The sequence below is a fragment of the bacterium genome (genome assembly GCA_016786595.1).
Lineage (GTDB): Bacteria > Bdellovibrionota_C > UBA2361 > SZUA-149 > JAEUWB01 > JAEUWB01.
This window is the reverse complement of sequence record JAEUWB010000003.1, coordinates 1-57671: the sequence shown is the minus strand read 5'-3', so window position 1 is coordinate 57671 and position 57671 is coordinate 1. Positions and strand designations below refer to the sequence as shown.

Sequence of the window (57671 nt, the reverse complement as noted above, 5' to 3'; positions counted from 1 at the left end):
AGATCTAATAGCAGTTGTTCGTCGAGAATTAGACAGAAAAATCCCAATGTAACAGTAATACCTAAAAGCTGTAGAACAATTCCCGGAACCGGCATCAAGGTTAAAACAAATCCCATGATCACCGCAAAACCCCAGCTGAAAAGAGTTGTCCCGAGCGCAACTTTAATTGCGGCATCGAGGTCAAAGCTTTTACGTGCGCGATCTGTTGAGAAAACACAAAGCGTAAAGACTAGTGTGAAGATTGCAAGTTGCCAAGGATAGGGTGCAATCATTGCTAGCATCTTACTAATAAAATCAGGAGTGCGTGAGTCATTAATCGCCTTCGAAAAAATCACCGGCAAAAAATCACATCCAACCGAAACTAATGCTAAAACTAATAATGCACCAAAGTTCATAGATCCCTTACTCTCAACTATTTAGTCGAGCATCCCCCTTGCAAATCTTCAACAAAGATATTTACTGTAGAGCTAGAAATTTTATCGCCAGGTTTAAACTTCTGATTAACAAAGCCTGCCTCACTAGCAACTGTAAGCGCACAATCCAGGTTAATTTTTTTTGCGGTGTCTTTGATTGCTGCTGTTCCAAGCGAAGCTCGCGCAGTTGACAATTCTTTAGCGCCTGGCTTGGTAGTGTTAGCAACAGTTGTATATGTGTTTGCCGCTACAGGAGTCCCGCGATCGAATGTTAAATGTGAGAAACTGATACGCTTTTCCGATTCAGCAACTGCCGAATTAACGAAACAGACAATGGCAAAAAAACTTAAAATTGATTTTGGAATTAAATTCATAAAAACCCCTCTTCCTAACCGCAACAAACAACCTCTTGCTGTCACTAATCTGGTCTTGCAAAGAAATGCTTCCAAAAAACGCCAATAGAACACTTATTCTGTCGACTTCAATTTATAACTACCTAAAATAATTGATCATTCTTGCGATAACTTTATTTCTCCAGTTAGGTAGTGTATAAATCTCACCCTTTGTTCACAATTTATCTTTGGGTAGAGGCATCAATCGACTGCTTCCTAAGAGGTTCTTCAAAATCTCTGCCAGGGAAAATCACTTTGGGAGCAGCCTGGTAATCAATCAGGTTTTAAGGAAATCAAACTGCTTTCAAATCCAAAATGTCGTAAGGGCCATGAGGGCCTCAAGAAAAAATCATCATGAAACCAAAACTACCTTTCGTGGTGATGATGCTCTTGGGCCTCGTCACCACAGTTTTCGCCGCTGACAGCGGCTCGTCACTGAGCAAGTGGTCGGAAGACCAACTTGCTCATTTCTTCTTGCAGCTCGCGATTATCGTCGGACTTGCTACAATTTTCGGAGAATTAGCAACTCGTCGGAAATTGCCTCCGCTTGTCGGTGAATTAGTTGCAAGCATTTTGATCGGCAAAACTGTGCTTGGCAATTTAAGGCCCGACGAATACGCCCGGTTATTTCCCGAGGGAAACGCTTTGGTCTTAAGTTCGATTGGCAAGATCGCGATCTGCTTCTTGCTATTCGAAGCTGGGCTTGAGCTCCGCATCCCAAGCTGGGAAGACCGGCACAAGTTCAAAATTCCTTTGGCAACCGGAGTTCTCGGGGCGGTCTTCACCGGAGCAATCGCCTTTGGACTTTCCTGGGTATACTTTGCACTCAACCCAGTTGAGACGAAGTCCGGGATCGGGTTGTCTGTCTTTATCTCAATTACCATGGCGATCAGTGCTATGGTCGTGATGAGTAGAATCCTCATCGATCTTGGAATCTTCAAGAGTCGGTTTGGGAGCAACCTGCTGCTTGCCTACGGGCTAAATGAGATCGTGAGTTGGATTGCGCTGTCGGTCTTCTTCGGCGCGTTTTCTACGACTACTCAGAAACCATTCTGGGCATTGATCGTGCTTACGCTGTGCTTGCTTGGTCTCTCGCACCTTTTTGGCTATGCGATTGACGATATCTATGAGATTTCGCGCAATCACTTACGCCGCAGGAATGTGCGGTTGATCGTCACACTTAGCGGAGCCTTTCTCTGGGCTTGGGTCGCTTATGCCATCGGTCTAAGTATTCTTTTCGGTTTCTTTGTCGCGGGATTTCTCTTCTCCAAATCAAAGAATCTGACTGAGTCTACAAAGAACGGGATGTTTCGTTGGTGGAAGCATGTGGGGCTGAGCGTCTTTTTCATGACCTTAGGTATCCGCACTGACTTCTTGAACCACTTCAACTTCTCGCTCTGCCTGTTCCTCGTGACGTTGTCAGTTGCTTCCAAGGGTGCAGGCACTTGGCTCAGTGCTTGGGTTGTTAAGGCAACTAAGCGTGAGCAACAGAACTTTACGGCAGGCTTCCTACCAGGTGGCGTAACGCGCTTACTTGTAGCTGAGATTGCTCTCGGCATTGGGATCTTCTCTCAAGAGGTCTTTGTTGCCGTCGTGATTTCGGTGCTCGTAACTTCGATGATCTCCGGAACTGTGCTCGAGCAGACTCTCGACATCGAACCAGCCGACCTCGACCGTGGACCTGTCCACTATCAAGCATTTTTCCTGCCGCAAACTTCTTCGTGGAAGAGCGGCTTGGAGCAAATGTGGAAGATTGTCAGCGAGAACGTTCTTCCTAAGGGAGTTAAGTTCTCAAAGGAAGACTTTTTGGTGGCAATTGAGAAATCCGAGGAAGATACCCCCTCTGCAACCGAAGAGAATGTCGCCATGCCCGTTGCGATTGTGCCTGGGCTGGAAAAGCCCATCTTAGTGCTCTTTCCAGTTGCCGAGGGCTTGCGTTGGGGGCCTGGCAAGTATGGCCCATTTATGAACTTGATCGTGCTACTTCTCTGTCCGAGTGGACAAGAGGACACGATTGAGAGCATCAATCGGGCGGTCTTTATCCGGGTGAACAGACCAATTCGGCGCTGGGGCTATTGGGGCAAAAACCGCTTCTACGACAAGCTTAGGGAGTTCGAAGCGAACAGGTTGCAAAATGGCCGCAATTGGCTTCATGCTGCCGTGTTTAAGAATACGGAGCGACTGATCTTAGGCAAAGACAAACCTAAACGCGGGTGGACCGAAGCTTGGGAGTTACTCTGGAAACTTGGACTAGTTCTCTGGAAACCAGTGAAACACATCAAGAATGGGTGGGGTCAACAATGATTGCCGTATCTTTTCTTGGTGCATTTTGGCGGCTGGGGTTTTACTAATTGGATTTACACTCCAAGAAGGTTAATAAGATTACCAGCTGCCCATTTTCTATCTTCGCTGAGACAACTAAAACTCTCCAATAATCGACAGTATTTGTGGCAATCTCTTTGCATCTCGTGTCATTGCGAGCTTGCTGTGAGCGAGTCAAATAGCTGACTTTGTTCCTCGCAACGACAGAACCCGCATGTCGCTTAGATGCAATTTGGCGGATCGCTTCCTGAAGATCTTAAAGTAAGAGGGTAGTTTTATTTATCCTTCAATGCGAATGAGAAAAAATTCGGGTGTTGGAGGCATCTCTACCGCCAACACCCGAGGAATTTATCTAGCGGTCAAACTTAAGCACGAAAGTTTAGCCATTGCTTGCTGAACTTGATCGTATGACCGATGCAAGTTCGAATTCCGGCCCTGACCGAGAGCGATGATTTGGCGCATCATTTCTCTTGCGATCGCGTCAAGCTTCTCCCAGTATTCTTTCGCTGCAGCTTCGTCGAGCGAGTCCCTGCCTTGCAGTTCATGTTGAACTTCTTGCAAGGCAGTCTGGAACCTCAGAATGGCAGACGGTTTTTTTTCCCCGATACTTGAGGTAAAGCTGATGATGTCAGCGAGATGATTCAAAGCTTTGCCAAGACACATCCCTGTTTGCTTGATAAGTGACTTATCCATAATGATCTTCCTTCTTCCCCGTGGGAATTCTCAAATTAAATAACTTGAGAATTCCCACGGGAATAAGAAATAGAAGGTCAAAAAAACCTTGAACTACCCTTCTCACTCGTGTTCAAACTAAAAACACGTAGTGAGAAACAATAACAATTCTACCCAAATAAATTTCGTGCACAGTATAATGGAACTGCACTGCTCTAGATAGAGCGCTAACCAAAAACTAACTTTGGAATTAAAGAGAATAAATTAAATGGTTTGTGAATATTCTTGATTAGCCAGTAACTTGCCATTGGCTGCAACCACCGCACGATGCGCATTGATTAAAAGCTGCCGTTGAGGTTCTGTAGAGTTTTCAATGTGGAGTAATAACTCCGTGGCAATCGCATCAAGCTGCACCCAGAGATGATAACTACTTAACGGGCGTTCAAGTCGCGCTAGAGTAGAGCGAATACGAACTGCTTCGATGCGGATTTGACCGATTGGACAGAATTGCCCGGACTGTGCTGCTACACTGGCACTTAACTCTAAAACCTCGCCCAGTGAATTTACCGCACTTTGCAGATGTAGTAGTGCTTGTTGCAGTAGTGTTTGATCCATCAAGATAAAATTCCCTTCCTAGAAGCAATCGTTTGATACCACATAGTCAAAACCAGCTGCCAGATCGCTAACTAAAAACTAATGTTAAAAATTTAATATAAAAAGCGAGGTTGCAAATACGAGCTAACCAAAAGTTCTTGCACAAAATATATTTGGCAAAAAACTCTCGGACAGAACCTTTTTTACAACCACGCGTCGCTCTTGAACTACCGAGCTTAAGCAGCTAGCGCAAACCAGAAGCGGACAGCCATCTCGGCACCTTTCCAGATTTGGCTGAGTGGATGCCGTTCATTTGGCTCATGCAACCTTCCGCCAGGATAGCCAAGACCGGCAAGAATCACAGGCACTCCCAGATGTCGGCTGAAAAGCTCTGCCGCCGGGATACTTGCGCCGTTTAGTTTGAACTCAACCGGATTTCCAAATGTAGCCTGCATGGCCTGATTCATCAGCTGGAACGCAGGATCAGTTGGATTCATGTAGAACGCCGGAAAACACCTCTCCTCCTCAATTTCGAGTTTAAGACTTGGAGGGCATTCATCCCTTAATTTCTCTACGATGAACTTTAAGGTCTCCTGCGGATCCATCCCCCAACCAAGCCGGACAGAGAGTCGAGCAAATGCCCAAGGGGGAATCGCATTCAATGATGCCGTTTGGTCATGACCGCTGTGAAGCCCGGTAACCGAAAAGCTGGGCTTTAGCCAAAGTGCATTTTTAAGAGTCTCTCCACGCTTATCCAACGCTGAAACTTTTGCCCTGAGGCAAAGCGCTGCTTCATCTAAGCCACACGTCTTGGCTAAGTTAAGTAGCCAGTCAGGAACTTGCTCCTGAACCAGTCGAACAAAGCAATCGGAATCCGCAAATAATCCGATTTGGCTTCCCAGCCACACAGCCGGATCCGTTACAGCGCCGCCAAACGAACCGCTATGAACGCCGTTCTCCGGACCGTGCACCGTTACCTTCACCGCAACATGTCCTCGAAGTCCGACATCAATCGCCGGCAGATCGACCCCTGCCATTGACGTATCGGAAATGACAACCACGTCACCGTGGACAAGATCACGGTTAGCTTGATCTTCAAGCCAGGCGATTAGTCCTGGGCTTCCGATTTCTTCTTGGCCTTCAAGAATGAAAACCAAGTTAACAGGAAGTGGATCGCCAGATTCACGAAACGCCCGAAGCGCCTCAAGATGTGACCAGAATTGCCCCTTGTTGTCCGTAGTGCCGCGGCCGAAAATGTATTCGATGCCATCTTCCACCCGGACTTCAGGTTCGAAGGGAGGAGACTGCCAGGTACTTGGATCGCCAGTTGGCTGAACATCATAGTGTCCATAGATCACTACAGTTTTGGCGTTCGTGCCAGCGCTTCGATCGGAGGCAACGATCAATGGGAAGGAACCTTCGCCTTGACTGTTTTGCATATCAAAACTTTGCACTTTTAGCCCGAGTTTCGTGCAGTATTCGACTAAGTCAGCATGGGCATTAAGCAACCGTTCCTGAAACTTCAAATCTGGGCTAATTGACGAAATTCTGAGGATCGCACGTAGCCTCTCAAGCCCTTGTTGCTGAAAGAGTTTTTCTGCAAGTGTTTCAATTATTCTATTCATAGTTTTACGTCCTTTGCGCAGATTGCGCTCGAAACTTCTTGACTCTGACTCCAAAACTCTTAGGAGCTGAGATCAATGCTAAAAAGTTCCGAGCGAACTAACTGCCTAAGGAACAAAACCTAAAATCGTATTCGCACCTCAAGTGATTTCCAAGAAAATCAATTGAGGCGGAAACAAAAAAACTACCCAAAAATATGATGTGAACTCACTTACTGAAGGTTTTGCCTAGCTGCTCGGTCTGGACCACTCGTTTAATGCGCGCAGGCTAGCAATAATAAGTGAACAAATAGGCGGCGTTTATATAATATTTCGAGTTAAAACGCCACAACCACAGCAACTTGAATCAGTCCTACTAAAAAGCCTAAAACTCCGCCCCAATACTCAATTGCCTTAAGCTCTTTAGCAGCAATCCGCTGAATAATGTCCTCCAGTTTAATGATCTCAAATTTTTTAATTTTTTCTTCAACAATGGTCTTAAAATCCAGGTGATTTTCTAAATGAATCGTTAACTCTTCAAGCATTTCAGGAATTGCTTCCTCGATATGCTTGGCAAGCTCTGCCTTAATTGATTCCAAAAATCCTGACCCCAGAAACATTCCTACCATCGGCAGACTCGAAATTTTTTCGGCAGCAAATTGGTCTAAACGTAGCATCACAGTGCGTAAAATTTGGTCATGCGCGCGTTTAGAATTTAAAACACTTTTGAGATCCTCATGTGAAACTAGCTCTTTGGCAACAACTTCTCCGATGCTTGCCGCCAAGGCATCCTGACGTTTTGGGACTAATCCATGGAAAGTCATTCCCAAAAACCGCACCGGTTGGTGTGGTCGAAAAATCATCTTCACCGCAAGATAATTCGTACCCCAACCAATTAACGCTGAGATTAGTGGGATTGAAATGATTTTTATTAATTCCATTTGTTCCATAAAAATCGCTCACTCTTAGGCTTGAACTTAGGCTCAACCTTTAACTTATTCTTAATCCAATAAAGGCTAAGGAAAAGGGGAAGACTAAGTTCAAGCCTAGGTTTGATCTAGGTGTAAGTGCTGTCTATTCACCCCAGCAAGACCTTAATCTGAACTTCAGCGCCTCGACACTCCGCAAAAGAAACAAAAGCCCCGCGCACTTTTTCTCCATTAATTGAGATTTCCTTAACTCCTCTTTCTCTGCGACTTGGATTTTCAAGACTGATCTTAAAAACTTGCCCCTGACGTTTCCAATTTACAGAGAACTGTGCCCAATCTTCAGGAATCACAGGGTCAAGCGTAAAACCATCTGCTTTGACTTTTAATCCAACGATCCACTCCAGACCAACTTGATAGAGCCAGCTTGCTGAACCAGAATACCAACTCCATCCGCCACGTCCCTCTAGTCCTGGAGCAGAATAAACATCGCCGCATAAAACATAGGGTTCAGTCTGATAACAGCCAATCAGCTTGTGGCTAGTTGCATGCGTGATTGGATTAAGCATTGAAAAAAGCTCGTGCGCTTCGTTGCCCTTACCTTGCATGGCGCGCGCCATGACGAGCCAACACGCGGCATGCGTATATTGTCCGCCGTTCTCGCGAATCCCTGCCGGATAACCCTTGATGTACCCTGGTTGTAGTCTACCGTTATCAAACGCAGGGTCTAAGACTTTAATAATACGATGCTCGCGATCGACCAAGCGCTCGACCGCTTGATTGAGCGCTTGCTCTGCTCGCCCTGAATCTGCCAATTCAGAAATCACAGCCCAGCTTTGACTGAGTGAGTCAATTTGGCATTCATCGTTTTCAGTGCTGCCTAGCGGAGTGCCGTCATCAAAATAAGCGCGTCTGTACCACTTCCCGTCCCAAGCATGCGTTTCAATGGCATGACGCAAATCTTGTGAACCCGTCACTAAAAATTGTGCAAAAGTATCATCACCAAAGGCCTTAGCTACATTCACAAAACGCTTGGCCGTATCAGCTAAAAACCAGCCAAGCCAAATACTTTCTCCGTGCCCGCCTTTTCCAACTTCATTCATGCCATCATTCCAGTCGCCAATACCCATGAGTGGAAGCCCGCGGATGCTTCGCAATTTAAAGCCTCGCTCGAGTGCGAGTTTGCAGTGTAAGTAAACTGAAGCTTTCTGGGCGATAGTTTGTGGCATTAAATACTGCTCGTGCTCATGATCGCTTAGAATCGGCGCATGAATAAACCCAACTTCTTCATGCAATAAATCCTGATCTCCTGTGGCCTCTAGATATCTGGCAACTACATAAGGTAGCCACAGATAATCGTCCGAAATTTTTGTCCGCACCCCACGCCCGCTTGGTGGATGCCACCAATGTTGCACATCCCCTTCCGGAAATTGGCGGCTAGCATGTAAAAGAATTTGGTTTCGAACAATTTCCGGGTGAGTAATTAAAAACGAGAGCACATCTTGTAATTGGTCTCGAAACCCAAATGCCCCGCCACTTTGATAGTAGCCGGTGCGCCCATAGAGTCGGCTGGCTAGCACCTGATATTTTAACCAACCATTCATGATCAAATCAAAAGCTGGGTCTGGTGTTTGCACCTCGATGTCACTTACTAGATTACTCCAATGCGTGGTTATCGCCTGCGACTCGTTTACTATTGATTCAGCAGGTAATTGCGTATCGCGGCTAGCTTCAAGCAATTGGATTGATTGAGTCTCACCAAGATAGAAATAAAGACGCTTACTGGAGTTTCCATTGATTGCGATTTTAACTTGCAGACAAAGACAAGGATCTTGACTCAATCCAATTGCGCCACTTAAGTTTTCCTCTGACTGGAGCATTAGTGGGGATGCGGTATCACGGTTTTTACCGATAACCTCCGTCTTATCACTAGAGTAACTGAGCACTTTCTCACTTGAACCAATAAAAATAATCCTGCCTTGAAATTCCTGATTGTAGGGATTCTCTGCATGTAGCACCTGGGCAGTCGGGTTAAAGCCTGTGCGGATAAAGCGCGAATTATCCTGACGAAAAACTCCGATCAGCGGGTCAACATAAAAATAGACTACAAGCTCTTCGGCTGTTTTCGCTGTATTTTCGATTTCCAATTCAAAATATTTAATTGCCGCCGTTTGCGCCACAAATTGCGTGAGTTTCGTTTGCAGATCGCCGTGCTTAGATGCGTAGCTTGACCTGCCAAAACTGTGAGTAACCTGGTAACTCGCCGAACTTTGTAGTGGCCGAGCTGTCGGGCAAAAAACCTTGCCTGATTTCTGACGCAAGTAAATCACTTCAGCGATTGGATCGATCACCGGGTCATTACTCCACGGGGTAAGTCGATTTTCGCGGCTATTCTCTGACCAAGTGTAGCCAGCCCCGACTTCAGTCACAAGCGTGCCAAAGTGTTGGTTGGCAATGACATTGGTCCAAGGTAACGGGGGTAGTAGACGGGGCGTGACTTCAAAACTAAATTCACTTCCCCCAGCACTGTCTGAACTGAAATTAAATGCGGCGGTATGATCCCGTGCTGGAGCTGGGGCATTTAATAATCTTGCATCTTGCTCCTCAAGCTCATCAAATTTCAACTGCTGTGATAAATTTCCTCGGCTACCGACTAAGACAACTCGCGAAACGCTCAGTAGTAAGTCACGCTCGACGTCAGATAACTGTAAGACATTTCGCACAAAAACTCCGCCCTTACGCTCAAGCAGTGGTCCGGAAAGACTCGAGCGCACATGCATTTCGATTTGTTCTTGCAGCAATTGCAAATACCCACCGGGGTATTCATTGAAAAATATTAATTCAAAAATGCAACCCTTACTTCGCAAGTAATAATGCGCAAGTAACAATTCTTGAACCAGTGCAAACTGATTTTCTTCAGTAATTCGCGCAAGCACAATCGGCAAATCGCCGGAAATTCCAAAGCGCCACAGACCAGGTTGCCCAAGACGATTACGTAAGAGTATTTCTTGGTTGGCGCGCAACTTTGGAACGTTAAACAGAACTGCACTGGCAAGTTTCTGAAAGGTATGAGTTTGCTTGGCCGTGAAGCGTTCACTTCTCAGCTCAACGCTACTTTGACTCCAAGCCATTTCAAAGGCACGCGAAACGTGAAAGACATCACGGAAGCGATTAGCGATGTCAAGTAGATCTTCACGGGAATTTCCAAACGCAGAAATAAAAGAAACGGATTCCGTTTCGCCGGGCTGAAGCTCGACCCGAACACGTAAGGCAAAAATTGGGTCGAGCACAGTTCCAGAATTTCCCGCTAATTGCTCTCCTGGTTCGCAAGCCAGCGGCCTACGCAGTGACCCGCCACGGCCAATGAATCTACTGCGTGATGATTCATATTGAGTGCGCGCCCAAACGCGTTTCATTGTGACCAGATGCAAGAGATATTGCTCAGGGTCGTGCTCGGAGCGCTTGCGACGCTTAAATAGTAGCGCGTCGTGGTCTTCTAAGTATTCAGATTCGACAAAAAGTTTAGAAAATGCCGGATGTGACAGATCTGCCTTGGCAGTTGCCAACACAACTTCGCCATAGCTTGTTACATCAAGAATTTTCGTCGTCTTCCCTAAATTAGCCAGAGTGATTTTCCGGATTTCAAGATCATCCTCAGGGGAAACAATAATTTCGGTGTGTGTATAAATGCCTTGGTCCTCGCGCTTAATCTCAACTTTGTCTGGACCAAACACCGCTTCATAGCGCTCAGACTGAACGCAGGTTGGTTGATAGCCAACTGACCAGGTTTTTTCCGCTGCTACATCTTGAATATAAATGTAAAAACCTTGGCGATTCTCAACTAAGTCCTCGCGCCAACGAGTCAAGATTAATTCCTTATCAAAAGAACTAAAGCCACTGCCGACATTGTCAACCATCAGCGCATAGCGTCCGTTAGAGAGAAAATGTGTATGCGGGATATAGCTATGAGGAGTTGTAACTGTCTGGATTACCGTTTCGCCCAGATCTCCATGCTTCTCATCAAGTGGAGACTTGATTGTTGCAGCAGAACCAATCGTTGGAAGCCGCTCCGGGAAACGCTCCTGCAGCAGCAAATCGAAAGCACGCATCCGCGGGTCAGCATGGAAACGTTTCTGGAAAATATTTTCCTTAAGTAGGTTCGCCAATGCAACCATACTCATTCCCTGATGATGGGCAAAATGAGCCTTAACGGCGTGAGATTTTTCATGCGGGGCTAAGCGGCTTGGCGTATAATCAAGCGCTTCATAAAAGCCAAATTTACCGCGCGCACCTGCTTGTTCTAAGGCACGCAGGTTTGAAAGCGCATGCTTTGGACTGACCAGTAGCGCTAGCACTGTTGAATACGGAGAAATTACTAAATCATTTTCTAATCCCCGCTTCAGACCTAAGCCTGGAACACCAAACGCGCGGTACTGGTAGGTTTTTTCAAAATCAACTCCACTATATGCTGATTCTGAAATACCCCAAGGCAAATTAAAACGCGAAGCATACTCACGCTGTGCATCAACAACTACTCGATAGCTTTCCGTTAATAAGGTCTCTGGAAATGACTTCATCACTAGTAGTGGCATTAAGTATTCAAACATCGTGCCGCTCCAAGAGAGTAATGTTTTCCCTGCTGGTGTCTCGGTGAGTCCTCTCCCTAAGGCAAACCAATGCTTCTCTGAAACTTGCCCACTGGCAACTGCAATATAGCTTGCTAGCCGTGCCTCTGAAGCAAGTAAATCATAATAACTTTGGTCGCGGCGCGCCGATTCAACGTTATAGCCGATCACAAAAAGATTTCGCTCGCGGTCGAATAAGAAAGTGAAGTCAATATTATCAACAAAACACTCGATGCGCTGCTGCAACTTCGCAGTGCGCTCAAGAAATGCTGCTGGATTAGTTGCAGCAATTTGCCCAAGTGCAACATGCAGTGTGCGTAAATGTCCGACAAAATTGCCGCTATCTACAGTTGAAATATATTTGGGATGCAATGACTCAAGCGTTGTCGTTGCATACCAATTCAATAAGTGGCCATTATGTTTCTCGAGCTTGTCGATACTGGAAAAAATTGCCTCGACCAGATCTAAGGCCTGCTCGTCGGGAATGAGCTCCAGATCGCGCGCAGCAATCACTGTCAACAGTGAAAGACTAATATTAGTTGGTGAGGTGCGATTAGCAATTGCAATTTGTGGCTCTAATTGAATATTGTCCGGAATCAAATAATTATGTTCGGGAGTTAAATATTGCAGAAAATACTGCCAAGTATCGGCTGCAAGTTGCCCTAAATACTCGATGGCCTTCTGATCTAATTCAGGTTTATTGTCCTCGATTGGTTTACTAATTAGTGCGGCAATCCAGGGTGAACTAAGCCAAAGTAAAAGAAACGGCAGCGTTTGAGCTGTTTCAATAAAACGAAAGTAAACCCCTAAACCTGCAGTCAACGCCGTGACTAGCAAAGCATACTTCATTTCGGCCAGGAAACTTTTGACATTCGAACTCATGCGCTTCTCAGCGCTATAAGCTGTCTCCCACTCCAATAAATGTTTTTTCGAAATGTAGACACGCCACAGGGTAATCAGTGCGGCGTGCAGCATTAAATAGGCTTGATACGGAAGAAAGCAAAATGAAAAGCCAGCTTGCTTAAGTGATCGAAAAATCCCCTTTCCAATTCCAAAGACATGGCTCTCTACCGATAACCCTCGAGGCGGCATGACTAGGCCTTGAGCTAGATTCGTATAAACAGGAAAAGCAATCACGAGAAAAGTGAAAAGCAACCAATGTAGGGGCTCACCCGGTAAATATAGTAGCCCAGCGATGCATAATAAAAAGAGCGATGGCGCAACTAGACTGCGGCGGAGATTATCTAGGATTTTCCAACGCGACAGATCGTTGAGCACGGTTACTTGGCTGGTAGATTTGTCACCTTCACTTCTTACCGGCACCTTAGAAAAAAGCCATGGCAAAAGCTGCCAATCACCTCGCACCCAGCGATGTTGCCGCCGCGCATAGACGTGATACTTGCTAGGGAAATCGTCAAATAACTCGATATCGCTAACTAGTCCTGTACGCGCAAAGTTCCCCTCAAACAGATCATGGCTAAGCAAGGCATTCTCAGGAACTCTTCCGGCAAGCGCAGTTTCAAATGCATGCACATCATAAATCCCCTTGCCAACGTAATTAGCCTCTCCGAAAAAATCTTGATAGACATCTGAAACTGATTGAGTGTACGGGTCAAGACCGGCATGTCCACAAAATATTCGTGAAAATAAAGTTGCGTGTGCACTTAAAAGTGAAACGCTTACCCGTGGTTGCAAAATACCATAACCAGAAACAACGGTTTTCTTTTCAGGATCAATTACTGCGCGGTTCAGCGGATGGGCAATTGTCGCAATGAGCTTTTCAGCGCTGCCCTTCGGCAATTGCGTATCATTGTCTAGAGTAATTACAAACGGCAAATCCCGAATCATCGCCTGCACAGGCTGAGGGTTAATGAAACTAGTCTCACTTGCTCCGAGAATCAGCGCGTTAAACTCCTCAAGCTTGCCACGCTTACGCTCCCAAGCCATGAATTTACCTTCTGCCGGGTTCCAAATTCGTCGCCGGAAAAGCACAAAAAAGCACTTCCTCCCCACACGTGCGTTGAGAGACTCAATCAGCTCATTGGCGAAATGAATGATTGCCTGATCACTCTCGACAGTTTCCGTCTGCGCATCGGGCAAATCCGCCAATACGCCATAAATCAAGTTCTTATCGTCATTCGCGAGGTAACGAATATATAGTCCGTCAATTGTTTTTTGCGTTGCATCACGACTAGAAAAAATCGAATGCGCGATCACAACTGTGCGACAGTTGTCAGGGATTCCACGGTCAAATTCCAGCCGTGGTAGTAGTCTTGGGGAACTAAATTTTGTTACCACCCATTGAACAATATTGTTCGCTAAATCGCTGGCAGGAATAACATAGAGTAGTCCCGTGACAACTGCCGCAATCAGTGTTGCCCCCTGAGTTACTGAATAGGAGACTGCTTCAAATAAAATTAAAATCGTTAATAAAATGATGCCATTAAAGTAGAAGAAAAATGGCTGCTTACTAATCCATTGGCCAATTTTTTCTTTAAAAACAGGTTGATAATTACAAGCTTGTTCAAGTTGAGAAACGCCGGGATCAAGAAAATAATAAATCACAGACGCTTGAGCGCTGTGCTTATCGGAACTAGCACCGTGCTCAGCTAAGGCAAGTGCTTTGGCGGCAATTTGTCGTTCGTTTAATTCAGACCGCTTAGCGATGCGTTCAATATGCTTGCGACAACGGTCACGGGTATTAAAATCAGACTTTCCATAGAGTCGCGTTGGGTCAAGACTAAGTTCGAGATCCACCTTAGAAATAGATTCAAACCATTCCTTCCAATCCACATAACTTAAGGTTTTGAGCGATGTAATTGTATTTGCAATCGATACTTGGTCTGCAGCTAGGGAAAACTGTTCAAGCCTTAACACTTCCTCGGGGTCTGTGCCGTCCTCGCGGAGCTTGGCTTCAAGCCACTGTACGGTCAGTGAAGCCTGTGGGCCACGGTCACGTAAACGCCGTATTAGGCCTGCTGCACCGTGGCTCAAAAACCACGGTTCCTCAGACACCCGTGCGGCTAAGAGTCTTAGTATCTCTGTCCCCTGGCGCTCTTCATCCCCCACGATTTCATCTACAACAAGCTGCGCGCGATTCTTCTCCTCCATTTCTTGAATCATGCGTTCAGTCAATTCATTTAAACTCTCAAGCAAGGCAAAGCGTAAACAAATGGGCACTGCCCAAACTTCACCGATCGTAAGTTCAATCTCGGTCTGATACCCATCGACAAATGACGAGAGCATCCCTAGGTCGAGTACCGAGTCAGTCAAAACCATGAGTTCTAATGTCGCTGGATAAACACGAGGATAGCCAGAATAGTCCCCAGACTTTAGTTTGGGCAGGGTGCGATCGTAGCTTTTCGGAAAATGCTTGCGGATATCAAGGATGTGCTTTTCAACGACATGATAGTTATCTAAAAACCACTCAACGCCAGGAGTCAGGCTTTCGCTAAGTTTAAGCGCTTGCAGCAAACGTTGGTAGGATGCTTCGAGGTCTCCACAAATATCCTCTAAGTGGCGAAAAAGTTTCTGGCCGACTGCTTTAACAGTAGCGTGCTTGTGTGATTCAGCTAGTTTCTGGCCCTGAATCCTCAACCCTTCACGAGTAAAAGTTTGAGTTTTACCTGTGCGACGACCAAAACGACGGGGAGTGCGGGTTAGAGATTTCATCAATTACTATTCTATCGAGTTTGAAAGGTTAAGTTTTACCGGAACTCGTAGCATTTTCTCAAGAATTGTGTTTTCTGCAACGTAATTCTGGAGCTATAATCATAATACTATGACTAACGGCACCACATCTGAATCGAAGCGTTTTTTATTTGTCTCAATTGACGGCCTGATTAGCGATATTGCCTGGGTTGTTCACAAGGAAGGACACCAAGTCAAATATTATATCGAGTCTGAAACAGAAAGGGACATCGGCGATGGTTTTGTCCCTAAATGTAACAACTGGGAGGCAGAAGTAGATTGGGCCGATGTAATTGTCTTTGATGATGTTCTTGGACAAGGAACAAAAGCGCAAGCATTACGTCAGGCGGGGAAATTTGTCGTGGGCGGCACTGCTTATACAGACATGCTCGAAGATGACCGCACCTTTGGACAAGAAGAATTAAAAAAAGCTGGGATCCCAATTATCCCGTACAAGGAATTTACAAGTTTTGACGACGCGATTCAGTTCGTTAAAGACAGCCCGGGTAAATATGCAATTAAGCCTAGCGGCGAAGCACAAAATATTAAACGTCTCTTATTTGTCGGTGACGAAGAAGACGGACGAGATGTAATCCAGGTGCTTGAAGCTTATAAGCGCGTCTGGGCCGACCGCGTGAAAACGTTTCAGCTGCAGCGTCGTGCAATCGGAGTTGAAGTCGCAGTTGGAGCATTTTTTAATGGCAAGGAATATATCACTCCAATCAATGTAAATTTCGAGCATAAGAAACTTTTCCCTGGCAACCTCGGTCCCTCAACAGGAGAGATGGGAACTTCGATGTATTGGAGCGAGCCGAACCGGCTTTTTAATCTAACGCTTAAAAAGCTTGAACCCGTGCTTAGCGCCGAAGGTTACGTAGGTTATATCGATCTAAACTGCATCGTTAATCATCAAGGGATTTATCCTTTGGAATTCACCGCTCGCTTTGGCTATCCAACAATTAGCATTCAGCAGGAAGGCATGATTACTCCGATGGGAGAATTCCTTTATTTACTTGCTAGTGGGGCAGATTTTAAATTCAAAACTAAGAAAGGCTTTCAAGTCGGGGTGCGCTTAGTAGTGCCGCCTTATCCCTTTGACGATGAACACACTTTCAATACCTATTCAAAAGACGCACTGATGATTTTTCAAAAGCCAAACTATGATGGCATTCACATTGAAGACGTAAAGCTTGTTAATGGAGAATGGCTCTTAGCAGGATCTACAGGGGTTGCCTTAATTGTTTGTGGCACTGGACAAACTATGAAGCAGGCCCAAGCGCAAGCTTATAGCCGTATCAAAAATATTCTGATTCCAAGTATGTATTACAGAAATGACATTGGGGATCGCTGGGCAGAAGATAGTGATAAGCTGCATAACTGGGGCTACCTCAGAGAGGTCTAAGTCTGCTAATTCCATAATACTGCCTTCATGCACTATGAATTAATTATTCTACCACTTGCAGCATTTTTCGCTGGCTTTGTTGATGCCGCTGTGGGTGGTGGTGGATTGATTCAGGTACCTGCCTTACTGGCGCTCTTCCCGCACGCTCCACTGCCGACCTTATTTGGGACAAATAAATTCTCTTCGATCTGCGGCACTTCTCTTGCGGCCTATACATACATCAAGCGCGTAACAATCCCTTGCAAGCTGCTGTTTAACGCAATCATTACTGCTACGATTTTTGCATTCCTCGGTGCAAAAACAATTACCTTACTCGACCCTGCTCTGGCCAAACCGCTAATCATTATTTTAATTTTTCTTGCCGCATTTTATACATTTAAGAAAAAAGACTTTGGAACTAGTCACGACGATCTTGTAGTTTCACGAGAAAATATTTTACGCAGTGGATTAATTGCTGCGGGACTCGGCTTTTATGAAGGTTTCTTTGGGCCCGGCACAGGCAGTATGCTGATTTTTTGTTTTGTGCGCTTCATGAAAATTGATTTTTTACATGCCTCTGCCTTCGCAAAGTTTGTAAACCTTTCAGCAAATCTCTCTCCCTTGATCTACTTTATTTCCACTGGTCACATCTTGTGGCGCTATGCTTTACCAATGGCCTTGTGTAATCTGATTGGTTCGCGCCTGGGAACGAATTATGCCTTAAAACATGGCAATGCGCGCGTGCGCATCTTATTCCTCTGCGTTCTGTCACTTTTAATTGCGAAATTGATTTTCGATTACATTAAATAAAAAATCTAAAGACAGAATATTCGTTCTAGAGATTCTTGCTTCCAAACTATTTCTTTAAAATCTAGAACTGCTATTGAGTAGTTGGATGAATTGTTCTTTCTCATGTTTGTCTTGAGTAATTTTCAAATCAGCTCTTCCTTTGAATTCATCAGCGGAAGAGCCATTCACAAATGGTTTTTCCAAGGAAAAAAGAAAATGAAGCGAGAATATAAAACGCGTCATCCTTGTATGGCGTGAAGGAAACCCCATCGTCCCTCAACTGGCTCCGTTCTTTTGCAAGATCGGGATCCCGGTTCAACGCATCGAGATTCTAGCGGAGGAAAGCGCCTTTGCTGTGAAACTAAATTGTAAAACTCGATGAGCATGCCCTATTAGTTATCGCTGACTACGATCCAGAGATCGAAGCAATTTTGCGAGAAGAAGTTGCCCATCAGTGCAATGTCAGCTTGCGCTTTGCCTTCGATGTTTTATGGCCAGATATCAGCGACATTGAATCACCAATGTCTAGTATTCTTGAACTTTACGAGCCGAGTCAGCGCTGGAATCCGATGGACAAAGTTAGTTCTGAGGACCTAGTCGAAAGACTGCTCAATTCATGATCTAGAGGCTACGGTTGCCGAGGAGGGGTGGTGCCCTATGTGGTCACACTGCACTCCTCGGCCCAAAAGTTTTTAAAATGTCGTTTTAAAGTGAATGGCCTCTTCTCGAACTCTAAATTATTTCGTTAGTAATTTGTCAGTGTCATTGCTAGACCAGCCCATTTGCCTGCCCTTGACTCGGAAGAATGCGTGAAAAAATTGCCGAATTTGGTTCAATCTCTTCGTTACGGGAGAATAGCTAATCTCTAGCTTATTTAAAGTAGCTGCACTCCAGGTGCATAGGTTTGAATAAAGTTAACCGACGCCGAAATATCAGTGCGCGTAAAAAATGTCGTATCGCCTTCCTTACACTCAGCTTCGAGGTCTCCGTAAGAAGTCACACCAACGACTCCTGTCAAAATTGAGCCATTACGGTCTTCTACGCGAATTGCAGGTCCTCCAGAGTCTCCCGTGCAGGTGTTACTGCCATCACTACCAAAGATAGTCACGACATGGTTTGCTGTTACTCGGTCAGCTAAAATCTGACCACTTTTTAGCGTCCCAAGATTGCCATTTTCATCAAGCCCATAGCCAAAAATATTTAATACATCTCCAGCTTCCGTGGCACTACTAACCAAAAGCCCAACTGGCGTTATCGAAACTCTCTGCGGTAAACGCAAAATCGCTAAATCATTAAAAACAGCCTCTGTTTCCACGCGATAACTAGGATGTATTTTATAGGCCTCAGCAAAAATACTCTTGCCGCCGATAATCGCGGTGGCCGTGATTGGATTTTCATTATTTGGGCCTCTTAGACAATGCGCTGCGGTCAAAATTTCTTTAGAGGTGATCAACGTACCTGTACAAACAAACTCTTCGGTGAGATTAAAACGGACCCGTAACTCAACTACGGGCGAGGTTTTTTCACTACATTCTGAACCATCAAAAATCTTCGGGCGAAGCGATTTAAGACCAAGCACCCCGCAGGCATTATTGGATAAGTCAATATCGTTATTTGAATCACTGTCGCTACTTGAACAACCAATGGCTAAGACTAATCCGCCAACAATCAATACTAACTTGAAAAGTGCTCGCATGAACCTAATCCTCGATCTGTAATTTTATTTCATCAGCATTCGCTTTGAGTTCTGGAGCATACATGGCAAACCCAAGCGTTGGAAGCGCGCTGAATTTGCCAGGAATCTCTGCACGAAGCCGATACGAGATACTGTGTTTACCCCGACTTAACGAGCGAGTAAAGAAACTTACCTTTTCATCTCTAAATTCAACGTAAGCCTCAAGTTCATTTCCGTTATAGCCACTTCGCAGATCAACTGGCTCGAAACCTGCAGCTTTTAAATCTTCAAAAATCAAATATTCATAGTCGTTTTTACTGTCGATTTCTAGCTCGACTTCAATCAGATCACCACTTTTAAGCATTTGTAGATCCTGAAGCGGTTCACGCTGATATGAATCTTTACGTGCTTCTAACGCTTGCCCTTGCGCACCTGCTAGCAACATCTTCTCCTCATTCCTTACTAACTTGTAGAACTTACGGTTGACCTTAATTTCAAGACCAGCCTTCGTGATGTAGTCTTCAAGCGTAAAGTTCGTCAGATAGGCGTTGTAGTAAAGTGGGCCTGTTCCAGACTTTTTAATACTAACTTCGTGTTTGCCATCAGTTAGTGCTGCACCTTCAAGCATTAAGACATTATCAAAAGTGAATAGGTTTTCTGGGGAAATTTTAACTTCCTTAAGTATTTTCCCATCGACCGCAACACTGACAGTTAAATTTGGTGCGCTTTCACCACTGGCTTGAATGTAATCAGCAAGCGCTTCGATTGCAGTTGCAGAATCACGCGTAGAATTCCAATAGGTTGCGTTTTTGCGATTATTGACTAAGTACTTGGCAAGGCGTGAAGCCACTTGGCCCTTTGGATTGGTTTGTGCAAGCAGTTTCAAATAGTAGCTATTGGCCTCAATTGTACTACCATACCAATACCACCAGTAGTTATCTTCTGGTAAACGCAGATAGGCAGTTTGGTTTTCATCATCTTGCACCAAATACTGCTCAATATTTTTCAAAATCGCCTCGACTTTAGCCTTGTCTCCTTCCTTGGCAAAAGCAATCCCGAGCATAGCTTTGGTATGCACAGCAATTTGAGTTTTATCTCGGAAAAGCAACTCTTTCATCTCGGCATTCGGACGACCAGCTTCAGTCAATACCATATAAGTAAAAGCATCGAGCTCGTCGGCATATGTTTGATAAGGCTCGGTCTTGAATTTGGCGTTCTTGAGCTTTTGTAGTTGCTGAGCTTGATAGTTTTCTAACCAAGCTAAGGCACGCGAAAGTGTATCTGGACTGAAATTCACTCCAGCTGCTTTAGCGATATTCAACCCATGAGTCACAACCGCTGTTGTATGTGGATAAGATTGCTCCCCATATCCAGAAAACCAACCCCAGCCACCATCGGAATTTTGCATTGCCTCCAAACGGTCCAATCCGACCTTAACCATCTCAGCTACTTTAGCTTCGTCAAAAACAGGGTTATCCGCAAAGCGCTTCCATTGCGCCGCACGTAACTGTGCCGAGCCAATTTCTTGGGCGTTTAAATTTGTGCGCTTATCGCGAATCGCTTTGAGATCAAGCTTCATGCTTTGGAGGATTTTTTGCGTAATCACCGTCGGCAAGAAACGATTCAGGGTTTGCTCCGTGCACCCGTATGGATAACTTACCAGATAAGGCAAAGCATCGACCATCGCTGTTGCTAAGCTCGGAGAATAGCGAATTTCAAGAAGTGATTGATCGACCCGACGCTGACTTGGGACTTTAATGGAGATTTTTCCTTGATTATCTTCGGCACGTAATGCCCCACTAAAGCTTTCAGTCTTTAAAATGCCGTGAACATGCACTGGAATCTTTAATTCCATTGCGTCTGATTCGACATCAGTTAGTGCAAAACCACGCACTGTTGCTAAGCCTTCCTTGACTGCCTTGAGACGCCAATCGATGCGTTTTTCACCTTGACTTGGGACTGTCACGCTTTGCTCTTCCCCGTTGATAAACTCTAAATATCCACCATCAAGTTCAAGCTTGGCTTTAACTATTTTTTCTGCCGCTAAATAGTTATGGATATTTGCTGAAATCACTACCTCGTCTCGCTCAACTAAAAAGCGGGGTGTTTGCAGCCGTAAGATTAAATCCTTGGCGGTGACAACTTCTGCTTCACCTTGACCAACGCGCGTGCCCTCACCAATTGCCCAGACTTTAATTTTCCACTCAGTCAAGTTTTCAGGCATTTTGAATTCGACTTGGCCTCGGCCATTCTCATCAGTGTTCACTGTCCCTGCCCAAAACGCAGTATCAGCAAATTCCTTGCGCACTGCCGCCTCAATCAGCTTTCCAGCGGCACCTCCGCCTGGTGTTTGTTGACGCTCCTCTTTAAACGCATCCTTAGACTCTTCACGCATATCGGCCACGGCATTAGCTGCCGTACCTTCTTGTGCGACCATTGGCGCAGCGGCAGATTTGGACGCCATCAAACCACCTACTCCACCTTCAGCGAGCATCTCAACAGAATCTCCGCGTCCACCTTTACGCTTTTTTATTCCCGAGACTCGATCGCCATCGACTTCATCATCTGCAACAGTATAACCAAAGATACCGATTGGGCTCATCGGCACCTCGTCGCTAGCACGTAGAGCTGATGAGTAGCGGTCCAGACTAGAAAGCGTACGTGGGCTGTGATGTCTGCGCCATTTCCAAAAGAAACTACGAATCTCATCAACATTTGAACCGCCGGAAATATATTCTAGCGAGCTATCATAGACGCTCACGACGGCACTACCTTTGAAGGGCCGACCTGATAATTCCGTTAGTGCAAATTCAACCTTAGCATTCTCTTGGGGCTTAAATTTCTCTTGCGACGTCTTAACCTTGACGTTCAGCACGCGCTCCTCTGGCGGAACAATCATCTCTTTAACTTCAGAATAAACTCTACCATTACCAATCGTTACAACCTCCACGAAAAAGTTCGGCATGTCTTTTTTGGTAATTGCAATCTCACGTACGATGCTTTTTCCAGAAATTTTTACAATTTCTGGATTTAAATATATTCCGTTGGCAGGTCGCGTAAAGATTAACACGGTGCTATCAGCTACCTCGGTGTTAATCATGACTTTAGCCTTTTCCCCGTGAGTATATTCTCTTTTTTCAGGAATGATCTCAAGCGCGTTAAATTTAAACGCCTTGGAGTTAAACCCTTCACCAATTACCGTAAATAGATATCCACCTTCAACGCTGTGACCAACTTCATCAAGCACAGTATAGCTGAGGCGGTACTGTCCGGCTGTTGACGCAGTCAGCTGAGTGCGGGCACGACCTTCAACGTCTGGATCAATCTTCCATTCATTGATCGCAGTTTCTACTACTTTGGAATTGGCGTAGGAGATTTTAAAAAGTTTCAAGGTCCCCTTTCCTGTCACCGGCTTATTAGAAACTGTCTGCGCACTGAAATCGGCATTAATTGTGTCTCCTGTTTTATAATGCCCACGGTCGACCCAGGCATAAACCTTAAATGGCTCACGTGTGGCAATCACCTCACCGGTTCCGACGATTGTGCGGCGTGACTGGTCAATCACTTCAGCTGTAATTTGATAGCGCTGATCTTGGTCAGGCTGCAGTGCCTTAGCAAGCTCAGTATCAATGCTAATCTTGAGAGTTCCATCTTTACCAATCGGCACTTCATTTTCAATTAGTAACTCTGGCGGTGTTGTGCGGGAGGTCCACCACCATGGAATTGGTCGCTCACAGCCCCAGCGTGCCCAGCCCGGAAACCATTCGTAGTTATAAGCAAACCACCAATAGCCCGCTCCATAAAACCAATCCCAAATTCCGACTGGGTACCAGCCTGCTGTATAACTTGAGCGTAAAACCTTATAGCGAACTTTCGCCTCGGTCACAGGGGAGCCAAAATAATATTTGGCCTTAATACTTGCCTCAATCTTATCACCAATGCGAATTGGCTTTGTTGGTGCATCAACAGTCACTTCGTATTCTGGCTTTTTATACTCTTCGACGCGAAATGTGCCGCTGCTACTTGAGTAGCTCGGCAAGTAGACAGTATAGACTCCAAGTTTAGCATCCTTGGGTAATTTGATTTCGCCATCAAGTCCGCCGTAATTATCCGTACGCAGAGTTTGCTTAAAAAATTCGTTGCCTTGTGGGTCATTGATAATGACTTGGACGTCAGTATTGGCGATAAAGGAATTTTTTTCCTGATCATACTTGGCATGGGCCAGCCAGAGTTTAAATTTTACATTCTGCTCAGGGCGATATACTGGACGATCTGTAACAGTGAAAACTTTTAGTTCGTTATATTCGTAATCATGATAATTCCCGTTCCAAATCGAACTAAAACCCAGATAAGCAAAGCGTCCGCTCTTTGTTTTCGCAGTCACTAGCCAGGAGTAATTCTTATCGAGTGTGCCACTGGGAATAATTAATTGGCCAGAGGAATCTGTTTTTGCTTGATGCGAGCGGGTCAGAATATTATAGCTTCGACCAGTAACTTTATTTACTAAGGAGTTATTCTGTATCCATTCAGTGCGATAACCAAAGAAATCAATTTCGGCATCACTAATTGCCGATCCATTTAAGGCATCGCCAACATAATAAAAAGTTCCCTGGTCAAGTGCCTTATTAATCAGCGCCGTATCTGCCAACCACATGACAATTTTACTTTCATTCCCACCAGCAAGCTTTGCTACGAGATAATATGCTCCTGCTTTTTGCAGTGGCGTCTTAAGTGTAATCCTTGTATCGAAATGATTTTCCCGAGGAATAAGTTGCTCAGTCCAAGAAGCGACTTTTTTACCACGATATTTGGTCGCTCTTTCATTAGCTAACTCGTAGCCAATTTGCTCAACTGTAACCTTACTGTAATCGAGATCGTTAGGATTACTTTTAATGTATTCTTTCAGATCATTTAAAAGCGTTTCGATATCGATTGCATAAGCCTCAAGAGTAACACTAGTGGCGTTACGAAATTTATATTCAAGGCTTGTTTGAGCATCCGCAGCTTGAGTTCGAGTTGGTTCAAATTGCCCCCAAGCGCCAACAATTTGGTCGAGCGCTTTCTGACGGTAGTTATTCGAACCTTTTCCGAAAATACCGATCGCGCGCTTCCAGCACTCGGCAGCTTTTGGATATTGTCGACGATTTTCATAGATTCGGCAAAGTTGCTCACGTGCAGACTCTGCATAGCTTGAGCGCGTTTGTGATTCGTCTGTATCAGCCAAGGATTTAAATAATATTGTCGGATTGTAGTCTTGAGGCAGACTAAAACGCTTAATGCCTGTAGCTAAGCGTGCGATTGTCTCATCATCGCTTAATGTATGTAAGGCATACTGGGACTCTGTTTGCCCATCTTGAGTGCTTGCGGCAGGAGTAAAATAATAGTTCTGAATTGTTTCAACGCCAAAAATGCTTTGCAAAAATGTTGCCAGCTTATAACTGACTTCATCTTTGTCGTGTGGAGCAAGTTCGGCCCAACGATTTAGTGTCCAACGAAAGCGCTCACCATCATTCTTGGCAGTCTCAAAATTCAACGGGATCGCATAGATTAATGGGGACCCATCTGCCGTTACAGGCGCTCCGACACTAGAGACTGTAGCTGCATAATAATTTTCTTCATAACCCGGCAATTTAGTCAGGTCAGTTAAATGTTCGAGTTTCCAGGCCGACCCGGCTGTTTGGTTTTGAATCAGCAACTCACTGAGCTGTCGATACAGTCCTATCGTCTTAGAGACGTCGCTCTCGCTTTTGCTTTGTTCGATTGCTGCTGTCACAAGCTGCAAAGCTCGCACGCGGTCGCGCTCTTGCGAGTTTATATATTTCCCGCCTTGGCGATAATTCCCGCGATAAAATTTACCCGCAATAATTGTTCCGTAGTGAGAAGCATGCTGAAAGCCATAGGCAACAGCTGAAAGCACTTGCCAAGTATTAGGTCTAACCTTTACGGCATCTTCAAGTAGCGCATCAAGCTCATCGTCTCGCCCAAGATTAGCAAGGGCGCTTGAGGCATAAGACAAATCATTAGAAAATTGCGTGAGATCGGATGAGGCATCGAGCACTAACTTCTGATAGCCTGCGAATGCGTCTTTGTAATTTCCTTGACTATATTGTTGATAGAGCGTTTCGCGTAGCGTCTCAGCCTGGGCAAATACTGAAGTAAACAAAAACGCCCAGATGATAATAAATTTAATTGTTTTCATTGAAAAATTTCCAGCAACAAGCGAGGTTACATATCTAGCATAATTAGACCTTACTAACCGGAAAAAGTTCCAGCTAAATATTTCTCAGATTTCAACAAGTTAGCGAACTTAAGCTGGGGTTGACTCTTTAAAACTCGAAGATAAAAAAACAAGTAAAGTCAGGTAAACCGTGGCGGCAATAAAGTAAGGCAGAGCAGAGGAGATTTCAAAGGCAAGTAATCCTAAAAATGGTCCAAGCGCTCGGGCCAAGCTACCCAGGCCTTGATTAAAACCTAAAACCAGTCCCTGTTCTTCGGCGGTAGCTGCACGAGAAATTAATCCGTTAAGAGTTGGAGTAACTAAACTACTGCCAATTGCTAGAACAACCGCAACTGGAATGTAAGCTAAAAATAGGTGCGGGAAGGGAAAGATCACCATCGTAAACGCCTGTACCGCAAGGCCAGTTAAGAGCAATCTTGCTTCGCCATAATCTCTTACTAGTCCACAAATTAATTTACCTTGGATCAAAACACCGATTAATCCAGCAACCAGCAAAATCATACCCGCATAAAAACCTGCCTTCTCTGTTGTTAAATGAAATTTACCTTGAAAAAGTAATGAAAACGTTTGCTCCATATTAGAAAAAGCTAAGGTCACCATGAAAAAGGCAGAAATTAGGCAACGTAACTGTGGTCGGCTGGCTAGTATTTGTCGAATATCCTTCCGGAGAAATGGATGTTGATAGCGGAAATCTTTTTTACGCTGCTCAACTGGTAGCGACTCGGGGAGCGATCGTAACGCAAGTAAGAAATTACATCCGCAAACGATTGCAGCTAAAATTCCCGGCGCAGAAATGCCAAAATAGTGCGAGGCGCTTCCACCGAAGGCGGGGCCAATTGTAAAACCGATGCCAAAGGCTGCACCGATTAAGCCCATTCCAGCTGCACGTTCTTCTGGTTTGGTAGAATCAGCAATGAATGCTTGAGCCGTGACTATATTTGCGGCAAAAACGCCACCAAATGCGCGTGAAGCAAGTAGCCACCAATAATTTTCGGCTAGGCCGAAAATCAAATAACTAATTGTCGATCCGCAGAGTGCCATCAAAATGATCGGCCGTCGCCCAAAGCGATCGGAAAGCATGCCCCAGAAAGGCGCGCTAAAAAACTGCATCAGAGAATATATTCCACCTAAGATTGCAAGACTTATTCCAGTTGCGCCGTAATGCCTGCCGTATACGCTGATCAAGGGAATTACCATGCCAAACCCGATTAAGTCGAACATTACAGTCGTAAAAAGGATGGCTGTGGGGGTGCGATTCAAGGATTTCATTTAGAAGGTCGATATCAACTTGTGTTATACTGTTAAAAATATATGACTCGAGCATTTACATTCCCTCCTGTAAAGCAGGCAAATAAATTTGGCCTCGTTGCCATTGGTGGCGATTTAAATGTCGAAATTTTGCTCGAAGCTTATCGCCATGGAATATTCCCCTGGCCGATTCTCGACCAAGGGCCAATGACCTGGTTTGCACCGGAAAGGCGTGCCGTTTTATTCTTGAAGGATTTTCATATTCCTAAGTCACTACGCAAACTTCTTAAAAAAGGAGAACACGTATTTAGAATCAACTATGATTTTGAAGCAGTGATTCGTTGCTGTTCTGTTTCGCGCGAATTGCAGCGTAACCAAAATAGTTGGATCACGGAGGAAATTATTCAAGCCTACTTAGATCTACATCGCGAAGGCCACGCTCATAGTATTGAGTGTTACAAAAATGGAAACTTAGTCGGCGGCTTGTATGGAGTTAGCATCGGCAAAATGTTTGCTGGTGAGTCTCTTTTTTATATCGACCCTAATGCTTCAAAGCTTGCGCTTTGGTTTTTGGTCGAACAACTCAAAGCCAAAGGTGTGCAGTGGATTGATTGCCAGCAGATGACGTCATTACTTGAGAGCTTCGGCGCGGTTGAACTTACACGCGATGAGTTTATGGAGATTTTAAATCCGGCTGTAAATTCTTCTGCTAAATTATTTCTTTGAAAATTCACAACAAGAGTTAGAAAAGTCTTGATTTTTAGAAAAATCGCTGCTATCTGTGTTTTGTGACTACAACTTATGATTTTACTACCATTCGTCCCTTAAGCGCTCCGACGCCCGTGCGCTAAGCACGCACATATATAGATTTAATTTAACCACATTTTTATTTTTTTGAATCAACTTGCAGCGCTTGTTGCATTCAATCCCCAAAAATTTGCTTCCGAGTAGAAGAGACGCACCCGTCTGTCCTTAAATCCTAAGGATTCTGGGACAGACAGTGAGCTAAAAGGTTTTAGAACACTGCTTGTTTGGTGATCAAATGAAGTATTTACTTACAATAGCAGAAGAACTCGGCCCCTTGATGCAGCTTGCAGTGCAAGCTGCCGCTCAAGCGGGTGCCATTATTCGTCATGGCGCACAAGCCATTAACAACGTGCGCGCCAAGGGGTCCCCCGCCGACCTAGTAACTGAGATTGACATTTCAGCGAATGCGGAGATTATTCGCGTGCTCCGTGACGGAGGCGTCAAAATCCATGTTTTATCCGAGGAGCTAAGCCCTGATTGGAGTGGAGATCTTGGTTCAGAATTCTGGAGCGTGGATCCACTTGATGCGACTACTGCTTTCATTCTTAGAGCAGGTTCGCACTATCCGTCAGTGATGTTGGCTTACGTTCAAGAAAAAGTGGCAGTTGCTGCCGTGATTCACTTCCCACTCAGTGGCGAATGGTTCATTGGGACATTAGCAGCTGGCGTTTATCGTTGCTCTGATGCAGATGAAACAGTCCGACAAGTTAATCTCCAATCATTCGGCGCAAGGATTCTGAATCAAGCTTGGGTTGCTACAAACGCTTACCCCGTAGCTCGTCATAGATCTTGGGGCTTTAGTGTTTACGAGGGTGAGTTAGGCGAACCTGGAGTAACGCGCTTGATCACGAATGAGGTTCCTCACTCAGGACTTGCGATGCGGATGTTTACGTCTGGACTAGATGTAATTCTGCATGACAACGTCAGCGATCGAATTAAGCAAGCGCCCTGGGATGTCTTTCCCGTGCAATGCTTAATTGAAGCAGCTGGAGGTTTAGTTGTGAATCTTGATGGCAAACGTTACGACCCACTCAAGCCAGAACCATTTATGGTTTGTAGGAATCAAGCTTTACTGGAAGAGATCTTGAGGTTTCGTCATTTGCTGGAATGGTAGGTTTGATTTGCAGGAGATAGACATTTATATCTCCTGCAAAATTTTTTAAGCTCACTATCTGATCATTTATAATTTTAGTGTTGCTGTTCTATACTATCGAGCACGCTGATTAATACGATCGAGACTAATGCTAATTGAATTAACGCCGTAAACGCGCCGGACATATCATATAATCCTGAAAATCTAATAATCAGATGTGAAAGACCTTGATTCGAAGAAATACTTTCTCCGACAAATGAAGCTAGCATCGCATTAGGAACTTGTCTTTTAGCAGCAGTTAAAAAAAGTGATAAAATACCTGGAAATACAACCACAGTCAGAAGTTTTGGGGTTTTTATACCCATCCGCCGGAGCCAATTACAGCGATTTTGAAGTATTTCGTAAATTACCTCGTACATTGAAACCACCGCTCCAATACTAACGACAAATGTAATTAGAAAAACTTTAGGAAAAACCCCAACACCAATCCATAAAATCAGCAGTGGAGATATCGCAATCGGCGGAATTGAACTTAATGCTAATAAAAGTTTTTCGATATGTTTGCTGCCGTTATAAAAAGTCGCTAACAACATCGACCCGCCTATTGCCAATAGACAACCTAAACTAAGTCCAATCAATAAAATCACTAGAGAATATCTCGTACTTTGCCAAAGTTCACCTTGAAGCAATTCATGCCAATAGCGATCCCAAATCAATGACGGTGGAGGGAGAAAAAAAGCAATCGCTTTGTCGCTTTGCGAAAAAATCTCCCAGCCAGTCATTAAAGCGACAAGCACTAGAGCTAAGAAAACCATTTGAGCAGAAACTGTTTTTATACATTCCATAAAGACATACAAAAATTTTTTAAGCTAGCGACATTGTCTGGTTGACCTGAATATAGCTCCCCCAGTGGAGGCGCGCTGACAATTAATATTCTTGAAGCTAATCTTGCTGCTTCTTCTAAAGAGTGAGTAACAATCAGTGCAGTAGCTTGATGTTTAGTTACATAATCAGTCAACGCTGCATGAACAATTTCTTGGGTGACAACATCTAAACCAGTTGTTGGTTCATCAAGCAGAAGAATGTCAGGATCGGAGAGTAAAATTGCACCAAGTTCAACTCTTCTACGCATTCCTCCTGAGAGCATTTCAGGCATTTTTTTAAAATGTGGTGACAGTTGAAATTGCGAGCCAAGATGTTGCGCTTCAAGCTCTTTTTGCTCATTAAATTCTTTTAATAATCTTGGCCCTAAAATTAAATTATTCCAGACATCAAACCACGGAATAATCGATGTTTGTTGTTCGAGGTAGCCAACCCTACTTCCGCACGTATCAATCTCTCCAGAACCAGCAATCAATTCTCCTGCGATTAGTTTCAGAAGCGTTGTCTTGCCCACTCCACTTGGCCCTAGCAGGCAAACAATTTCGCCGGGTTGAAGTGACAAATTTAAATTATCGACAATTAAATTGTCTCCGCGTCTAAAAATTAAATTGTTAATTTCCAGTAAAGGCATGTTATTTTTCTTCAACAAAACGTAAGTCTAATCCTAAATTCTTGGAAACTGTTGGTGCGAGAGCTCCACTGTTGATTCGCAATTCAATTGATCGATTCCATAGATTTCTTTTAACTTTAGCAGTCTGAGGAAAAACCTCTTGCTCATGCATGCGTACTAGAGCTGTTTTTAGAACAGCCGGTTTAAGATCGGGGAAAAGTTTTATTGCAACTTTTAAAGCTTGCTCAGAGTCATTTGAAATTTCACTTAACGCACGATCTAATGCACCAACAAATTTATTCGCAACTTCCATATTATTCTGCAAAAACTCTCCGCGCACAGTAATGCCGGTGATTGCTTGGGGTGGAGTAAAGCGTGCTAAATCAGTTACCACTCTAAAACCTTTGGCTTCAGCAATCGAAGCTGCTGGTTCTAGATCAAAGACAATATCCGCAGTTCCGGAACTAAGCAAAGCTGTCATTGAACCAATTTGTGCTTCAATTAAGCTTGCCTTGCCGACTTGATTTCGATGTTGCAACAGCAATTCAGTTAAGAGTGAGAATGTCGTGGAAGGTTGAGGAAATGTACCGATTCTTAGATCTTTAAAATCCTCGATTTTAGTTAGCGGTTTTAAGTCAGCGCGGGCTGCTAAGCCTGTATTTGATAGACGTTGTACTAAGAGAGCTACGACTTTCGCCGATAACCCTTTGTGTTCAGCAATCGCAGCAAAGATTGGGTCACCAACTCCAAAATCAGCACTTCCGCTAGCTACTGTTGCAAATACTTGATCGTCATTTCCAGCAAAGATTATTTCAGGTGCTAATCCGGCTTGTTTAAAATATCCCTCTTCGATTGCGTAATAGAGCGGCAAATAAAGTAAAAATTTTTCTTTACCGAATTGCGCGACTTTTACTGCTTTTAATTCCTGACTGTAAGTTGATCCAGGATTGAGCAGCACATTCAACAAATACAAACAATAAACTAAACATAAACAAGCTTTAGTCATTTGTCATTCTCCTTAACTTCAAGAATTAGTGAGTAACCTAAAACCTCAACTGTTCGCAGTATTGTTTTTAGAGTTACAGATTCATTTTGGGGATCAAGCAGGCGGTTTAGTGCCGCGCGGCTGGTACCTAATTTCTCTGCCATTTCAACACGTGAAATTTTTTTGTGCGCCATCGCGCGCTCAAGTTGATAAGAAAGCATGCGCTTCGGATTTGGACGGGAATCTTCACGGGTTAAGATCGGTGGATTACTAAGCGGGATTTGTATTGCCATAATGTACCAAAAATGATACAATTAGTATAGATGATTAAATTACTAAGTCAAGCATGAGTTCAAAGAAAGTTGTTCGAATCGCACAATGGCAGCGGGTGATCTTACCCTACCTGCCTTTATATATCGCGGACGTGGCAGGATACTTTACTGAGCTAGGGATAAAAGTTCGAATTGATCCAGTTGGTAATGACGACCAAGTCTTTCGTGAAGTTCTCAAGGGCAAAGCTATGATCGGCATAGGCGACCCGACATTTTGTGCCAGAATCGAAAATCAGTCGCAGCCTGTAAAAGTAATTGCAACTTTAGTTGAGCGAGCTGCAATGTGGGGACTTACAGAAAATCCAATTGTTAGACCAATTGAGCGCGTTGAAGATTTAGTACATTTAAGAGTTGGAACTTATCCTCAACCATCTACTTCTTATGCCTTACTTGCTAGCCTAAAGGCTAAACACTCAAGACTTTTAAAATCATTTAAAATCATTGAAGGTCCGATTGAACAGCAAATACAGCTATTCAAAAAGGACAAATGCGATATTGTCACAGACAATGAGCCCTTTATCTCAATTGCAGAAGATCAAGGCCTACGTATTGTTTATTCTTCACCAGAGTTTCATGCTCCACTTACTTTTACAGGGGCATACATGCGACTGAGCACGATTACCGAGGACCCTGAGACTGTAGCAAACTTCGTTACCGGGATTGAAAAAGGACTCAGCGCAGTTAGAAAAGACAAAAAATTGGCTTTGCATGTGGCAAAAAAACTCTATCCAGACGTTGGAGAGCGTATACTAAGTAACGCTCTGCAGCGACTTAGAGCAGCAAAAATCTGGGGTCGAGATGCTTTTACGAGTGAAGAAAATTGGTCTGAAGCTCTACGAATTAGAAAATTGCTAGGTGGCCGCTTCTTGCGAAATCCTCAACAAGCCGTAGTGAATGATTTTACAGCAAATTATAAGAAAACTTACTTGCTGCCTTCAAAAGCAAAACGACCTTCCAAGAACTCATAATGCAGCGTGCCGTCTTTCTTGGCCATTTTTAATCTTGTCGGCAGACATTTAAGGCCTACGTGCAGTGCTTGAGTCAGGCGCGAATCATAATATTCAGAACCAATCCCCACAGCTTTACCTCCAGGAAAAGCAACTGCAGAAAAACCTAAAGCCTTAGCATTTTCACGTTGCTCAAAATCATCCGCCGCATAATAGGTAATTTCCGAACTTACATCGGGGCCGCCAGTCTCGGTGCCCACAAGCTCACGCCGATCGTCACTGGCACAAATCGGAAGCTTAGGTAAAACAAGTTTTGTCGCAGTTTGCTTGGGTAGGATTTTTTCTTGGTATTTTTCGGCAAATTTTTGACTTTGTGCTGCAGTAATTCCCAGCACTTTATTTAAAGCAAACTCATCTTGCTTGGTAGAGAATTTAATACGACTGGGAATTCTCTCATAGCGCACAACATTAGAATCAGAAGTTCCAATGCCTCCATAACTTGGGTCAAAACTGCCGTCACGGGCAAATAAACGATGCGGCTCATAACCACCTTCAAAAATGTGCCGCTTACCAGCATGCTCAACCACCCAAACCGGAGAATCAGTTACAGCATAATCTTTAAGTAAACCTGGAAGCGGTTTAAGCGTTGCTCCGACTTGAGACACTTGAGCTGCCAAGCTAATTAATTCTGGTTTAGAAAAAATCTCATTCGAATTAACGCCAATCAGCGAAATCTCGCCGATTTTTACCGACTGTGATTGATGTAATTTAATTACAGACTCAATGTGACTACGGGCATGATTGATCTCGGTAGCAGAAACAATCAAATTTAATGTATCGATTAAATTGGGCCGCCCTTGCTGTTTAATCCCATCCGTCGAATCGACTTTTTTTTTAGCCGAATCATCGCCAAAGAGTGAATTATCAGTCGCTGTCTCAGACTGTTCTTCGACTGCAGGCGCAGTAACTGGAGGCTTTTGCAATTTCCCGCGGATTGCTACGCCACGCTCTTGCTCGACCTGCTTCATTAAGTCACGATAATAACCCGCTGAGGGCGCTGTATCTGAGCGCACGGAATTTCCTGGATTAGTAACTTTTGACTTTGTATCTTGCTCCTCAGTTTTTAACAGATCTTGGTCGTTGACAGCTTGCGGTTCCCCATTACTTTCTTGATCGACACCATGAAACCCTTCTTTAACAAAATCCTTATCAAAAAACCCGGGGTCAGGTGCGCGACCTTGGGCAGTTGCATTTGTTGCAACCAGCATAAGTAAAGTGAAATATAACTTTTGCCGCATAAAATCCCGCTATTTACCTGTCATTATTCCTCAACCGAGCGACAATGAATCGAAGGTGAAACGCATAAACAAGTACGTCGACGATTCCAGTGCACAATTTTATGATTACCATACGGTTCCATCAACATTCCCTTAGGAAAAAGCCCCTGGTCGCGTTCACTAATGTCACTCATTCTAAAACAACCACTTGGTTCAGGATAGATCCGTTGTATTTTATCGGCAGGGCGATCCCCAACGTGCGTGACATTATTTTGGTCGCGATATAAATTCGAACCTCCAACCGGATTAAAGTAGTTCGATCGGTTTGGCCCCTCTAACCCTTCCCAGTCAAAAATGGAATTGGCTCTGACCGACATCACGATTTGCGCGATCGGTTCTTGCAGCTCAGTGGTCCAAACTGTCGGGAAAAGTTGTCCCAAATCAGCAAGATTTTCTGACTGCACCATACAAAGCTTAGCCAGTTCGGGATTATAATCTGGATCAATCTTGATCATGCTTGAAATTTGGCTGCCTAGCCCGGCACGATATTTTGCACAAATCGAGTTCTTATAGGCGAGGGAAACAATTGGCCCGTAATATCCCGAATAGGCTCCATCGCCTCCATGAACTCGATTCGGCCACATTTCAGGAATCCGCCAATAATCCGGATGCGCTTCCGTGAAATCGCGAATTAACCTCTCCGGTGGCGGCAAACTACAGGCTGGCGCGCCTAGAAAGAAACCAGTTCCAGCTAGAGAACTTGTCACTTGATAATCAAAAAAAGTGCGATAAATGTGAGCCTCATAGGTATTCTCAGTTTCGCCTTCTAAGTTTTCTGTTGTCGTATTGCCTGCATGCGGAGTGCGTTTAAGCTCGCCCGGTATCTCAGCTTGAGACATGAACTGACGATAAGAACTGAGCACTGCTTCTTTATTCGCAATAAAGGATTCACGTAGTGCAGTTGCTTCCCCTGGATAGATTGTCGAACCAATCATGAAATTATTGGTTTCAATTACAGTTTCTGGCCAATAGTATTCGACATTGAGACAAGGCACCCCATCACCTGAAAAACCACAGATATCTAAAATTTTAATATCAAAGCAGCCCAAAAAATGATTGGCAATTTGCGCTGTATCATAAGCTGTGAATTCTTCCGCTGCATTTGGATTTCCATCATACCAAGGATGCTTTTTACCATCACGTGCCGCTCCAACCTGTGCTCCGGCGATAGCTCCACCAATCGAACCTCCTTGTGCGCGAGAAACAGAATCTTGCGCGTTAGCAGTTGTGCCTGGGTCAGGACTAGACTGCGCACATAACATGCCGGGCATGAGCGCGAGTGCTGTCAGTAAATAGAGCTGGGTTCTTATCGACATAAAACAGGAAAACATTTAACCGTTACTAGAACTTATCGTTAATTCTGTTATGCAGAGAATCAGTAAAAACGTTATCCTTTTAATTTTCCTTGTTTGCGAGCACTTCTAACGCCAGATAAAACCTACTTAAGTTCCTTAATTTGCTTAACAAATCCCCCAGATAGGATTGGAAATCTAAGCCACGTCTTAGGGTCGAGATTTTCATCATCAAGCATGAAACTCGGAGCGTAGCGCTCTCGCTTCCACTGATTTTGGGCAAAAAGAGTATAAAAGCGCTTAACCCAGGCGCTTAGACTTCGCTGAGAAAATCGCGAAGAATATTCCTTTTCAATTAAAGCTAAAACTTCGGCTGGACTTTGCTTATCACGAATTGCAAGCTCTTCAATTCTGTCTAAAACCTCATAAGGCATCAGATCTGCTTCATCGGTTTGCTTCTCACTCTGTGGCTTCAACTCTGCGCTGGGTTCAAGCGCATTCACGAAACTCATGCAAGGGTAAGATCCGAGGTCGGCCGGCCCTTCCTTCTCAAGCCAGCGCAACCAGCGGCGGATAAAACTTTTATCAACACCACCGATTGGACAAAGCCCACCTGAAGTGTCTCCGTCCATGGTTGCATAACCTACGGCAGCCTCAGAACGGTTACTAGTTGATAATAGCAGCGCATTTTTCTTGTTGGCAACAAGCCACACTCCGGGACTGCGGACTCGCGCTTGAATATTTTGTAGCGCCAAGCCATCCGTTTCCCAAGTTAAGTTTGTGGCTAAAGCAGTAGCAACAATGCGCTGATATTCAGCAACAAGCTTGCCAATCTCCCAGCTTAGAAAAGTCGCACCTAGGCCTTGGGCAACTTCACGTGCTGCAGTTGTTGTGGCTTGAGAATTATGCTCTGTCGCTTGGAAGACGCAAGTTAATAGCGCCCGAATTATTTCTTGTTCTGATTTTAAACCTTGGATGGCGGGAATATAGTCTAAGCGCTTTTTAAAATCCGCGATCCCCAAGGCACTAATCCCTGCCCTAATCATCAAGGTTACTAAAGCACTCACTGCAGCAGAATCAGCCCCACCGCTAATCGAAACCACAAAGCCATGAGCTTTACTTTTTCTTAAATAATCAAAAAGCCCGAGTGCCTCGGCGCGGAAGAATTCTTCCTCTTTATGGCTGGGAGAGCTTTCCCAGTGAGCGTCAGAATCCGTACTGACTTTTTGCTGGGCATTAACTGTATGGGTAGTCACCACAACTTCTTCAAATCCCAGCCGTGGTCCGATTTTTACAATTTCGCCATGCTCAGCAAAAATCGTCCCACCATCATATATAATTCTTCCAGAATCGTTTCCCAATAAGTTTACGTAAACGTAAGGCACAGCTAAATCCCGAGAAGTTTCGCTGCAAAGTTTCTGGCGAAAAGCCATTTTCCCAAAAGCAAAATGGCTAGCACTAATATTGATAATCAATTTAGCGCCGTCTTGAACCAAGGCATTTGCTGGACGATCATAAACCCAGGCATCTTCACAAATTTCAATGCCAAACTTTGTTCCGGCCGCATCGAAAATAATATCGCCAACAGGATAGCTTTTCCCGGCAATCTCCACAGTTCCAACCTTTCCTAGTGGCCAGGCATTAAACCAGCGCGGCTCATAATAAACTTCATCTCGCGCAAGAAAGCGCTTGGCGGCAAAGCCCTGGATTTTTTGATCGCTAATCACACAACAAGCGTTATAAACCTGATCTGTGTAGATTTTCTTTTGCAGTGTTAGCTTTTTAGTAGGCACACTTGTAGTCTCTAAAACTCGCAGTGGTAAGCCCACCACTACGGTGCAATCTTTAGTCTTGGGAAGAATTTCCAGCAAAGACTGCAGCGACTCTTCAAGGCACAGATTCGAAAGAAACATATCTTCACAACCGTAGCCAGAAATTGCGAGCTCTGGGAAAACAATCAGTTTTGAGTGTTGTGCTTTAGCTTGCTCGATTCCAGAAATAATACGCGCTAAATTCCCTCGCCAATCAAGCGGGGTTTGATTAATTGCAACACCTGAAATTGTTAAACCAGACTTTGCCTGCATCAGCATACCTCGGCTACGGAAAACTCAGCCCAGTGGTTGGATGTTTCAGCTAGTTTAAGCTTAGTCAGCTTTAGTGGGGCCTGAAAATGTGGCGCAAGTCTTTCAAAGCAAGTTTGGACAATATTTTCTATCGTCGGCAATTTGCCCTGCATAAAACTCACAGTCGAGTTAAAATCCTTGTGATCCATTTCCCGCAGTAAGACTTGATCGACAATTACATCCAATTCAGATGGGCTAATTAAAACTGGAGTGGCTGCTTCGGTAGCAGTGCCCACACTTACGGTGAGGACGAAATTATGGCCATGAGTATCGCTGCAATTGCCAAATTCTTGACAATTTTTTTCCCTGTCCCAATCATTCCGCTCAAGTCGGTGACTTGCTGCAAATTCATAACTGCGACTTAATGTTAGCATATCTTTGGTTAACCTGATTGTATTACTAGAAAGTGTCGCTGCTAACGACTCTAGCTTAATATTTGAACTAAGTAATTGCTGACGCGCTTGTCGATAAAATTCAACAGTAAAATCTAGCAAGTCATTGCACTGCAAGCTTAAGCCAATTGCAGTTAATTCTTTTTTTACATTCCTGAGATTGATAATCATCCCATCTTGCATTTGGTTGCCTGATAAAGTGGCAACAATTTCAGTTTCAGGATCAAACTTACTGCTCTGACCTGAGGCCAGATAGGGTAACCGAATTTTACGCGAAATAGTAAGCATCTATCTTGAACTATATAGCTAAAAACCCTTAAAATTCATAGTTTTAGGCAATCTCACGGTTGGGCTTTGAAATTTCTGCAAATTCCTGTAAAAACTCACCCTTCCCAATAAAGACACACTCAAGATTGGACAGTAAACAAGGTTAGGACATTTATATGAGAGAAGTCATTAAATTACAGTCAACAGCGGGCACAGGTCACTTCTATACGACCACGAAAAATAAAAAAAACAAGACCGGTAAGGTTGAAGTCAAGAAATATGATCCGGTTGCTAGAAAGCATGTAACTTACAAAGAAGGTAAAGCTTAAGCCTTAGCTGCCACGGTAAAATTTTAGACATCAACGAGGAGAACACTATGAAAGCAATCAAAACCCTTACAATAATCGGATTAGTTTTTGGTCTAGCTGCTTGCGCTAAAACATCAAAAACTACCACAACCGACACAGCAGAAATGACTTCGCTTGATACTCCGACAACAACAAAAGTCACAAAGTTTGGTGGACCTGCAGATGTTGCAGCAATTCAAGAAGCACTCAACACTACAACTGGCACAAACCTTGTAGTTGATGGCATCATGGGCAAAAAAACAGTCGAAGCGCTTAAGGCTTTTCAAAAGAAAACTGGCTTAAAGACAACCGGTAAAGCTGACGTTGCCACAATCGAAAAGCTTGGTCTAAACGGCTAAGTTTCCTTCTAAGCAATTCCAAAACGCCGTAGGTCGTAAAAAGCCTGCGGCGTTTTTGTTTATAGTTCAAGCTAATTCGCGACTATTTATAGTGAAACGCTTTTGAATAATCCAAACCGCAGCAGCAAAATTTACTCCGGCTAGAAGCGGCACCGCTGGACTTGCAGAAAAAATAAAATGTATTTCTAAAAGCGCCAAGTAGGCCAAGGCATAACAGTAAATTAAAAACTTATTACCCCGCTCCTCTCGGCCTAAAATCACTAAGGCCGGTAAGATCAAGACAAAATCATAATACATTGCATACGGCGCAAAAAAACTGAGTAAAGCTACTACTAGTAGAAATTGTTCGGCGCGCACCTCAAGCTCAGCACTACTAGATTGATATAAATTGTAGCTAATCAACCCTAGGCAGTAGAGATAAAACAACCATAAGACTAGGTTCAATGGTTTTTGAGCTGGGAAGCCTAGTGTCGAAAAGTAGTCTAGTGCCATTGGAAGTGAAATGATCACATGCGAGCTCCGCATGAGGTTATCTAAATAAAACCACTGAGTCATCTTCAGCCAATCAATCAGCCATTCGCCATCACTGAGAAAATAACCGATAGCGTAACAAAAAACTCCCGCCGTTAAAAAAATTACTAGGGTTTTCCAGAATCGCAATAACCCCATAACCACTAAAAGCATTAAGGCATAGTGTGGCTTGATCCAAAACACGGCTAAAGTAACGCCTGCGAGCGCTTCGCGCTGACCGGTAAGTAAACGCCAGGTCATTAATGCTGCCAGTAGTAGCATTATTGAATTTTGCCCAGTATGCAGCGAAAAAAGGAAAGAAGGAAAAGTAATTGTTGCTAAAAAAATAATTTGCTTCTCCAGCTTGTCGCTAGCAAGTGTTGAGAGCAAATATGCTGCAACCAGTCCTGCAACGAGAACCAGTAGGGCATAAATTATTCTTGATATTTGGGGGCTAGCCCAGGCAAGTGGGGAATAAAGTAAAAGTGCATATGGTGGATAGGCTACATAGAAGTAGTTCCCTTTAAGACTGGGAAATCTGTTGTTTTCCAAAATACGTTGCAACTTCAGTTGATAGCGCTCTGCGACAGGATAATCTAGTAATTGACCACTGATGTAGAAGGCGGGAAAATCGCCTAGAAAAAAAGTTTTGTGCTTAGAACTATCTGCAAAGATTTCAACGCCGAGGCGAAAATAAAGCAAAGTCGCTAAAATCAAAACAACGTTGCGGATGCGCCGATTAGTCCAAAACATCAAGCTTACTCTATGACTTCAAGTAAAAAGCCTTTTAAATAATTCCCCTCTGGATGACTTAGAAGTTTAGGGTGACATGGAGCTTGAGAGAGCTCGTGCACAATCCGCACCTTCGCCTTGACGCGCAAGGCTGCACGTTGAATCAGTTGAAAAAAATCCAGATTTGTCACTAACTGCGAACAGGAGAATGTTGCCAGTAATCCCCCGCGCGGTAATACCTTAAGGGCTTGGGCATTAAGCTCCTCGTATCCATTAATACCACGTTTTAACGCGGCACGGTGTTTTACAAATGCCGGAGGGTCGAGAATAATTAAATCAAACTTTTCTCTGAGGTTAGCAAAATATTTAAAGCAGTCTTCACGCAGTGCTTGATGCGGCACACCACTACAATTAGTCCGCATATGCTGTTCACATTGCGTAAGCGCAGTCTGCGACGCATCAACGGAAGTCACGGCATTGGCCCCACCCACCCCAGCGGCCACTGAAAACCCGCCTGTATAAGCAAATGCATTTAGTACGACTTTCTCATTTGCAAGCTTACGAATGATTAAGCGATTTTCTCTTTGATCCAGAAAAAACCCGGTTTTTTGTCCCTGCTCCCAGTCCACAGTAAATTGCAGGCGGTTCTCAAAAACATAGGCAGTAACTTTTTGTCCATATAAATATTCGCCAGCTGCTGCTGATGCGGATGCTTCTGCGGAATCAGACTGATTAACATGCTTTAAAAATATTGCTTTCAAACCTGGGCCAAGTGTATTGCGTAAGGCTTGCGCGATGATCTTGCGTTGTAAGTACATCCCCTGCGAATGGCATTGCATCACCGCAGTATTGTCATACAAATCGATAATTAATCCTGGTAATAAGTCACCTTCGGCATGCACCAAACGAAAAGCAGTTGTATCAAAGTCTCTACCCAATCCGAGGTTTGCCCGTAAGTAGATTGCCTGTTCGAGTCGTTTCTCAAAAAAAGCTTGGTCAATTACTTCCTTGTCAAAGCTTAAAATTTTTAATGCAATCGAGCCTGCCTCATAATGGGCAGTAGCCAGGTGCTCGCCATGATGGGTAACAACCTGCACAACCGATCCTGGTTCTATGTCAGGCTTAGACTCGACTAAAGCTCCAGAAAAGACCCAGAGATGGAAGCGGCGGATTGACTGCTCACGGCCAGCTTTAATTTTAATTTGTGGAATAGTCATAATTTCAACATACTGCAAATCTTTTCCCTTGACGATAAGCGGAAAAAGATTTCTCGTAGACACGTTATGCGTATCGGGATTATTGATTTAGGCACAAATAGCGTTAGGCTTGATATTCACGAAATTCGTGAAAAAAATCCACGTGCAAAACCGCACTGTATCCGCTTACATCGTGACCGTCTAATGGTGCGTCTCGGGCAAGGCCTCTTTGAAGGTGGCAACTTACAGCCACAAGCTATCAAGCGCACAATCCTTGCACTGAAAAGCTTTCGTAGTCGCCTTCAAGCTTTTCGGGTGGATGTCCTACACGCATTTGCCACGAGTGCCGTACGTGAAGCTAAGAATCGTAACACGTTCCTCAGACTCGTGCGCGAGCAGACTGGAATTGAATTTAGAATTCTCTCTGGTGAAGATGAAGCAATTTTAATCGCTCAGGGCATTGTGCAGAATGATTCACGCTGTAAGGGGCGCTACGCTTTAGTTGACATTGGCGGCGGCAGTACCGAAATTAGTATCTGCCGTGACCGTAAAATTATCGCACAAAAAAGTTTTGATCTCGGCGCCGCCCGCTTACAGCAGGTTTTTCTAAAAGCAGTGCCGCCTAAGAATGTTAATGGCAAAGACCCGATTCTGGCACTGCGCCACCATGTGCGCGAGGAGCTTTCTGTCTTGAACAAACAGCGTGGCACAGCAATTAAAAAGATTATTGGCTCAAGCGGTACGATTAAATCGCTCACACGCATTACTAGCCAGACTAGTGACACGGTGAAGCTTAAAGAATTACGTAACTTTATTAAAGTTGCGCAAAATCTAACAAAAGCAAAACTCAGCTTAATCCCTGGAATTGAGCCAGAACGCGCCGACATTGTTTTATCAGGCGCGATTATCTTGGAAGAAGTCCTAAATTATTTTCATGCATCAAAATGTCAGGTTACAGATTTTGCACTACGCGATGGGGTTTTAAGTGAAGAAATTAAAGCGCTCAAAGCTAAAACGAGCTCTCTGCTACATTCACACTTGGCTGAGCTTGAAATTTTCGTGAGCAAACTTGGTGTCGACCGCAAGTATGTTCAGCAAGTTCGTAAAAGTGCCGAACTACTTTTTGAAAGCCTTAAGCCGATTCACCGGCTTTCACCAGGCTGGAAATTACAAATTGCTGCAGCTGCAATCTTACATGAAAGCGGCAAGGCGATTCATATTGCAGGCTACGAAACTCACGCAGCCTACATCGCGCTTAATTTTGATTTTCCCTACATCAGCGCCCGGGAACGCGAGGTAATTGCAGAGCTCTGCCTACATCATGCAGGCTTGAAAAAGAGCCTAGGGCCTTTTTCGTGTTGTCAGAACGAACACGAGGCTGAAGCTTTCAAGCGTGCATTAATCATCTTACGCGTTGCACATGCTCTGCACCAAGGTCATGGATCAAAGATTACCCTCAACAAGATTAAGCAAACAAGTTCCGCGGTCACCTTGCATCTCAAGGGGAAAAGCGATCTCGAGTTTGAACGACTTAAACTTGAGGATCAGTCACGTTTTTTTTATGAGACTTTTAAGCGTCGACTGCAGATCGCGGAATTTACTTGAGAATATCGTTAGATCACTGCACACTCTGCTATGCGGCACTAGCGTCTCACCTAAGGGTCTGTCGCGAAACTAAGTTTCGCGACAGACCCCTGAATTAGCAGAAAAGCTGATTGTCACTAATTAACGATTTGATTATTCGTCGGGCATCGATTATATTCTAATTTTCCGATCATTTCTCAACTGAATATGGGCATAAATTACTGATTGGTTCTTTAATCAGAAGCAATTGCTTCTCAATTGAGAACCAACTCAGGAGGTAATAGGTTTTAACCGCTCCCTGAAGTCTGGTCTCCAAGGAAAAAAGAAATGAGCTTTTCAGAAATCCGTGGGGCCAGACTACAGCTGTACTGGTACCCATTTTTTATCGTCGTTCTGGCTGACGGGGCTTTTTTATCTGCACTCCAGCAACATGCAGGAGAGCACAATAAAGCTTTATACAGCCAAATCTATGCAATCCAAGCCATCCTCACAATTGTTTTGGGGATTCCACTTGGCAGCATAGTCGATCGCCTGTCGCGCAAAAGTATCAGCATCATCTGCATTTGTTGCTTAGCAGCTATCGCGGGGCTCTTGATGATTCTTTCCATGAGCATGTCCCAAATCTTTTGGTTTGCAGCAATTGCTTGTACTTACGGTATCATGCGCAATACATTTTTCGTCGGCATGGATTCGCTCTTACGTGAAATTATTCCAATCAACCGTGGCACTGCAGTAATTGAGTGGCGCGTGTTTCTTTTCAATGTCTCACGTATCATCGCAATTCCGGCAGGTGGATTAATTGGGACACTTGGGGTTTATCCAACATTTGCTGTTACTGGAGCACTTTTTGCGGGTGGCGGTATTTGCCTGATATTTCTCAAGACGAGTTTATCAGCAAATAGCAAAGAAAAACATGGTTGGCGGCAAATGATCGAAGGGATCACGATCCTTCAATCAAATCCGCAAATTGCACTAACAACTTGGATCGGTGCTGTGATCACAGTGACATGTTTCATCTCGCTAGTCCTAATTGTCCCCTTCGCTAGAAACGATCCGATGCATGCGGGTTGGATTTTAGGCGCCGGTGGCATTGGTGGAGTCATTGGTTCCCTCGGGAATAAGCATTTTAAGCGTTGGGAGGAAGGTATTTGGCGCTACTGTGTGGCGATTGCCCCAGTTGCAGTCTTTTGTTTCTCTTTCTTCGCACTAACCCCGCTTGCTCCGATTTTCTACGGCATTTTCTATCTCGTGCTCAGCCCCTACTGGGTCGTTTCAGGAGATGCTATCTGGAGAATCGTTGACCCAGCATTTCAAGGTCGCGTGCGCTCTGCCCAAGTAGCGCTTTACGGTGGAATCATTCCAGTGCTCTGGGGTTTGATCACTTCAGCGATGCATGCCTTCCAGCCGGAAGTCATCATCCGTGCGATGGCTCTACTCGGAATGGCTGTAATCTTCTGGACCTTGTGGCGTTACCGCGCGCTCGGTCAAGAAGTTACTAAGCTTGTCACCAGTAACGGCAGAAAAGAAGACTAAGTCAAATTATAGGTTCTGATACCTCGTTGAGTTGGTCTTCTCTGAAACTTACGCGGCAGATTTTTCTTCTGCTCGCTCCATTAATTCATCTTGGCTTCCTACCTGATCTAGATTCGCGCTTTGCGACCGTAATCGATAGCTGCCATCACTTTGCATTTCCCAGGCATCACGTTGATCGTTAAGCATCACATAAAGAATTTCAAAACATTTCTGTCTTTGTTCTCCTCCGATAATTGGAGTAAGAACTTCAACGCGTGTATTAAAATTTCTGTGCATTAAATCCGAGGATCCAATGAAAAAGTCCCCTTGCAGTGGGTCAGAAGCACCATTTGCAAAGTAAAAAATTCGTGAATGCTCAAGAAATCGCCCAAGCACAGATAGAACTTGAATATTGTCACTGATTCCTGGCAATCCTGGAACTAAACAACACACTCCACGAATGATTAAATCAATTTTAACGTTTGCCTGTGAAGCTCGATAAAGTAAGGCTATAAAGTCTGGATCTTCAAGATTGTTGCATTTGATAATCACTCGTGCAGGTAGACCTTGTGCTGCATTTTGAATTTCTCTTTCGACTAAGCTTTCCAGCTTTTTTCGTAACTCTAAAGGCGCCACTAAAAGTGCCGAGAAATTCTGTTGGTCAGACTTCCCGGTTAAATAATGAAAAACTTTTACGACATCATTGGTAATTTCGTATCGTGCCGTAAAAAAACTTAGATCGGTATAATAATGTGCGGTAGTATCGCGATAGTTTCCAGTGCCGATATGCACGTAAGATCTAATACCTTCATTTTCGCGCCGCACGACAAGCAATAATTTAGCGTGGGTTTTAAGCCCAACAGTGCCATAGAGTACGTGCGCCCCAGCTTTTTCAAGACGCACTGCCCAATTAATATTTTGCGCTTCTTCAAAACTTGCGCGTAGTTCAAGCAGCACCACAACTTGCTTACCACGCTCAGCTGCTTCAATTAAAAGTGGCATTAATCTACTTTTATCGCCAGCCCGGTAAACCGTCATTTTAATCGCTAATACTGCTGGATCGTTAATTGCTTCTTTCAAAAATCGCTCAACACTGCCGGAAAAACTTTCATAAGGATGATGCACTAAGAGATCCTGCGATCGAATTGTCTCAAACAAGGCTTGATCTTCCTGTAGACAGCGCAGCGGAATAACTGATTTCCATGGTTTATATTTTAAACTCAATGGTCCACGGTCATATAAAGTTTTAAGGTTATGATATTCAAGTAAGTGCTCACGTTGATAGATATCGCTGTCACCCAAGCTCAGTTCACTCTTCAGCAAACTAAGCATCCATTTGTCACAAATTCCTGCATATTCAAGCCGCACGACTTGCGCAAAACGTCGACGCTGTAACTCGCCTTCCATAAACTCTAGCAAATCTTCATCCTCAGCGTCTTCATCAACTACCGGAACATCGACATAGCGTGTGACGCGAAAGGGCATGGAGCTAATAATTTGCATTCCCGGGAAAAGCCTACCGACAAATTCCTGAACAACATCAAGCACACTAATAAAGCGTTGCTGCGCTTCAGGCTTACTCGGTAGTAAAATTAATTGCTCATCAAGAGCTGATGTTTTCACGCGTGCAAAGTGCTTGCGCCGTGAGGATTTTGCACGCAAGCATACGCCTAAGGAAGTTGAGAGATTCGAAATAAATGGGAAGGGATGTGCCGAGTCAACGGCAAGTGGTGTTAGCACTGGAAAAATTTGGCGATCAAAATAATCTGCAAGCCATTGCTTGTCTTCAAGACTTAAATCTTGAGGACGAACGATCATAATTCTTTGATCTGCAAGGTCTGCTACAAGTTTACGATAAACAGCCTCTGCAGACTGATTTAGATCTGTTACTTTCGCATGAATTAAACCTAATATTTCCTCAGCAGTGCGGCCATCAGGAGTTTGCTGAATTGATTGCTTCTGCGCATCGCGTCGCACTTTTCCAACACGCTTCATGTAGAATTCATCGAGGTTGTTAGAAAAAATTGATAAAAATTTAAAACGCTCAAGAAGTGGAGTTTTACAATCTTGCGCTTCGCGTAACACACGCGAATTAAATTCAAGCCAGCTAAGTTCTCGATTTATATACTGTGGATGTTGATCAGTCTTGGACATAGATGTTAGTAATACTTCTCTACGTCTTTAGATGCCGCAAGCAATAGAAGCGAATCTCCTTAATTTACTAGGGAAGCTCAGTTTTAGCATCAAATGCCTGCTTCATTAATGAGTGTATTTGATAAAAAACACGCTGCTTTTTGTCGATATTGTGCGGGACAATCACCCGATATACGCAATGCGCCTCATCGGTTCTAAATCTGAAACTAATCTCCCCAATGCCATTTGTTCCTGTCTCGCCGACGGCCACATCACGCCAACGCTTCTTTCCGGCACAGTCTCTGTGCTGCAATAAGAATGTCGCTCCAGAGTACGGTTGACTGTCTGCCACAACCGAAGCTTGCAGACGGCAATGTGTTTTGTTTGCAATTTCTGCAACCTGCAGAATAGTTCTACCGTTCTCAAAATATCTCAAGCAGTCATCAATAATTTCAACATTAACTTTCAGTTTAGACACTGAAGAAATATGGGCCTGCTGGTCAAGTTGGATTTGGAGATTCACAGTGGATTGATCGTCAGGCAAATCATTCAAGATTACATTCTCGGTAGCTTGAGCCGCTTCAACTTCTAAAATAACTTGCTCCTGCTGAACTGGTGCTTGAATCGCAAAGTAGCCTGCCCGATCTGTAATCGTTTCCAAGTTTGCCTGCGGCAAGCGAATTGTCACTCCAGGGAGTCCATCACTTGCTTGATTAGTCACAACGCCTTCAATCGAGCGTAGTGCAATTGAAGAGGCCTCTCGTCCGCCTGTGCCCGTGCCGGCAGAACCACCTCCACAAGAACTCAAGGTTACCGTTAGACAATAAAGTGTAAAAAATTTAGATAACACTGCGCGCATCTGTTTAATCATCCTCATTGTCATTTAAATTTGCTTTCGATTGAGCCGTACTAAAAGTGCTGAATGAAACTCGGCAGCCGCCCAAATTCTTATTCTGCATTTTTGGATTTACATCCAAATCAAATTTCGAGAGATATTCACGCAATTCCGCATGCAGTGCATCCCCCTTAGCCAACATCCAGCGCCGAATTTCAGCGAGATCTTTTTCAGCAATATTGTCGTACGCTGTAGTGATATGGAGATTGGGAAATTCTTGTTTGCTGAAAATATTTTCGTCTACGGCAGTAACTAAATCACTCACATCGTTGGCTAAAAGTCCCATACTGCGCCGAATGTCACCGACAGGAGCATAGACTTTAGTCAGTAATTTAACTCCGTCTTTAACCCTTTCAACGGCTCCAAGCCGCTCTAACTCAAACAAAATTGTGTAGGGATTAAGATCTTTACTAACGGATCGTACTAAAGTTTTAAAATCACTCTCCTCGCCCTCGATATCAAGTGTTTTGGCCTTAGCATTGGCAGAAAAACGTTTATCGTTCTGCCACTGACCAATTACGCGCCTCAGTAAGTTTTCCTCTTCGTCTGCTCCTTTTTGATTGCTAGTAAGTCGTGTTACGTCGCGGCGATGCATCCCGGTAATTACTGCAAGGCGGCTATTGCTTACTGTAGCTTCTTTTTTCTGAAGTTCTTCTTCGGCAACTTCAATAAAAGCTTCCTTAGTCAGTTCAATAAATTCTTGGATTTTAATCGAACGATTTAAGGCAAAGCGCACCACGGGCTTAATAATATTGCGCAATGAGAGATAGAGAATTTCGTGGATATTTTTTTGCATTAAGGCTTTAACCGTTCTTTCGCTTGTGCATATTACACATCAGGGCGCGGTGCCGTCAATTTATGCTGGAAAGTCCGTATTTTAGCGAGAGAAGTGTTGGGGCTTGGATTTAACCTGAATTAAAACCAAGCCCCGAGGAGCCACGTTAATCGTAAAAACCCATTTGATAGTGTTTTGTCCAATCTGACTTCGGTATCGCCTTATGCGCCTGCCAAAAGAATCCGATGTTCAGGAACACATAGATCATGGCAATCGACGAAGCATACGGCAGTCCGCCCATCAGGCTCCAAATGATCAAGCCAACTGAAGCTACTCTTAACCAGTATGGAGTCTTCTCATTTGAGTAACCAAAGCCGATGCCGACCATTCCGACTGAAACTGCGCCGATGATGTTCGAAATGTTGAAATACTCCCAGGCTGGCCTTAAGTCGCCACCTGAGAATAGCAACACAACAGTTCCAAGCAGCACAAGCCACGGCGTTATCGCTCTGAATCTCTCCGATCTCGCAAAAGCAATAACGACGTTGAATAGCACCAGGCTCTGCAGTGCGATGCGAATCCGGTCATCTGCCGTGATTGCACTCCAGCTAAACGTTTCGACTCCTTTGGCTTGAAGCCCAGCATGAGCGCCCCAAGTAACGCCAACGAGAAGGAGCGGCGCACCGATGAGGCTCCAAATTTTTTGTTCTTTGCTGCCGCCAGGTTTGCCGGCGGCGATGACGATAGTCACCGCTCCAATCACGAGAATCAACGTGATCGCGATGTTTAGGTTCTGCAAATCTTGAACTAGTCGGCCAAACCAAACCGACGGCTCTTGAGTGTAAGGCATCTTTTTTTATTATCCTCCAGGCCTAAAAAGTCATAAACTTTCTAAACCTAGAGGTAATTAATATAACCTAAAATAAGCCCCTCTACCCGAGCCAGAGAGTTTATAACAAATCATTATGATTTTCAATTTATCTAGAAATTTAAATTTGGTTCATTCAGAATTTATACCAGTTTGCAAAAAGATTTTGGATAAAACTGATGATTTTTGCAAACTGGTATATAAGTTGTGTCGCAAACACAACCAGCCAATAAATAGCGTTTCCCCTTTAAAAATAAGCCCCTACAAAGCTTGCGCGTGCAGAGAGAATGTTTTTTATATCTCAGCTGTGTTTGCCTACATATCTAAGATAGTTATGGGAAACGCTTTAACAATAAAAAGTGTCCGGATTTAGGGGGCTTACGCATAACCTAAATCCGAACGAGTGCAGATTGAGTCAAGATAACAAGTTCTCGTTGGCTGACTTTAGACCCGCACAAAAGGAAGCATCACTAGACATAATGCCCCGAGCCAATAGACTTCAGCCTTGATCGGATAAGCACAGGGCTGGCCCTCGATTGCAGCGTGTCGTCTTTCCATGTGCTCAACTGCGATGTAGCTCAGGAGTCCCAGCAATATCCCGAGTGCAAGTGACTGCGTTCCAGCCGTGAGAAAAATCATGAAAAACGATCCGACTAATTCAGCCTTTGTTTCGGGCTTGAGTTTGAAGGCCGTACGGGTCATGAGAAACCCAATCATGATTAAAATCGCGTAGCCGACTTCCTTAGGAACCATTTGAGGGATCCAACGAAAGCATGACAATACTAGAAAGAGCACTCCAACCAGCATTGCCACACGCCCGGCGTTTGCATAGCGATTCTCGCATTTTCCGACTTTTAGACCCGTGATGCTCTCTAGATAAACCAGAGAAGCGTAGCACGAACAAAGTAGTCCCGCGCAAATCGCCCCCCAGCCACTTAAGACAAGTGCCTGATTACTTCGCTGCTGCAATTCTTCCTCCGTCTCGTAAAGATAGCCCGCGAAGTTCAAAAACCGCATCGTGCCACTTAGGTCGATGAGGACGATTAGCGCCACAACCAGGATATACGGAACGAGATCTAACCGAGTTAACACTCCCCAAATACTCGGATGAGGAATTTCTGCAACCTTCGGAAGTTGCACCCACGCATCTGGCTGCTTCCACCCACCAGTAATGGCTTGCATGACGACTCCTGTAAGTATGCCAAAAAGCACGTAGGCATGTTTTTTGAATGCATACCCAAGCATCATCGTGGCAAAGCACAGTAGCGTTACTACTGTAGTATTTCCACTTACGCCTCGACTCGTGATGCCTGCGGCACCTAAGGCATGGACAACCAATAGCGCGCCTAGTGAGACAACCACTGAGATTTGTATTGAGTCTGGGATTGCAGCTAGAACGCGTTTGGCAAAACCGCTATACGCAGCCAGCAGCAAAAGCCCTCCAGCGAGTGTGCTAACCGCCAATGCTTGCTCGAAGGATGCTCCGGCGCGATTGACGACAGTGACAGAAATGAAGGTGTTGATCCCCATCGCTGGTCCAATCACAAGTGGCCTGCGTAACACTAGCCCTGCACTAAGACTCATAATGCAGAGGCAGAGACATGTTCCGACAAAGACAGTTGTCTGGTTTGCTCCATCGTTTTTAAGGATGGCAGCGTTGGCCGCAGGCACGTAGACCGTAGCGGCAAAGATCGTGAGGACTTGTAGCCAAATCCTCGGGATACTGTTGAGGGCGTCAATCAGATGACGCCAATGTAAAATATTCTTGATTTCTTGCATCTTCACCTTGAAACATCCGTGTTGAAAAAACCTAAGTTCCCCCTCTACCCGGACATAAGATGCGTTGCTTACTAGCTACATGAAAAAATGCAGTTCATGAGGTAAAGAAATTTCGCGCTACATTTTTGCAGCGCTTTCTTTCAAGAAGCAATCTATGAGAAGTCTACTATTTTAGCGCGCCTAAGCGCTCAGGTCAATTTTCTGCCACTTAGTCTAATCTCGCGGATAATCAGCAAATGATGGCGGTTATGGATTTGTATAAATCTAAGTGCAGCATCTCGTTTCAAAACACCAAACACATGATGCTTGAACCAATGCTCAGGGCTTAATTTACTAGCTGATTCCACGATTTCAGTGCATTCATTGAGAAGCTTTTCCAGCTCGGTGCTGGTGGGCTGTTTAGCAGGAATTGTCTGCTCTGGGGCGCGACCAACTCCGCGTGGCAATCTCCCAGCAAAAAAGATAACTTTTTTGCGAAGAAATCCCTTGAAAGAAGAAGATTTATTTGCAGGTGCAGGTGGAGTAGATTCGACTAATCCAGTGCAAATACGTTTCATTGCTAAGCATAGGTGTTCAATCTGCATTCCCACTGACCACTTAGAAATATCTGGGTTGAGCAGATCTGTTGCTGCGGCGAATTGTCTTAGCTCGCTTATGGTAGCTAGAATTTTAACTGTTGCATTCATGAAAGTTTCAGGTCGCAAACTGTCCCAGTAGTAATTTTCTCAAGCTCAGTCATCGTCAAGCGGAAAACTCCATGGGGCGTGCCAGCCGCGGCCCAGAGTTCTAGATACTGTCCTAAATCTTGATCAATTAATGTTTTAAGTTTATGCGCATGTCCAACTGGTGGAATCCCGCCAATTGCAAAACCAGTTTGCTCGCGCACGAAATCAGGGTTGGCGCGTTTGATTTTTTCACCGACTAAGGCTGAAACTTTTTTCTCATCGACTCGATTTGTTCCGCTAGCGATTACTAAAATTGCAGTCTTTGATTCTTCACCTTGAAAGACAAGAGATTTGGCAATTTGAGCCACGCTGCAGCCGATTGCTTTGGCGGCATCCTCGGCAGTGCGCGTCGAGTCGGGCATTTCCACGACCTGACAATCAACTCCAAGTTCTGTTAGAGCTTGTTGTACTTTTTCAGCGCTTGAGCTTAAGTGTTTTTGCATAGACAAGCAGTTTTATAACCAAGAATAAGTGTTCATACAATTGAAGATCGGGAGATTTTAGATACTTTTTATAAAAAAGTTTCGTTTACACTTCTCTCCCATCGATTCCTTAATGAATTAATCCACTCTAATTGAAGATTAACTCTAAATTTTTACAGAACTACTTCGTTCTGCGATGGTGATCTTGATGTGTGAACTTGATTTGTGAAACGTGATGTCATGAGGCACAAGCCTTAGTGACGCAATTTAGAGGTGCCATCCACCAATCTGTAGCTTCATGCGTAAAGCTAGCCAGAAGTCCTTAAACGTTTCTTCGCTGACTCGAGGGTTGAGCACAATCGTCTCCAGGATCGGATCTCCGGTTAGGCAGATGATGTCAGCGCCTTCAACCTGAAAGCCCAGCACACTCCAACCCTTAACTACCGGCGAGATCTGACAGTTCCTGCCGACAATGTGCAATCGGACTCCTGCGAATCTAACACCTGGAAGGAAAAACTGCCGATGCCCTGGAAGGTTACTTTCCCCTAGGATTTCTTGTCCTTCCTTACAAAGCCTATAGGGTAATCCAACTGGTTTGTCAGTTACCGAAAGGCGTCGTGGGTCCATGCCACTTCCACAGCTATGAACGAGCTTCTCGTATGGTGTGTGTGGAAACTTCCATAGAGAAACAGGCGTTCCTGTAGTCGGATCGAGAAGAAGCACGTCTTGCTTGCTAAGTGCAAAAAATCTGAGTTTGCCTTCTACCCAGACATTCCATGTCCTTCGCTTGGGGCCTTGACGCAGTTCCCAGTTTGCACCTTCGTTATTGAAGGCCGGAGCACATTCATTTCCAGAAGGATTCCGGTGAGGCAAAAGGTAAGACACTCTAACCCCTGGCAGATGACGAAACGGCTGCGCAGCGCTAAGCACGAGCGCAGAAGGTTGTTGTTGATTGACCATGATGTTGTTGATCACGCTTTAAGCCCGTTCGGCTATGGATTTCCCCCAGAATGGAGGAGAAAATTGTCGTAAACGACTTTCGTCTCCACTCTGATCGAAATTTCTTGTAGAAAACCTTGCTAAAAAGTATCTAGCTCTCCGTAAAAATTCCGCGTGCAAACTGCATATGAAAGAAAAACACGTAGTTTCAACGAAAATTTTAAAGAGAGCTTAAATTAAAAATTAAGCTTCTACTCATATTTAAAATTTAGAATCAGCAAATGCTAAATATGGACTACTAACATTTAATACTAGTTAAATCAAAAACCCAAGGTGTCGCCCTAGCAGTATGAGGATTTTTGATATTATTTGATTTATATTTCATATAGAATTATAATAGAATATAGCTTATATATTGTGATTCTATGGCTGCTATTCTTTGCTCGACTACTCCCGAAATTCTTTTTATCGACATGAATGCATTCTTTGCCAGTGTTGAGCAGCAGGAAGTTCCAGCCTACAGAAATTCTCCAATTGGGGTTGTGCCCATGTTAACTGACACGACCTGCATTCTGAGTGCTTCTTATGAAGCGCGGCGTTTTGGTATTAAAACTGGGACTTCGGTTGCTGAGGCAAAGACTCGCTGTCCGGGGATTCAAATTGTTGTAGCACGTCCCAAGCGTTACGTTGTTTATCATGAAAAGCTCGTTGAAGTGCTGAATCACTACTTTGCAACCATTAACGTCCTCTCGATTGATGAAATGGCTTGCGTTTTAAGTCCTAAGCAAAAGCAGGAAAAAACTTTTGCCAGTTTAGTTTGCAAAATCAAAGCGCAAATCAAAAAGGATCTTGGGCAATCTATGTTGGCTTCAATTGGCATTGGACCAAATGTATTTTTGGCCAAGGTTGCTGCCGAAGTTAAAAAGCCTGATGGGTTCACGGTCTTTCAAGGCGACTATACTTCCTTACTTTTTAAATGCAGCTTGCGCGACCTTCCGGGGATTGGCCCGCGCATGGAAATACGTTTAAGGCAGCACGGCATTTTAACTGTTGAGGAATTGTGGAATGCCTCCCCTCGCAAGCTTCACCAAATTTGGGGTGGAGTAGTTGGCGATCGTTGGTATTACATGTTGCGTGGGAATTTAGCCACTGATTATGGCATGCAGGATGACGCTCCGAAGAAATCTGTCAGTCAGTCGCATGTGCTTCCGCCGAAATTTCGCACTGTTCAGGGTTCGCGTGACATTGCTTTTCGCCTAACTTCTAAAGCCCTGAGGCGGCTACGGAGTTATGCTCAAGCAGCTAAGAAAATGTCTTTAGCAATTAAGTATCGCAAAGCTGGAGCGTATCGAGACAAGCAAGTTTGGCACGTAGAGATTCGGCTTGATTGTTATAGTAATAGCGATCTGACGTGGATTCCGCGAGTCGATCAAGAACTTAAGCAAATGCCAAGCTTAGCGGATTATAATCCTACCCAAGTGATCTTAAGTTTTTATGATTTAGCTCCTCACGGTTATCAGCAGATTACGCTTTTTAGTGCACCTTTGCGTAATGATGAAAATCTATTTCAAGCGATTGATGCGATTAATGCTAAGAATGGGCATCGTGTTGGTCTAGCCTGTGTTTATAATCTGCAGCAAGAATCTCCGTATCGTATTTCTTTTGGTCAGCCGCACGACCGTAAGGTTGGGTGAGTTACGCCGCGCCAAAGTAATGTTATGCATGCTTGCGATCTTGCCTTCGACCCGAGGGCTCAGGCCGAGAGGAGTGAGTTGCGAATGAATGAAATGAATTCGCAACGAATCGAAAGCTCTCCAGCTTACGCAGTCACAACTGACAGGACTTAGGCGTCCACGCCCATTAATCGGGCCGAGGTTGAGGCAAGTTCGAAGAACGGTTGCGTATTATTGATTCTTAAAATTTTCGAAGAAAATTTAACCGTTTTCTTTTTGCTAACTTTTTCTTTTTCGCGCAGCATTATTGGCGCGCCTAAGGCGCGACGTAAAAAGTTAGTGGGCCCGCGCCCATTAATCGGGCCGAGGTTGAGGCAAGTTCGAAGAACGGGAATTGCGAGGACCGTAAGCATATTGAAATATGTGCGGACCGCAGCAATATCCCGTTCTGAAGAACTTGGCCAAGATCGGCCCGATTAATGGGCGCGGCGACGGCGTTCGACGTTTTCGCGCAGAATCCTTGCCAGGCGAAAGTCGCGATCAGCTTCGGCATGGTCGATTGCTGTCCAGCCGCCTTGTTCGCGGGCTGAGAGGTCGAGTTCATTTTGAGCGAGAAGCATTTCGACGATATCGCGATGTCCGCCGGAGACGGCAAACATGAGTGGTGTTGAGCCGCGTGGGCCGCGTTCGTTAACGTCAGCGCCTTCATCGATCAGGTGTTTTACTGCTGAGACATGGCCGATAGCGCAGGCGCGCATGAGTGGGCTTAAAGAGACTGAAGTGAGTCTTTCTCTGCTATTAGTAATCATAAGTGCGTCTCCACTGTGATTAACAGTTGCTGTTAGATGCTTTGTGTTTGAATTGGTGGATTCCAAATTGTGCACCTACTCAGGTATAAGCAAGGATTGTACCTGTTTCTTCATCTTTATGAAAGTAGGGTGGGCGAAAAAAATCAGAAAAATAAAAGCGGCAGTAGAATATTCATTCTACTGCCGCTTTTAAAGATGTGAATAACTATTTAATTTTTCAAGCTTTAATGCGCATACCGTAGAAGCTACGATAGACGAAGAAAAGCCCAATCGCAAAAAGAACAGAGCCGATCCAAATTGCAACATCTTGAGATGACACGGCAATCTCCACAGCAAGCAATCCGAACAAAGTTGTAAACTTGATGATTGGATTAAGAGCAACTGAGGAAGTGTCTTTATAAGGGTCACCGACTGTATCGCCAACGACAGTTGCGGCGTGTAGTGGTGTGCCTTTTTCTTTCAAGTCAACTTCAACGACTTTCTTAGCGTTATCCCATGCACCGCCGGCGTTAGCCATAAACATCGCTTGGAATAGGCCAAAAATAGCAATTGAGATCAGATAGCTTGCAAAGAAAGTTGCATCAAAGCAGGCAAAAGCCAGAGTAAAGCAAAATACTACACCGAAAATGTTGAGCATTCCGGCCTGAGCGTATTGTGTGCAAATTCGCACAACTTCTTTGGAGTCGCTAACTGATGCTTTGGTTGAGCCATCGAGCTTAATGTTTTTCTTAATGTATTCAACTGCGCGGTGAGCACCGGTTGTAACAGCTTGCATTGAAGCGCCTGTAAACCAGAAGATTACTGCTCCACCAGTGACCATGCCGAGTAGTACTCGTGGATCAAGCAAATCGAGTTTAAGATGTAAGAGTAGAATGATTGAGAAAATCATTGTAGTTGCCCCAATCACAGCAGTTCCAATTAAGACTGGCTTTGCAGTTGCCTTAAAGGTATTTCCGGCTGAGTCGTTTTCTTCTAATAAGTGTTTGCCTTTTTCAAAGTTAGGAGTGAATCCATACTCTGCCTGAATTTCTTTAGAGATATTGGGCAGTGATTCAATCTGCGAAAGTTCAAAGACAGACTGCGCGTTATCGGTGACTGGACCATAGCTATCAACAGCAATTGTCACTGGGCCCATGCCTAAGAAGCCAAAGGCCACAAGACCAAACGCAAATACAGTAGGATAGATCATGTATTCGCCGAGTCCGCCAGCTTGGGCTGAAGAGGCTAAGAAGGCAACGAGCATCAACGCTACCATGGTCATGCCCTTCCAGAATGCTGAGAAGTTACCAGCTACAAGTCCGGAAAGAATCGTTAACGATGCGCCACCTTGACGTGAAGCACTGACAATTTCAGCAACGTGTTTAGATTTGGCTGAAGTAAAAACTTTAGTAAATTCTGGAATTACCGCGGCGGCAACTGTTCCGCAGCTAATAATTGTAGAAAGTTTCCACCATAAGCCGTGAGACATATCTCCTAGCAACAAGCTACTGATTGAATAAGTCACTAAAATTGAAACAATTGAGGTAACCCAGACAAGTGAAGTTAAAGGAATTTCAAAATCAAACTTTGGAGCGTTACCATATTTGGCTTTACATACGGCACCGTTGATCCAGTACGAAGCAAGTGAAGTAATAATCATCAGGAAGCGCATTGCAAAAATCCAGATGATTAGTTTTGACTGGTAGTGGTCAGCGTTCACACCGCGGATTAGATTACCTGAGGTATCCATAGTCACACCTACGGCAAGTGTAATGAAGGTAATTAAGGCCACTCCTGTTACACCGTAAGTTTCAAAGCCGTCAGCTGTAGGTCCAATTGAGTCGCCAGCGTTATCGCCAGTGCAATCTGCAATTACGCCAGGATTACGTGCGTCGTCCTCCTTAATATTGAATTCGATTTTCATTAAATCCGAACCAATATCAGCAATTTTAGTAAAAATACCGCCGCAGATACGTAGTGCTGATGCGCCAAGAGATTCGCCAATTGCAAAACCAATGAAACACGCGCCAGCGCTTGCTGCCGGAACAAATAATAAAATGATTGTCATCATCAAGAGTTCAACGCAGATTAAGAGCACTCCGATTGACATTCCGGCACGAAGTGGGATGTCCATTACCGGATATGGTTTACCTTCAAGAGCGGCAAACGCGGTGCGGCTATTTGCGTAAGTATTCATGCGAATACCAAACCAGGCGACAGCAACTGATCCGGCAATCCCCAGAATTGACCAAAGTAAAATTAACATTACTTTACTAGTTTCAAAGTGCATCAACGCCGAGAAGTAATAAACGATACAGGCGCCGATTAAGATTTCGAGTACGACAAGGAACTTAATTTGTTGCAACAAGTAGGTTTTACATGTTTCGTAAATCAGTGCTGATACTTCAAGCATTGACTTGTGAGCGGGAAGTGCACGCACGCGGCCAAACTCGATAAAACCAAAAAGCATTCCAAGTAGTGAAACCAGAATTCCAAAATAGAGAATCGCAGTTCCACTGATTTCCATGCCACCGACGATAAACGGCACATCAAGTGGAGGCAGTTTTAAATCTGCTTCGCCTGCTGCGAATGCTTGACTTGCAGTAAACATGAATAAGGAAACGATTGAGATCAGTTTGCTGATCGAGCCCGAAGGAAACCTTAGTGATTTCATATTAATTCAACACCTTTCCAGAAAAGATTTTAAAGTTTATTTTAAAGGGGGCATCTTTAGCGAATCGCTAAAAGAGAGTAAAGAGCTTTTCCTAGTTGATAGGTATTATTATAAAATCAATTCATTT

The 57671-nt window shown here is 44.3% G+C and carries 42 protein-coding genes (1 of these 42 running past the window's edge); 12 read left to right on the top strand and 30 right to left on the bottom strand.

Going from position 1 to position 57671, the window contains the following annotated elements:
- Together JNK13_00740 and JNK13_00735 are read right to left on the bottom strand one after the other, a co-directional pair.
- Positions 1-395, bottom strand: the 5' portion of a protein-coding gene (locus JNK13_00740; protein MBL7661255.1) for a hypothetical protein. Its footprint begins 220 nt before the window's first position; only the first 395 of its 615 coding nucleotides appear in the window; its start codon is at positions 393-395; its stop codon lies off the left edge, out of view.
- 17 nt (positions 396-412) lie between these two features.
- Positions 413-787 carry a hypothetical protein gene (locus tag JNK13_00735; protein MBL7661254.1) on the bottom strand — a complete coding sequence of 125 codons (375 nt, stop codon included), beginning with the start codon at positions 785-787 and terminating at the stop codon, positions 413-415.
- A 372-nt stretch (positions 788-1159) separates the two neighbouring features.
- On the opposite strand from JNK13_00735, the gene JNK13_00730 reads away from it, so the two are divergent.
- Positions 1160-3109, top strand: coding sequence for a cation:proton antiporter (locus JNK13_00730; protein ID MBL7661253.1), 1950 nt, complete (start codon positions 1160-1162; stop codon positions 3107-3109).
- Between the two features lie 366 nt (positions 3110-3475).
- On the opposite strand, the gene JNK13_00725 is transcribed toward JNK13_00730, so the two are convergent.
- The 5 genes from JNK13_00725 to JNK13_00705 form a co-directional block, all read right to left on the bottom strand.
- The gene (locus tag JNK13_00725; protein ID MBL7661252.1) at positions 3476-3820 is read right to left on the bottom strand and encodes a hypothetical protein; all 345 of its coding nucleotides are present in this window, start codon (positions 3818-3820) and stop codon (positions 3476-3478) included.
- A gap of 243 nt (positions 3821-4063) precedes the next feature.
- On the bottom strand, positions 4064-4414 hold the full coding sequence (locus JNK13_00720; protein MBL7661251.1) for a hypothetical protein: 351 nt from the start codon (positions 4412-4414) through the stop codon (positions 4064-4066).
- Positions 4415-4629: 215 nt separating this feature from the next.
- Entirely contained in the window at positions 4630-6018 is a 1389-nt protein-coding gene (locus JNK13_00715) for a M20/M25/M40 family metallo-hydrolase (GenBank protein MBL7661250.1), read from the bottom strand.
- 314 nt (positions 6019-6332) lie between these two features.
- Positions 6333-6944 (bottom strand): DUF445 family protein, encoded by a 612-nt coding sequence (locus JNK13_00710; GenBank protein MBL7661249.1) that lies wholly within the window; start codon positions 6942-6944, stop codon positions 6333-6335.
- A gap of 128 nt (positions 6945-7072) precedes the next feature.
- On the bottom strand, positions 7073-15217 hold the full coding sequence (locus JNK13_00705) for a carbohydrate-binding protein (protein ID MBL7661248.1): 8145 nt from the start codon (positions 15215-15217) through the stop codon (positions 7073-7075).
- Between the two features lie 109 nt (positions 15218-15326).
- Between JNK13_00705 and JNK13_00700 the strand changes: the two genes are divergently transcribed.
- The 3 genes from JNK13_00700 to JNK13_00690 all read left to right on the top strand — a co-directional run bounded on the left by JNK13_00700 (position 15327) and on the right by JNK13_00690 (position 18025).
- The gene (locus tag JNK13_00700) at positions 15327-16637 is read left to right on the top strand and encodes a phosphoribosylamine--glycine ligase (GenBank protein MBL7661247.1); all 1311 of its coding nucleotides are present in this window, start codon (positions 15327-15329) and stop codon (positions 16635-16637) included.
- A gap of 27 nt (positions 16638-16664) precedes the next feature.
- On the top strand, positions 16665-17426 hold the full coding sequence (locus tag JNK13_00695) for a sulfite exporter TauE/SafE family protein (protein MBL7661246.1): 762 nt from the start codon (positions 16665-16667) through the stop codon (positions 17424-17426).
- A gap of 410 nt (positions 17427-17836) precedes the next feature.
- Positions 17837-18025: a hypothetical protein gene (locus JNK13_00690; GenBank protein MBL7661245.1), complete on the top strand. Its 189-nt coding sequence runs from the start codon at positions 17837-17839 to the stop codon at positions 18023-18025.
- A gap of 254 nt (positions 18026-18279) precedes the next feature.
- Here JNK13_00690 and JNK13_00685 read toward each other — a convergent pair whose 3' ends face one another.
- The 3 genes from JNK13_00685 to JNK13_00675 all read right to left on the bottom strand — a co-directional run bounded on the left by JNK13_00685 (position 18280) and on the right by JNK13_00675 (position 26587).
- On the bottom strand, positions 18280-19101 hold the full coding sequence (locus JNK13_00685; protein MBL7661244.1) for a trypsin-like serine protease: 822 nt from the start codon (positions 19099-19101) through the stop codon (positions 18280-18282).
- Between the two features lie 4 nt (positions 19102-19105).
- Positions 19106-25279 carry an alpha-2-macroglobulin gene (locus JNK13_00680; GenBank protein ID MBL7661243.1) on the bottom strand — a complete coding sequence of 2058 codons (6174 nt, stop codon included), beginning with the start codon at positions 25277-25279 and terminating at the stop codon, positions 19106-19108.
- A gap of 108 nt (positions 25280-25387) precedes the next feature.
- Entirely contained in the window at positions 25388-26587 is a 1200-nt protein-coding gene (locus tag JNK13_00675; GenBank protein ID MBL7661242.1) for an MFS transporter, read from the bottom strand.
- Between the two features lie 42 nt (positions 26588-26629).
- Here JNK13_00675 and JNK13_00670 point away from each other — a divergent pair, with 42 nt between their 5' ends.
- Both JNK13_00670 and JNK13_00665 read left to right on the top strand, forming a co-directional pair.
- Complete coding sequence (locus JNK13_00670; GenBank protein MBL7661241.1) at positions 26630-27292, top strand: leucyl/phenylalanyl-tRNA--protein transferase; 663 nt, start codon at positions 26630-26632, stop codon at positions 27290-27292.
- A gap of 316 nt (positions 27293-27608) precedes the next feature.
- On the top strand, positions 27609-28487 hold the full coding sequence (locus JNK13_00665) for a hypothetical protein (protein MBL7661240.1): 879 nt from the start codon (positions 27609-27611) through the stop codon (positions 28485-28487).
- A gap of 74 nt (positions 28488-28561) precedes the next feature.
- Here the strand turns inward: JNK13_00665 and JNK13_00660 are convergent, their stop codons facing one another.
- From JNK13_00660 to JNK13_00645, 4 genes are read right to left on the bottom strand one after another with little or no spacing between them, the layout of a single operon-like run.
- Positions 28562-29311 carry an ABC transporter permease subunit gene (locus JNK13_00660; GenBank protein ID MBL7661239.1) on the bottom strand — a complete coding sequence of 250 codons (750 nt, stop codon included), beginning with the start codon at positions 29309-29311 and terminating at the stop codon, positions 28562-28564.
- Entirely contained in the window at positions 29299-29979 is a 681-nt protein-coding gene (locus JNK13_00655) for an ATP-binding cassette domain-containing protein (protein MBL7661238.1), read from the bottom strand. Before JNK13_00655 ends, JNK13_00660 begins: the two co-directional genes overlap by 13 nt.
- A gap of 1 nt (position 29980) precedes the next feature.
- Positions 29981-30964: an ABC transporter substrate-binding protein gene (locus tag JNK13_00650; GenBank protein MBL7661237.1), complete on the bottom strand. Its 984-nt coding sequence runs from the start codon at positions 30962-30964 to the stop codon at positions 29981-29983.
- Positions 30961-31236 (bottom strand): XRE family transcriptional regulator, encoded by a 276-nt coding sequence (locus tag JNK13_00645; protein ID MBL7661236.1) that lies wholly within the window; start codon positions 31234-31236, stop codon positions 30961-30963. Before JNK13_00645 ends, JNK13_00650 begins: the two co-directional genes overlap by 4 nt.
- Positions 31237-31289: 53 nt before the next feature.
- Here JNK13_00645 and JNK13_00640 point away from each other — a divergent pair, with 53 nt between their 5' ends.
- Positions 31290-32243 (top strand): ABC transporter substrate-binding protein, encoded by a 954-nt coding sequence (locus JNK13_00640; protein MBL7661235.1) that lies wholly within the window; start codon positions 31290-31292, stop codon positions 32241-32243.
- Here JNK13_00640 and JNK13_00635 read toward each other — a convergent pair.
- The 4 genes from JNK13_00635 to JNK13_00620 form a co-directional block, all read right to left on the bottom strand.
- Positions 32198-33520 carry a hypothetical protein gene (locus tag JNK13_00635; protein MBL7661234.1) on the bottom strand — a complete coding sequence of 441 codons (1323 nt, stop codon included), beginning with the start codon at positions 33518-33520 and terminating at the stop codon, positions 32198-32200. The genes JNK13_00640 and JNK13_00635 overlap by 46 nt on opposite strands.
- A 23-nt stretch (positions 33521-33543) precedes the next feature.
- Complete coding sequence (locus JNK13_00630) at positions 33544-34875, bottom strand: hypothetical protein (GenBank protein ID MBL7661233.1); 1332 nt, start codon at positions 34873-34875, stop codon at positions 33544-33546.
- 122 nt (positions 34876-34997) lie between these two features.
- Positions 34998-36935 (bottom strand): NAD(+) synthase, encoded by a 1938-nt coding sequence (gene nadE / locus JNK13_00625; GenBank protein ID MBL7661232.1) that lies wholly within the window; start codon positions 36933-36935, stop codon positions 34998-35000.
- Positions 36935-37654, bottom strand: coding sequence for a 6-carboxytetrahydropterin synthase (locus tag JNK13_00620; protein ID MBL7661231.1), 720 nt, complete (start codon positions 37652-37654; stop codon positions 36935-36937). The genes nadE and JNK13_00620 overlap by 1 nt, the downstream gene beginning before the upstream one ends.
- A gap of 155 nt (positions 37655-37809) precedes the next feature.
- Between JNK13_00620 and rpmG the strand changes: the two genes are divergently transcribed.
- On the top strand, positions 37810-37962 hold the full coding sequence (gene rpmG / locus JNK13_00615) for a 50S ribosomal protein L33 (protein MBL7661230.1): 153 nt from the start codon (positions 37810-37812) through the stop codon (positions 37960-37962).
- Between the two features lie 47 nt (positions 37963-38009).
- A complete protein-coding gene (locus JNK13_00610) occupies positions 38010-38339 on the top strand; it encodes a peptidoglycan-binding protein (protein MBL7661229.1) in 330 nt (109 codons plus the stop codon).
- A 66-nt stretch (positions 38340-38405) separates the two neighbouring features.
- Here JNK13_00610 and JNK13_00605 read toward each other — a convergent pair whose 3' ends face one another.
- Both JNK13_00605 and JNK13_00600 read right to left on the bottom strand, forming a co-directional pair.
- Positions 38406-39602, bottom strand: coding sequence for a DUF2029 domain-containing protein (locus JNK13_00605; protein ID MBL7661228.1), 1197 nt, complete (start codon positions 39600-39602; stop codon positions 38406-38408).
- A 5-nt stretch (positions 39603-39607) separates the two neighbouring features.
- A complete protein-coding gene (locus JNK13_00600) occupies positions 39608-40798 on the bottom strand; it encodes a class I SAM-dependent rRNA methyltransferase (GenBank protein ID MBL7661227.1) in 1191 nt (396 codons plus the stop codon).
- A gap of 66 nt (positions 40799-40864) precedes the next feature.
- Between JNK13_00600 and JNK13_00595 the strand changes: the two genes are divergently transcribed.
- Positions 40865-42382, top strand: a complete 1518-nt coding sequence (locus JNK13_00595; protein MBL7661226.1) for a Ppx/GppA family phosphatase — start codon at positions 40865-40867, stop codon at positions 42380-42382.
- Positions 42383-42688: 306 nt separating this feature from the next.
- Positions 42689-43894, top strand: a complete 1206-nt coding sequence (locus JNK13_00590; protein MBL7661225.1) for an MFS transporter — start codon at positions 42689-42691, stop codon at positions 43892-43894.
- A gap of 48 nt (positions 43895-43942) precedes the next feature.
- Here JNK13_00590 and ppk1 read toward each other — a convergent pair whose 3' ends face one another.
- From ppk1 to JNK13_00550, 8 genes are all read right to left on the bottom strand, one after another.
- On the bottom strand, positions 43943-46027 hold the full coding sequence (ppk1, locus tag JNK13_00585; GenBank protein ID MBL7661224.1) for a polyphosphate kinase 1: 2085 nt from the start codon (positions 46025-46027) through the stop codon (positions 43943-43945).
- 67 nt (positions 46028-46094) lie between these two features.
- Positions 46095-46883, bottom strand: a complete 789-nt coding sequence (locus tag JNK13_00580) for a carboxypeptidase regulatory-like domain-containing protein (GenBank protein MBL7661223.1) — start codon at positions 46881-46883, stop codon at positions 46095-46097.
- Complete coding sequence (locus JNK13_00575) at positions 46870-47697, bottom strand: hypothetical protein (protein ID MBL7661222.1); 828 nt, start codon at positions 47695-47697, stop codon at positions 46870-46872. The genes JNK13_00580 and JNK13_00575 overlap by 14 nt, the downstream gene beginning before the upstream one ends.
- Before the next feature lie 145 nt (positions 47698-47842).
- Entirely contained in the window at positions 47843-48526 is a 684-nt protein-coding gene (locus JNK13_00570; protein MBL7661221.1) for a hypothetical protein, read from the bottom strand.
- A gap of 462 nt (positions 48527-48988) precedes the next feature.
- The gene (locus JNK13_00565; GenBank protein ID MBL7661220.1) at positions 48989-50323 is read right to left on the bottom strand and encodes a hypothetical protein; all 1335 of its coding nucleotides are present in this window, start codon (positions 50321-50323) and stop codon (positions 48989-48991) included.
- Between the two features lie 188 nt (positions 50324-50511).
- Complete coding sequence (locus tag JNK13_00560; protein ID MBL7661219.1) at positions 50512-51009, bottom strand: DinB family protein; 498 nt, start codon at positions 51007-51009, stop codon at positions 50512-50514.
- Positions 51006-51491, bottom strand: coding sequence for a YbaK/EbsC family protein (locus tag JNK13_00555; protein MBL7661218.1), 486 nt, complete (start codon positions 51489-51491; stop codon positions 51006-51008). The genes JNK13_00560 and JNK13_00555 overlap by 4 nt, the downstream gene beginning before the upstream one ends.
- A 246-nt stretch (positions 51492-51737) precedes the next feature.
- On the bottom strand, positions 51738-52445 hold the full coding sequence (locus JNK13_00550; protein MBL7661217.1) for a hypothetical protein: 708 nt from the start codon (positions 52443-52445) through the stop codon (positions 51738-51740).
- Between the two features lie 389 nt (positions 52446-52834).
- Between JNK13_00550 and JNK13_00545 the strand changes: the two genes are divergently transcribed.
- Positions 52835-54103, top strand: coding sequence for a hypothetical protein (locus JNK13_00545; GenBank protein ID MBL7661216.1), 1269 nt, complete (start codon positions 52835-52837; stop codon positions 54101-54103).
- 455 nt (positions 54104-54558) lie between these two features.
- On the opposite strand, the gene JNK13_00540 is transcribed toward JNK13_00545, so the two are convergent.
- Together JNK13_00540 and JNK13_00535 are read right to left on the bottom strand one after the other, a co-directional pair.
- Positions 54559-54891, bottom strand: a complete 333-nt coding sequence (locus tag JNK13_00540) for an ankyrin repeat domain-containing protein (GenBank protein MBL7661215.1) — start codon at positions 54889-54891, stop codon at positions 54559-54561.
- 217 nt (positions 54892-55108) lie between these two features.
- Complete coding sequence (locus JNK13_00535) at positions 55109-57544, bottom strand: sodium-translocating pyrophosphatase (protein ID MBL7661214.1); 2436 nt, start codon at positions 57542-57544, stop codon at positions 55109-55111.
- Positions 57545-57671: the final 127 nt, after the last annotated feature.

Bases quoted from the DNA above. Each gene is read 5' to 3' on its own strand.
- JNK13_00735 (MBL7661254.1), bottom strand. From the start codon at position 787: ATGAATTTAATTCCAAAATCAATTTTAAGTTTTTTTGCCATTGTCTGT.
- JNK13_00730 (MBL7661253.1), top strand. From the start codon at position 1,160: ATGAAACCAAAACTACCTTTCGTGGTGATGATGCTCTTGGGCCTCGTC.
- JNK13_00725 (MBL7661252.1), bottom strand. From the start codon at position 3,820: ATGGATAAGTCACTTATCAAGCAAACAGGGATGTGTCTTGGCAAAGCT.
- JNK13_00720 (MBL7661251.1), bottom strand. From the start codon at position 4,414: ATGGATCAAACACTACTGCAACAAGCACTACTACATCTGCAAAGTGCG.
- JNK13_00715 (MBL7661250.1), bottom strand. From the start codon at position 6,018: ATGAATAGAATAATTGAAACACTTGCAGAAAAACTCTTTCAGCAACAA.
- JNK13_00710 (MBL7661249.1), bottom strand. From the start codon at position 6,944: ATGGAACAAATGGAATTAATAAAAATCATTTCAATCCCACTAATCTCA.
- JNK13_00705 (MBL7661248.1), bottom strand. From the start codon at position 15,217: ATGAAATCTCTAACCCGCACTCCCCGTCGTTTTGGTCGTCGCACAGGT.
- JNK13_00700 (MBL7661247.1), top strand. From the start codon at position 15,327: ATGACTAACGGCACCACATCTGAATCGAAGCGTTTTTTATTTGTCTCA.
- JNK13_00695 (MBL7661246.1), top strand. From the start codon at position 16,665: ATGCACTATGAATTAATTATTCTACCACTTGCAGCATTTTTCGCTGGC.
- JNK13_00685 (MBL7661244.1), bottom strand. From the start codon at position 19,101: ATGCGAGCACTTTTCAAGTTAGTATTGATTGTTGGCGGATTAGTCTTA.
- JNK13_00680 (MBL7661243.1), bottom strand. From the start codon at position 25,279: ATGAAAACAATTAAATTTATTATCATCTGGGCGTTTTTGTTTACTTCA.
- JNK13_00675 (MBL7661242.1), bottom strand. From the start codon at position 26,587: ATGAAATCCTTGAATCGCACCCCCACAGCCATCCTTTTTACGACTGTA.
- JNK13_00670 (MBL7661241.1), top strand. From the start codon at position 26,630: ATGACTCGAGCATTTACATTCCCTCCTGTAAAGCAGGCAAATAAATTT.
- JNK13_00665 (MBL7661240.1), top strand. From the start codon at position 27,609: ATGAAGTATTTACTTACAATAGCAGAAGAACTCGGCCCCTTGATGCAG.
- JNK13_00660 (MBL7661239.1), bottom strand. From the start codon at position 29,311: ATGGAATGTATAAAAACAGTTTCTGCTCAAATGGTTTTCTTAGCTCTA.
- JNK13_00655 (MBL7661238.1), bottom strand. From the start codon at position 29,979: ATGCCTTTACTGGAAATTAACAATTTAATTTTTAGACGCGGAGACAAT.
- JNK13_00650 (MBL7661237.1), bottom strand. From the start codon at position 30,964: ATGACTAAAGCTTGTTTATGTTTAGTTTATTGTTTGTATTTGTTGAAT.
- JNK13_00645 (MBL7661236.1), bottom strand. From the start codon at position 31,236: ATGGCAATACAAATCCCGCTTAGTAATCCACCGATCTTAACCCGTGAA.
- JNK13_00640 (MBL7661235.1), top strand. From the start codon at position 31,290: ATGAGTTCAAAGAAAGTTGTTCGAATCGCACAATGGCAGCGGGTGATC.
- JNK13_00635 (MBL7661234.1), bottom strand. From the start codon at position 33,520: ATGCGGCAAAAGTTATATTTCACTTTACTTATGCTGGTTGCAACAAAT.
- JNK13_00630 (MBL7661233.1), bottom strand. From the start codon at position 34,875: ATGTCGATAAGAACCCAGCTCTATTTACTGACAGCACTCGCGCTCATG.
- nadE (MBL7661232.1), bottom strand. From the start codon at position 36,935: ATGCAGGCAAAGTCTGGTTTAACAATTTCAGGTGTTGCAATTAATCAA.
- JNK13_00620 (MBL7661231.1), bottom strand. From the start codon at position 37,654: ATGCTTACTATTTCGCGTAAAATTCGGTTACCCTATCTGGCCTCAGGT.
- rpmG (MBL7661230.1), top strand. From the start codon at position 37,810: ATGAGAGAAGTCATTAAATTACAGTCAACAGCGGGCACAGGTCACTTC.
- JNK13_00610 (MBL7661229.1), top strand. From the start codon at position 38,010: ATGAAAGCAATCAAAACCCTTACAATAATCGGATTAGTTTTTGGTCTA.
- JNK13_00605 (MBL7661228.1), bottom strand. From the start codon at position 39,602: ATGTTTTGGACTAATCGGCGCATCCGCAACGTTGTTTTGATTTTAGCG.
- JNK13_00600 (MBL7661227.1), bottom strand. From the start codon at position 40,798: ATGACTATTCCACAAATTAAAATTAAAGCTGGCCGTGAGCAGTCAATC.
- JNK13_00595 (MBL7661226.1), top strand. From the start codon at position 40,865: ATGCGTATCGGGATTATTGATTTAGGCACAAATAGCGTTAGGCTTGAT.
- JNK13_00590 (MBL7661225.1), top strand. From the start codon at position 42,689: ATGAGCTTTTCAGAAATCCGTGGGGCCAGACTACAGCTGTACTGGTAC.
- ppk1 (MBL7661224.1), bottom strand. From the start codon at position 46,027: ATGTCCAAGACTGATCAACATCCACAGTATATAAATCGAGAACTTAGC.
- JNK13_00580 (MBL7661223.1), bottom strand. From the start codon at position 46,883: ATGAGGATGATTAAACAGATGCGCGCAGTGTTATCTAAATTTTTTACA.
- JNK13_00575 (MBL7661222.1), bottom strand. From the start codon at position 47,697: ATGCAAAAAAATATCCACGAAATTCTCTATCTCTCATTGCGCAATATT.
- JNK13_00570 (MBL7661221.1), bottom strand. From the start codon at position 48,526: ATGCCTTACACTCAAGAGCCGTCGGTTTGGTTTGGCCGACTAGTTCAA.
- JNK13_00565 (MBL7661220.1), bottom strand. From the start codon at position 50,323: ATGCAAGAAATCAAGAATATTTTACATTGGCGTCATCTGATTGACGCC.
- JNK13_00560 (MBL7661219.1), bottom strand. From the start codon at position 51,009: ATGAATGCAACAGTTAAAATTCTAGCTACCATAAGCGAGCTAAGACAA.
- JNK13_00555 (MBL7661218.1), bottom strand. From the start codon at position 51,491: ATGCAAAAACACTTAAGCTCAAGCGCTGAAAAAGTACAACAAGCTCTA.
- JNK13_00545 (MBL7661216.1), top strand. From the start codon at position 52,835: ATGGCTGCTATTCTTTGCTCGACTACTCCCGAAATTCTTTTTATCGAC.
- JNK13_00540 (MBL7661215.1), bottom strand. From the start codon at position 54,891: ATGATTACTAATAGCAGAGAAAGACTCACTTCAGTCTCTTTAAGCCCA.
- JNK13_00535 (MBL7661214.1), bottom strand. From the start codon at position 57,544: ATGAAATCACTAAGGTTTCCTTCGGGCTCGATCAGCAAACTGATCTCA.